General features: G+C 37.8%; 40 protein-coding genes, 14 tRNA genes, 1 rRNA gene and 2 pseudogenes (1 of these 57 running past the window's edge). 47 read left to right on the forward strand and 10 right to left on the reverse strand.

What is annotated here, in order from left to right; genetic code table 11:
• The 14 genes from J2S08_RS11455 to J2S08_RS11520 all read left to right on the forward strand — a co-directional run.
• A 23S ribosomal RNA gene (locus tag J2S08_RS11455) occupies window positions 1-138 on the forward strand; the annotation flags it as partial.
• 187 nt (window positions 139-325) lie between these two features.
• Window positions 326-400, forward strand: a tRNA-Asn gene (locus J2S08_RS11460).
• Between the two features lie 10 nt (window positions 401-410).
• Window positions 411-503: transfer RNA gene (locus J2S08_RS11465), tRNA-Ser, on the forward strand.
• Between the two features lie 17 nt (window positions 504-520).
• Window positions 521-595: transfer RNA gene (locus J2S08_RS11470), tRNA-Glu, on the forward strand.
• Between the two features lie 51 nt (window positions 596-646).
• Window positions 647-720, forward strand: a tRNA-Met gene (locus tag J2S08_RS11475).
• Window positions 721-729: 9 nt separating this feature from the next.
• A tRNA-Asp gene (locus J2S08_RS11480) sits at window positions 730-805 on the forward strand.
• Window positions 806-848: 43 nt separating this feature from the next.
• Window positions 849-924, forward strand: a tRNA-Phe gene (locus J2S08_RS11485).
• Window positions 925-953: 29 nt separating this feature from the next.
• A tRNA-Tyr gene (locus J2S08_RS11490) sits at window positions 954-1038 on the forward strand.
• A gap of 4 nt (window positions 1039-1042) precedes the next feature.
• Window positions 1043-1116 (forward strand) — tRNA-Trp (locus J2S08_RS11495).
• A 10-nt stretch (window positions 1117-1126) separates the two neighbouring features.
• A tRNA-His gene (locus J2S08_RS11500) sits at window positions 1127-1201 on the forward strand.
• An 18-nt stretch (window positions 1202-1219) separates the two neighbouring features.
• A tRNA-Gln gene (locus J2S08_RS11505) sits at window positions 1220-1291 on the forward strand.
• A 91-nt stretch (window positions 1292-1382) separates the two neighbouring features.
• Window positions 1383-1457: transfer RNA gene (locus tag J2S08_RS11510), tRNA-Gly, on the forward strand.
• A 4-nt stretch (window positions 1458-1461) separates the two neighbouring features.
• Window positions 1462-1535, forward strand: a tRNA-Cys gene (locus tag J2S08_RS11515).
• An 8-nt stretch (window positions 1536-1543) separates the two neighbouring features.
• Window positions 1544-1625 (forward strand) — tRNA-Leu (locus tag J2S08_RS11520).
• Between the two features lie 174 nt (window positions 1626-1799).
• On the opposite strand, the gene J2S08_RS11525 is transcribed toward J2S08_RS11520, so the two are convergent.
• On the reverse strand, window positions 1800-2060 hold the full coding sequence (locus tag J2S08_RS11525; RefSeq protein ID WP_307229618.1) for a helix-turn-helix domain-containing protein: 261 nt from the start codon (window positions 2058-2060) through the stop codon (window positions 1800-1802).
• 97 nt (window positions 2061-2157) lie between these two features.
• Between J2S08_RS11525 and J2S08_RS11530 the strand changes: the two genes are divergently transcribed.
• From J2S08_RS11530 to J2S08_RS11555, 6 genes are all read left to right on the forward strand, one after another.
• Window positions 2158-3750: a type I restriction-modification system subunit M gene (locus tag J2S08_RS11530; protein WP_307229620.1), complete on the forward strand. Its 1593-nt coding sequence runs from the start codon at window positions 2158-2160 to the stop codon at window positions 3748-3750.
• Window positions 3740-5011, forward strand: coding sequence for a restriction endonuclease subunit S (locus J2S08_RS11535; protein WP_307229622.1), 1272 nt, complete (start codon window positions 3740-3742; stop codon window positions 5009-5011). The genes J2S08_RS11530 and J2S08_RS11535 overlap by 11 nt, the downstream gene beginning before the upstream one ends.
• A gap of 23 nt (window positions 5012-5034) precedes the next feature.
• On the forward strand, window positions 5035-8193 hold the full coding sequence (locus J2S08_RS11540) for a type I restriction endonuclease subunit R (RefSeq protein ID WP_307229624.1): 3159 nt from the start codon (window positions 5035-5037) through the stop codon (window positions 8191-8193).
• 777 nt (window positions 8194-8970) lie between these two features.
• Window positions 8971-10410, forward strand: a complete 1440-nt coding sequence (locus J2S08_RS11545; RefSeq protein ID WP_307229626.1) for a 6-phospho-beta-glucosidase — start codon at window positions 8971-8973, stop codon at window positions 10408-10410.
• Between the two features lie 349 nt (window positions 10411-10759).
• Entirely contained in the window at window positions 10760-11590 is an 831-nt protein-coding gene (licT, locus tag J2S08_RS11550; RefSeq protein WP_307229628.1) for a BglG family transcription antiterminator LicT, read from the forward strand.
• A 239-nt stretch (window positions 11591-11829) separates the two neighbouring features.
• A complete protein-coding gene (locus J2S08_RS11555) occupies window positions 11830-13686 on the forward strand; it encodes a beta-glucoside-specific PTS transporter subunit IIABC (protein WP_307229630.1) in 1857 nt (618 codons plus the stop codon).
• Window positions 13687-14323: 637 nt separating this feature from the next.
• Here the strand turns inward: J2S08_RS11555 and J2S08_RS11560 are convergent.
• The 4 genes from J2S08_RS11560 to J2S08_RS11575 form a co-directional block, all read right to left on the reverse strand.
• Entirely contained in the window at window positions 14324-14917 is a 594-nt protein-coding gene (locus J2S08_RS11560; RefSeq protein ID WP_307229632.1) for a copper amine oxidase N-terminal domain-containing protein, read from the reverse strand.
• Window positions 14918-15011: 94 nt separating this feature from the next.
• Window positions 15012-17414, reverse strand: coding sequence for a M56 family metallopeptidase (locus J2S08_RS11565; protein ID WP_307229634.1), 2403 nt, complete (start codon window positions 17412-17414; stop codon window positions 15012-15014).
• Window positions 17411-17791 (reverse strand): BlaI/MecI/CopY family transcriptional regulator, encoded by a 381-nt coding sequence (locus tag J2S08_RS11570; protein WP_307229636.1) that lies wholly within the window; start codon window positions 17789-17791, stop codon window positions 17411-17413. The genes J2S08_RS11565 and J2S08_RS11570 overlap by 4 nt, the downstream gene beginning before the upstream one ends.
• 624 nt (window positions 17792-18415) lie before the next feature.
• Entirely contained in the window at window positions 18416-19189 is a 774-nt protein-coding gene (locus J2S08_RS11575; RefSeq protein WP_307229637.1) for a 3-hydroxybutyrate dehydrogenase, read from the reverse strand.
• 372 nt (window positions 19190-19561) lie between these two features.
• On the opposite strand from J2S08_RS11575, the gene J2S08_RS11580 reads away from it, so the two are divergent.
• From J2S08_RS11580 to J2S08_RS11650, 15 genes are all read left to right on the forward strand, one after another.
• Complete coding sequence (locus J2S08_RS11580) at window positions 19562-20503, forward strand: 3-hydroxyacyl-CoA dehydrogenase family protein (protein WP_307229640.1); 942 nt, start codon at window positions 19562-19564, stop codon at window positions 20501-20503.
• The gene (locus J2S08_RS11585) at window positions 20504-21679 is read left to right on the forward strand and encodes an acetyl-CoA C-acetyltransferase (RefSeq protein ID WP_307229642.1); all 1176 of its coding nucleotides are present in this window, start codon (window positions 20504-20506) and stop codon (window positions 21677-21679) included. It begins immediately after the preceding gene.
• 79 nt (window positions 21680-21758) lie between these two features.
• Entirely contained in the window at window positions 21759-23438 is a 1680-nt protein-coding gene (locus J2S08_RS11590) for a sigma-54 interaction domain-containing protein (protein WP_307229643.1), read from the forward strand.
• 1003 nt (window positions 23439-24441) lie between these two features.
• Complete coding sequence (locus tag J2S08_RS11595) at window positions 24442-25827, forward strand: GntP family permease (RefSeq protein WP_307229645.1); 1386 nt, start codon at window positions 24442-24444, stop codon at window positions 25825-25827.
• Between the two features lie 17 nt (window positions 25828-25844).
• Window positions 25845-26540, forward strand: coding sequence for a CoA transferase subunit A (locus J2S08_RS11600; RefSeq protein ID WP_307229647.1), 696 nt, complete (start codon window positions 25845-25847; stop codon window positions 26538-26540).
• A gap of 17 nt (window positions 26541-26557) precedes the next feature.
• A complete protein-coding gene (locus J2S08_RS11605; protein WP_307229648.1) occupies window positions 26558-27205 on the forward strand; it encodes a 3-oxoacid CoA-transferase subunit B in 648 nt (215 codons plus the stop codon).
• Window positions 27206-27361: 156 nt separating this feature from the next.
• Complete coding sequence (locus tag J2S08_RS11610) at window positions 27362-27796, forward strand: nucleotidyltransferase domain-containing protein (protein ID WP_307229651.1); 435 nt, start codon at window positions 27362-27364, stop codon at window positions 27794-27796.
• Between the two features lie 141 nt (window positions 27797-27937).
• Window positions 27938-28081 carry a hypothetical protein gene (locus J2S08_RS11615; RefSeq protein WP_307229654.1) on the forward strand — a complete coding sequence of 48 codons (144 nt, stop codon included), beginning with the start codon at window positions 27938-27940 and terminating at the stop codon, window positions 28079-28081.
• Window positions 28082-28239: 158 nt separating this feature from the next.
• Window positions 28240-28313 (forward strand) — tRNA-Gly (locus tag J2S08_RS11620).
• 216 nt (window positions 28314-28529) lie between these two features.
• Entirely contained in the window at window positions 28530-29108 is a 579-nt protein-coding gene (locus tag J2S08_RS11625; RefSeq protein ID WP_307229656.1) for a TetR/AcrR family transcriptional regulator, read from the forward strand.
• A gap of 57 nt (window positions 29109-29165) precedes the next feature.
• Window positions 29166-30095, forward strand: a complete 930-nt coding sequence (locus J2S08_RS11630) for an NAD-dependent epimerase/dehydratase family protein (RefSeq protein WP_307229658.1) — start codon at window positions 29166-29168, stop codon at window positions 30093-30095.
• Window positions 30096-30209: 114 nt separating this feature from the next.
• Window positions 30210-30902, forward strand: coding sequence for a response regulator transcription factor (locus J2S08_RS11635; protein ID WP_307229660.1), 693 nt, complete (start codon window positions 30210-30212; stop codon window positions 30900-30902).
• Entirely contained in the window at window positions 30887-32161 is a 1275-nt protein-coding gene (locus J2S08_RS11640) for a HAMP domain-containing sensor histidine kinase (protein ID WP_307229662.1), read from the forward strand. Before J2S08_RS11635 ends, J2S08_RS11640 begins: the two co-directional genes overlap by 16 nt.
• Window positions 32162-32723: 562 nt before the next feature.
• Window positions 32724-33410, forward strand: a complete 687-nt coding sequence (locus J2S08_RS11645; protein WP_307229664.1) for an ABC transporter ATP-binding protein — start codon at window positions 32724-32726, stop codon at window positions 33408-33410.
• Entirely contained in the window at window positions 33407-35962 is a 2556-nt protein-coding gene (locus J2S08_RS11650) for an ABC transporter permease (RefSeq protein ID WP_307229666.1), read from the forward strand. The genes J2S08_RS11645 and J2S08_RS11650 overlap by 4 nt, the downstream gene beginning before the upstream one ends.
• Before the next feature lie 275 nt (window positions 35963-36237).
• On the opposite strand, the gene J2S08_RS11655 is transcribed toward J2S08_RS11650, so the two are convergent.
• Window positions 36238-36912 (reverse strand): B3/B4 domain-containing protein, encoded by a 675-nt coding sequence (locus tag J2S08_RS11655; protein ID WP_307229668.1) that lies wholly within the window; start codon window positions 36910-36912, stop codon window positions 36238-36240.
• Between the two features lie 263 nt (window positions 36913-37175).
• On the opposite strand from J2S08_RS11655, the gene queG reads away from it, so the two are divergent.
• The 12 genes and pseudogenes from queG to yhbH form a co-directional block, all read left to right on the forward strand.
• Window positions 37176-38327, forward strand: a complete 1152-nt coding sequence (gene queG / locus J2S08_RS11660; RefSeq protein WP_307229670.1) for a tRNA epoxyqueuosine(34) reductase QueG — start codon at window positions 37176-37178, stop codon at window positions 38325-38327.
• A gap of 57 nt (window positions 38328-38384) precedes the next feature.
• Entirely contained in the window at window positions 38385-39251 is an 867-nt protein-coding gene (locus tag J2S08_RS11665; protein WP_307229671.1) for an amidase domain-containing protein, read from the forward strand.
• A gap of 94 nt (window positions 39252-39345) precedes the next feature.
• Entirely contained in the window at window positions 39346-39819 is a 474-nt protein-coding gene (gene trmL / locus J2S08_RS11670) for a tRNA (uridine(34)/cytosine(34)/5-carboxymethylaminomethyluridine(34)-2'-O)-methyltransferase TrmL (RefSeq protein WP_307229673.1), read from the forward strand.
• Between the two features lie 453 nt (window positions 39820-40272).
• Window positions 40273-42168, forward strand: coding sequence for a PrkA family serine protein kinase (locus J2S08_RS11675; RefSeq protein ID WP_307229675.1), 1896 nt, complete (start codon window positions 40273-40275; stop codon window positions 42166-42168).
• A gap of 257 nt (window positions 42169-42425) precedes the next feature.
• Window positions 42426-44126, forward strand: coding sequence for a sigma-54-dependent Fis family transcriptional regulator (locus J2S08_RS11680; protein ID WP_307229677.1), 1701 nt, complete (start codon window positions 42426-42428; stop codon window positions 44124-44126).
• 287 nt (window positions 44127-44413) lie between these two features.
• Complete coding sequence (locus tag J2S08_RS11685) at window positions 44414-45406, forward strand: 2-keto-3-deoxygluconate permease (protein WP_307229678.1); 993 nt, start codon at window positions 44414-44416, stop codon at window positions 45404-45406.
• Between the two features lie 4 nt (window positions 45407-45410).
• Entirely contained in the window at window positions 45411-46727 is a 1317-nt protein-coding gene (locus J2S08_RS11690; RefSeq protein ID WP_307229820.1) for a four-carbon acid sugar kinase family protein, read from the forward strand.
• Window positions 46714-47718 (forward strand): 4-hydroxythreonine-4-phosphate dehydrogenase PdxA, encoded by a 1005-nt coding sequence (gene pdxA, locus J2S08_RS11695; protein WP_307229680.1) that lies wholly within the window; start codon window positions 46714-46716, stop codon window positions 47716-47718. Before J2S08_RS11690 ends, pdxA begins: the two co-directional genes overlap by 14 nt.
• Window positions 47719-48082: 364 nt before the next feature.
• Window positions 48083-48982: pseudogene (locus tag J2S08_RS22520) on the forward strand (HAMP domain-containing protein); the annotation flags it as partial.
• Window positions 48977-49924, forward strand: a complete 948-nt coding sequence (locus tag J2S08_RS22525) for a methyl-accepting chemotaxis protein (protein ID WP_370875676.1) — start codon at window positions 48977-48979, stop codon at window positions 49922-49924. The pseudogene J2S08_RS22520 and the gene J2S08_RS22525, both read left to right, overlap by 6 nt.
• A gap of 320 nt (window positions 49925-50244) precedes the next feature.
• Window positions 50245-51753, forward strand: coding sequence for an esterase/lipase family protein (locus J2S08_RS11705; RefSeq protein WP_307229684.1), 1509 nt, complete (start codon window positions 50245-50247; stop codon window positions 51751-51753).
• A 515-nt stretch (window positions 51754-52268) separates the two neighbouring features.
• Window positions 52269-53357 (forward strand): annotated as a pseudogene (yhbH, locus tag J2S08_RS11710) (sporulation protein YhbH); the annotation flags it as partial.
• On the opposite strand, the gene J2S08_RS11715 reads toward yhbH, so the two are convergent.
• From J2S08_RS11715 to J2S08_RS11730, 4 genes are all read right to left on the reverse strand, one after another.
• Complete coding sequence (locus tag J2S08_RS11715; RefSeq protein WP_307229688.1) at window positions 53334-54875, reverse strand: recombinase family protein; 1542 nt, start codon at window positions 54873-54875, stop codon at window positions 53334-53336. The pseudogene yhbH and the gene J2S08_RS11715 sit on opposite strands and share 24 nt — an antisense overlap.
• Before the next feature lie 129 nt (window positions 54876-55004).
• Complete coding sequence (locus J2S08_RS11720; RefSeq protein ID WP_307229690.1) at window positions 55005-55277, reverse strand: hypothetical protein; 273 nt, start codon at window positions 55275-55277, stop codon at window positions 55005-55007.
• Window positions 55278-57272, reverse strand: coding sequence for a DEAD/DEAH box helicase (locus J2S08_RS11725; protein WP_307229692.1), 1995 nt, complete (start codon window positions 57270-57272; stop codon window positions 55278-55280).
• 165 nt (window positions 57273-57437) lie between these two features.
• A protein-coding gene (locus tag J2S08_RS11730; RefSeq protein ID WP_307229822.1) for an ImmA/IrrE family metallo-endopeptidase crosses the window boundary here: on the reverse strand, window positions 57438-57671 show its 3' portion. The gene runs 153 nt beyond the window's last position; the window shows 234 of its 387 coding nt (coding positions 154-387); its start codon lies beyond the right edge, outside the window; it ends in the stop codon at window positions 57438-57440.

Genomic DNA, 57671 nt, shown 5'->3' on the forward strand with positions numbered 1-57671 from the left:
TGAAGCCCCCCTCAAGATGAGATTTCCCATAGCGCAAGCTAGTAAGATCCCTGAAAGATGATCAGGTTGATAGGTCTGAGGTGGAAGTGTGGCGATACATGGAGCTGACAGATACTAATCGATCGAGGACTTAACCTATATAGTAATATTTTTCGGTTTTGACCATTTCTCCACTATCTAGTTTTGAAAGAATGAAAAAATACTTGAAAAATAAATAAAATCATATATAATAGAATATGTCAGTTTAAATAGTTTTGCTAACAATCCTGACATATAGAATGGAACATGGAAGCCTTTCCGATAGGAAAGAAATACTTATTATTGATCCGCAGTAGCTCAGTGGTAGAGCTATCGGCTGTTAACCGATCGGTCGTAGGTTCGAATCCTACCTGCGGAGCCATTTATAATAAGGAGAGCTGTCCGAGCTGGCCGAAGGAGCACGATTGGAAATCGTGTAGACGGTTAACGCTGTCTCAAGGGTTCAAATCCCTTGCTCTCCGCCATATTCTATTAAAATAAAGGCCCCTTGGTCAAGCGGTTAAGACACCGCCCTTTCACGGCGGTAACACGGGTTCGAATCCCGTAGGGGTCACCATCGTTTCTAGTTTAGGCTAGAGGACAGTACAAGTAAAATAAATTTTATCGTCGCGGGGTGGAGCAGTCTGGTAGCTCGTCGGGCTCATAACCCGAAGGTCGTAGGTTCAAATCCTATCCCCGCAATCAAATAAAGGTCCCGTGGTGTAGCGGTTAACATGCCTGCCTGTCACGCAGGAGATCGCGGGTTCGATTCCCGTCGGGACCGCCATTTTAAAAAAGATACATAATTGTTGAAAGAGTCATTAAGATTTGGCTCGGTAGCTCAGTCGGTAGAGCAATGGACTGAAAATCCATGTGTCGGCGGTTCGATTCCGTCCCGAGCCACCACTCTTTTTACGTTTATGTTCTTAATATTTGGAGGGGTAGCGAAGTGGCTAAACGCGGCGGACTGTAAATCCGCTCCCTCAGGGTTCGGCGGTTCGAATCCGTCCCCCTCCACCATTTTAGGGGTATAGTTTAACGGTAGAACAGAGGTCTCCAAAACCTCCAGTGTGGGTTCGATTCCTACTACCCCTGCCAAAAAATTATGGCGGCTATGGCGAAGTGGTTAACGCATCGGATTGTGGCTCCGACATCATGGGTTCGATTCCCATTAGTCGCCCCATTTATATTATATCATCGTTGGGCCATAGCCAAGCGGTAAGGCAACGGACTTTGACTCCGTTATGCGTTGGTTCGAATCCAGCTGGCCCAGTGAATGCTTGTGTTGGGCAGTTGAGGTCATGTATAATATAAAAGTGAATGTGAAATTCAACATAAAATAATTAAAAGTCTGCTTCACAATTGCGGAAGTAGTTCAGTGGTAGAACACCACCTTGCCAAGGTGGGGGTCGCGGGTTCGAATCCCGTCTTCCGCTCCATAATGGCGGCATAGCCAAGTGGTAAGGCAGAGGTCTGCAAAACCTTTACCACCGGTTCAAATCCGGTTGCCGCCTCCAATCTGCTTGCCGGTGTGGCGGAATTGGCAGACGCGCACGACTCAAAATCGTGTTCCTCACGGAGTGCCGGTTCGATCCCGGCCACCGGTATCGAGAAAAGTGGAAAAAGACTATAGGAAATAAGGGATCTCACTGTGTGTGAGGTTCTTTTTTTGTTGTACCCCGAAATTGGAAACAGGAGTAAGAGCAAATGAATTGAGTCGTGATAATCGTAACCATATTGTTGTGTGTGTGAGATAATTTTAACAAGCTCTCTCCCATTCATTATCCTTTGAAGAAACTTTGTATTAGCGAATTTTTGTTTGCTCTCAGCTTTAAGAACATCTTCATTATCAGACATATTTTCAAGTTCTGTAGGTTAGTGTCTAAGGCGTTTAAAATAGAAAGTAAAGTTGCACTTTCAGCTTTTCCAGTAGCCTCTAATCTACGTACAGTTCTTTCACTTACTTTTGTAATTACAGCTAATTTAGCTTGAGTCCATAGCTTTAAATTTCTTAGTTCCTTAATTTTATTTCCTATGTGCATTAGATAACATCTCCTTGTCTCTTTATTTGCCTTTATTATATATCTTTAGAAATATTGAATAAGTTAGACCAATAATAGAAAAAGTGAGGAACGCAACATGGCTGAATTAAATTCAAAATTATTTAGTGCCGCAGACAACTTGCGAAGCAAAATGGATGCATCAGAATACAAAAACTACTTATTAGGATTAATCTTTTACAAGTACTTATCTGATAAGTTATTAGAAAAAGTAGTTGAAATAGCAGATGAATCGCTAGAAGAATACGACACACAAGAAAAAAAAACTCAATTGTATAGGGATTTATTAGCAGATGAAGAGATAAAAAATGACTTGATTGAAACGTTAGTGGATACATTGGGCTATGATATTGAACCAGAGTATTTATTCAATGTACTAACCAATCAAGCTAAACAAAACACGTTTCAGTTGAATGATTTGAATAAAGCCTTTATCGATTTGTCTACGAAATATGATCAATTTAATGGATTGTTTGATGATGTGGATTTGAAATCAAAAAAACTGGGATCAGATGATCAACAACGAAACATTACCATTACAGAAGTACTGAAGAAACTAAATGATATCGATGTGATAGGACATAATGGCGATGTCATTGGGGATGCTTATGAGTTCTTGATAGGTCAATTTGCCTCAGAAGCTGGTAAGAAAGCAGGAGAATTCTACACACCTCATGAAGTATCTGACATGATGGCTCGTATTGCTACAATTGGTCAAGAAGATAAAAAACTGTTTAGTGTATATGACCCAACCATGGGATCAGGTTCCTTGATGTTGAATATTCGAAACTATATTAACCATCCAGATAGTGCAAAGTTTCATGGGCAAGAACTAAATACAACGACCTATAATCTAGCAAAGATGAACTTGATCTTGCATGGTGTTGATAAAGATGATATGCGTTTACGGAATGGGGATACATTGAACAAAGATTGGCCGACAGATGAGCCTTATACCTTTGATGCTGTCCTTATGAATCCACCCTACTCTGCAAAATGGTCCGCAGATGATACATTCTTAAATGATTCTCGTTTCAATCGTTACGGGAAGTTAGCGCCAAAATCAAAAGCAGACTTTGCTTTTCTTTTACACGGGTTCTATCATTTGAAAGATTCAGGAACAATGGCAATCGTTTTACCACATGGGGTACTGTTCCGTGGAGCTGCAGAAGGTATGATTCGTAAGAAATTATTAGAAGATGGCAGTATTTATGCCGTAATTGGCTTGCCGGCGAACTTATTCTTTGGGACATCAATTCCAACAACAGTCATCATTTTGAAGAAAAATCGTACCATTCGGGATGTTTTATTTATTGATGCAAGCAAAGAGTTTACGAAAGAAAAGAACCAAAATAAACTTTCCAAAGAAAATATTAATAAGATTGTCGAAACGTATAAGAAGCGAGAATATGTTGAGAAATATGCCCACCTCGCTACCTTTAATGAAATCAAAGAGAATGATTTCAATTTGAACATCCCTCGCTACGTCGATACCTTTGAAGAAGAGGAGCCTGTTGATATGGCTACAATTGGTTCAACCATTCAAGAGATTCGAAAAGAAAAAGCAGAACTAGAATCTAGTCTATATGACATAATTTCTTCGCTACAATTTGATGAAGAAAACGCAGAATGGATCAAGGGTGCATTAGAGGTGTTTAATCGTGGGAAATAAACGTACACCAGAAATTCGCTTCCCAGGATTTACTGAAGGTTGGAAACAGCGTAAACTGGATTCAATAGTAGATAGAATTAAATCATATTCTTTATCTCGTGATGTGGAGACGAGTGAATATACAGGGTACAAGTATATTCATTACGGTGACATCCATACGAAAGTTGCAGATGTAATAGATGAGTCTAGCAATTTGCCGAATATAAAAGCTGGAAATTATGAACTACTGGAAAAGGGAGATTTAGTATTAGCTGATGCTTCGGAAGATTATCAAGGAATAGCCACACCTGCTGTAATTACCATAGATACGCCATACAAGCTAGTTTCTGGACTCCATACAATAGCTTTGAGACCAAAACAAGTAGATTCTTTGTTTCTTTACTATTTGATTCATTCACCAATTTTTAGAAAGTATGGTTACAAGACAGGTACAGGAATGAAGGTATTTGGAATTAGCGTTACGAACCTTCTAAAATTTGAAAGTATGTTCCCGTTGTTGGAAGAACAAATCAAAATAGGTAACTTTCTCAAACAATTAGATGACACGATCGCTCTTCATCAGCAAGAACTAACCACCCTCAAACTAACAAAACAGGGATTCTTGCAAAAAATGTTTCTAAAAGAAGGAGAGTCCGTGCCGGAAGTTCGTTTCCCAGGATTTACTAGAGATTGGGAACAGCGTAAGTTTTTTGATAACATAAAAAGTATTATAGATTTTAGAGGTAGAACTCCAAAAAAACTCGGACTTGAATGGAGTGAAAGAGGTTATCTAGCTCTATCTGCCTTAAATGTAAAAAATGGATATATAGATCCTTCTGCTGATGCCCATTACGGTGATGAAGAATTGTATCAAAAATGGATGGGGGGGCGGGAATTAAAACAAGGACAGGTACTATTTACGACAGAAGCACCTATGGGAAATGTAGCTCAAGTACCTGATAATAAGGGGTATATTCTTAGCCAAAGGACCATAGCCTTTGATGTCCATGAGAACAAAATAACTAATGAATTTCTTAGCGTATTGCTTTGTTCCCCTAAAGTGTTTAATGAATTATCTTCACTATCAAGTGGAGGAACTGCTAAAGGCGTTAGTCAAAAATCGCTATCGCAGTTAAAAGTGGAAGTCCCTAAATCATTAGATGAACAAATCAAAATCGGTGACTTTTTCAAAAAACTCGACAACACGATCGCTCTTCATCAACGTGAGTTAGAAGCCTTAAAAGAAACGAAAAAAGCATTTCTACAAAAGATGTTTGTCTAAGCGAATAGAAGAGAGGGAGAAACATGACAAAGATACCACATCACAATGAAGCTGAAGTGGAACGTCGCCTGATTGAAGTGCTAGGGGAAGGGCATAATCAGTGGAACTATCGCCCAGATTTAAAATCGGAAGAAGATCTATGGAAGAACTTGCGTCAAAAAATTACGCAAAATAACTTATCAGAAATTGGGGAACATCCAATTTCTGATAAAGAATTTGACACTATTAAAACAGAATTACTATCGAAAACAAAGACACCCTTTGATGCTGCTAGATGGCTTAAAGGGGAGAACGGGATCTCTCGCATAACGATTGAACGTGAAGATGTATCCCTGGGTTCAATGTCGTTGGTGTTGTACTCCAACCAAGACATTGGTGGCGGAATCTCTACATACGAAGTTGTTCATCAGATTGCGAAACAAAAGGCAAACGTTGATTATCGTGATCGCCGATTTGACGTGACACTCTTAATCAATGGGTTGCCCATTGTTCAAATTGAATTGAAGCAAGTCAGTGCCAAAGACGGCGTATTCCAAGCCTATAATCAAATCAAGAAATACGCCGAAGAAGGGCTGTTTAGAAATAATATCTTTTCTACTCTTCAGTTATTTGTTATTTCCAATGAACAAACGACTCGCTATTTTGCTAATGCGATGCCAAAAGACATGTATAAGAAATTTGTCTTTAGCTGGCGGACCACAGATAATCGAAAAGTAGAAAATCTCTATGAATTTGTGAAACAAGTTTTAAATATTCCAGATGCACATCGCTTGATTGCAAATTATACGATTGTAAGTGAGGACCAAGACAACAAAACCTTAATGGTGTTAAAACCGTATCAAATTCATGCTATTGAAGCCTTGTTTACATCTGCCATGAAGCATGTATCCGGATTTGTTTGGCATACGACTGGTTCAGGAAAAACGTTGACAAGTTTTGTTTCTACGAAGTTATTAGCTCGCAAATCAGGTGTAGATCGTACAATTATGCTCATTGACCGAAAAGACTTGGACAATCAAACTACCACTGAATTCACCAAATTTGCTTCCGAGTTTAATACCGGTATTTCTTCTGGTAATGCCAAGTCTAATAGCTTGATTGTCGGGACCGGAAGTGCGAAAGAGCTAAGTAATACTCTACTATCTGATGCCAATTCCAATACAGTGATTATTACCACTCGTCAAAAATTAGAAGCTGCCTTGCGCTATGCCCAAAGGCAAGAGGAACAAAAAGGCACCCAACGTTTTAAGAAACTACTGGGGCAACATATTGTCTTTGTCGTAGATGAATGCCATCGAGCGTTAAGTGCTGAAGGGATGGAAGTGATTAAGGGGTTCTTTCCAAATTCTACATGGTTTGGTTTTACAGGTACGCCAATATTTAATGAAAATAAAAAACAAGCTAAAGGCCAATTAGCTCGCATCACTCGTGATCAATATGGAGAAGTTTTGCACACTTATACCATTAAGAATGCATTAGATGATGGGGCTGTTTTAGGATTCCAAGTAGAGCATGAAGATACGATTGAACCAACATCATTAAATAATTACATTTTTGATCAATTGCGGAAAAATGAAAAATACGCCCATTTTAGTGATGATGAAATTAACGATATTATCGATCAAATGGATGGAATGGAAAAGGAAGCATATCTTGAACCATTGACTTTCGAAAGCGATGAACATATTCAAAAAGTCATTTATAAGATTTTTCGACCTGATAATGCCTATACCAAATTTGATTTCCAAAATGGTCGACCACAAAAGTCTGCCATTTTAACAACAAGTTCGATTGATATGGCAAAACGCTACTATCGGGCAATCAAGGAAATGACCAAAGATCCAGAATGGTTGACGAAAGAATTTGCTGGACATCCGATTCGAACGGGGCGTACGATTGAAGATCCGGACTTCCCTCGGATTGCCATCACCTATTCGATACAAGAAAACGAAGATAATTCCAAACAAAATCAAAATGAAATGAAAGAAATTATCAAGGAGTATAACGATTATTATCACACAGCTTGGTCGATAGAAGATATTGAACGATATAATGGCGATATCAACAATCGTTTAGCTCGTAAGAAAGCAGAGTTCAAAGAATTTGGGAAACAAATTGACCTTGTCATTGTCGTAGATCGCTTATTGACTGGATTTGATGCACCAACGATTCAAACGTTATTTGTAGATCGAAATTTAAGTTATGCCAATTTGATCCAAGCCTTTTCTCGAACCAATCGTACTTATCCAGGAAAGACAAAGGGATTGATTGTGACATTCCGAAAACCTTCGACAATGGAACAAAATGTAAAGAATGCGACAAAGTTATATTCTCAAGAACAAGAGGAATCCAAGCTTGTTTATCCAACTTATGATGAATCGAAGAAACACTTCAAAAAAGCTCACAAAGTGCTATCAACGTTAGTTCCAAATCCAACCTATATTAACGAGCACTCACCGCTTGAAACCCGGGTTGAATTTGTGAAAGCTTTCCAAGAGTTGAATAATGCCTACGAAGCTTTAGTTACGTATGATGATTACAACGATGATATGGAGAAGTCAAAAGTACTTCAAGAACAGGTGAAGACCTTAGAAGAATATATTGGCGTATACAACACGGTCAAGGGTTCGCTAGTCGATGAAGGGAGCCAAAATGGACCGAGACCAGATTTCTCAGACATTGAATTTTATGGAGAAAATGCGATTAAAATTTATGATATTGACTCAACCTATATTGACCAGTTATTAGAAACGTACTCAGCCAATAATCAGAATATCCGTAACGAGATCGAAAAAGCACTTCAAAAACTGAAAAAATCAGAAATTGTTAAAGAAGTATACCGTTCGATTTTAAACGCTATTGATACCAAAGAAATAGATTCAGAGGAAGATATTTTTGTAGTGAAACGACGCTTTTTCACTAAAGCAAGTAACAAGACGATTAAAAAATTTGCGAAAACTTGGTTTGTGGAAGAAAATGAACTGCATTTATCTGCGATACAATATGTGATAGGAACAGAACCTATTCCGAATATTGGGAGAATTATTAACAGCAAGCAATTTGATAAGTATAAAGCCATACATCCAGATGCAAAACCATTGAAATATGGACCAGAAATGAAGCGTCAGTGGAGAAAGACATTAGATGAAGTCATTGTACCTTTGAATGACGAGTTAAGATAAAATCGTTTAAAATTAATGTTTTTCTTTAAAAGGGTTAGAGAATTTTGTTTAACAAGTCTTTATAACTTAGAGAATTATATATTGGTGATGATAAAAGAAAATAAATGAGAAAAAGATGGACAAACTTATATTTTTCAATTTAGTTGTTTTACAAAAATTTTACATATTGCTAATAAAAAACCTTGTAGTATCAATAATTTAACCATTATTTTGATCCCGGCCACCGGTATTAATAAACGTTATTTGAAGCGGTTTTCCCGAAATGGGAAGCCGTTTTTTGTGTTTTTATGGCCTTTTTGGTCGTGGAAACTAGAAAAACGAAGCGAAAGGCTTCCATTTAGTCAGAATTTAAATAAGTATAGAACACTTGTGGATGTTTATAGGTATTTATTCTTTTACGTAATCAAGATTAATAAGTGTTTGATAAATTCTATCATTCATCTCTACATCACTAGCAATTTAACTGCCTATTCTTATGATATTAAGATGTGCAAAAATATTAGCAATAAACGGGAATGACAGATTGCATTACGATATTAAATGACTATTACTCGTCTTTACAATAAGTTGTAGTTGCCAACTTTCAACATTGACATTACTAGAAAGAACTGTTAGGTTTATTAGTAAGTTCATATTGATTATTTCTAAGGAATGTTACCGATAGGGCATAACCTGAACTGATTTGTTTACACTACACGTGTGTTCAAATCGGCTCAGGTTTTTTTATTTTAAAATGATTGCCCTTCTACCTTCATCATCTAAAAAAGGAGTTTTATTATGGCAAACTACACATTTCCAAATCACTTTTTATGGGGCGGTGCAATTGCTGCCAATCAAGCTGAGGGAGCTTATTTAGAAGATGGCAAGGGGTTGACGACTGTTGATCTACTGCCAACAGGTGAAAAACGAAGAGATATTATGAAAGGGAATGTTCCATCCTTAATTCCCCTTGAAGGTGAATTTTATCCATCTCATGAAGCAATAGATTTTTATCACCGTTATATAGAGGATATTGCATTATTTGCTGAGATGGGCTTTAAAGCGCTTCGTGTTTCAATTGCCTGGGCACGTATTTTTCCAACAGGCGAAGATAAAGTGCCTAATGAGGCTGGCTTAAAATTTTATGATGATCTATTTGATGAACTAATCAAAAATGATATTCAGCCTGTCGTCACTCTTGCACATTTTGATGTACCGGTAAATTTAATTGAAAAATACGGCAGCTGGAGAAATCGCAAGCTTGTCTATTTATTTGAAACATACGCAAAAACTGTCTTTACCCGCTATAAAGAAAAAGTGAAATACTGGATGACCTTTAACGAAATTAATATGCTGCTTCATTTACCATTTTTAGGTGCGGGCCTTGTTTTTGAAGAAGGGGCGAACAAAAAACAAATTCAATATCAAGCAGCACATCATCAGCTTGTTGCTAGTGCACTGGCTGTAAAAGCTTGTCATGAGATTATTCCGGATGCAAAAATAGGTTGTATGCTGGCTGCTGGCACTTTCTATCCTTATACATGTAATCCAGAGGATGTTTACCAAGCGATGGAAAGAGACCGTGAGTCTTACTTCTTTATTGACGTACAGTCACGTGGAGCATATCCTGCGTATGCGAAGCGCTTCTTTAAAGATCATCATTTAACGATTGAGATGGAACCTGAAGATGAAGAAATATTGAAAAATCATACGGTAGATTATATCGGCTTCAGTTATTATTCAAGTCGTACAACAAGTACGGATTCGGAAGTAATTAAAAATATGACAAGCGGCAACGTGTTTGGCTCTGTTTCAAATCCTTATTTGAAAAAATCAGAGTGGGGATGGACGATTGATCCGAAAGGGTTCCGCATTACTGCGAATCAACTGTATGACCGATATCAAAAACCGTTGTTTGTTGTAGAAAATGGACTTGGTGCGGTAGATGAAGTAACACCTGAAGGAGAAGTTAACGACGATGATAGAATTGACTACTTAAAACGACACATCGTTGAAATGGGGGAAGCGATTCAAGACGGTGTTGAGATCATTGGCTATACAAGCTGGGGTCCGATTGACATTGTTAGTGCCTCGTCAGGGGAAATGAAAAAACGCTATGGTTACATTTACGTTGATAGAGATAACGAAGGAAAAGGATCATTGAAAAGAATGAAAAAGAAAAGTTTTAATTGGTACAAAAATGTTATTAAGTCAAATGGAGAAAATTTAGGCGAATAGAGGAACTTCTATAGCGGAGATTTTAAAAAATTTCCGCTATTTGTAGGTTTCATACATTCGATGAAAGCGTTGACAGGTTGCCAAAGCAAATATATACTAATATTATAATAATCGATTTTCACTAGGATTGTTACTGCTCATGCAGGCAAAACCTAAGTCACTAAATGTTTAAGATCATAAATGGTCTTATTTATTTGTTGTGGCTTAGGTTATTTTTTATTTAGAAACTTTATTTTTTATAAATCGACAATTTCCCCTCTTAACCAAATTTCGATTAAAAGAATATACACCCAAAATGAGAGAATGATACATCATTGTCTACAAGCATAAAGAAAGGAAGGCAAACACCGTGAAAATAGCTAAGGTTATTAATAATAATGTTATTAGTGTATTACAAGCAGATGGTTCGGAACTTGTTATTATGGGGAGAGGAATTGCTTTTCAGAAAAAAGTAGGTGAAGAAGTAGATCAAGAGAAGATTCAAAAGGTTTTTGCTTTGAAAAATAAACAAACATCCGATAATTTTAAGATGCTGCTTCGTGAAGTTCCTATTGAGCTTATGGTTGTTGTTGAAGAAATTATTCATGATGCTAAAAATAATTTAGGGAAAAAGTTAAGCGAGAACATTTATGTTTCTTTAACAGACCATATTAATTTTGCTATAGAACGGGTCCAAAAAGGAGCAGAAATAAAAAATGCTTTATTATGGGAAATTAAACAACTATATAAAGAAGAATTTTTAGTTGGTTTAAAAGCATTAGAGCAAATAAATGAAAAGTTTAATATTTCCTTGCCTGAAGATGAAGCTGGTTTTATCGCAATTCATATTATTAATGCAGAAATGAATGAAGATGTTATCAACACAATGAATATTACGAAGTTTATACAACAAATCATTAGTATTGTGAAATATCATTTCAATATAGAATTTGAAGAGGATTCATTAAACTATTTTCGCTTTATCACTCATTTAAAGTTTTTCGCGCAACGTATTTTTAAAGGAACGCATTATGAAAACGACGATGATTATTTATATATTATGATTAAACAGAAGCATAAAGAAGCAGCAGAGTGTACCGAAAAGATTAAGGATTATATTAAATATAAATATGAACACGATTTAACAAATGAAGAAATGCTCTACTTAACTATACATATTGAACGGGTTGTGAATAGATAAATGTTGATCTTTTTACAAAAAAGTAGTATGGATGTTTATAAATAGTGTTGACAAAATAAAATATCGATATATACTAACATTAAATCAGACAATAATAAAATAACTTGCAAGCTTGGATTGTTACTGGTTATGCAGGCAAAACCTAAGCCATGAAAAATTCTTTAGACGGTAGTGTCTATTATTTTTCAATGGCTTAGGTTTTTTGTTTGCAAAAAATAAAAAGCCTCGGAGGTGTCGTAATGAGCTACGAAAAATTAGCCAAGGAAATTATAGAGCTAGTAGGCGGAGAGAAAAACGTTACATCGCTTGTGCACTGTGCAACACGATTACGTTTTGTTTTAAAAGACGATACAAAAGCAAACAAAGGAAAATTAGAAAATACTGAAGGTGTTATTACAGTGAAAGAAAGTGGAGGACAGTTCCAAGTCGTTATTGGAAATACTGTTCCTGAAGTGTACAATGCAATTGGAAAAATCTCTAATATATTAAGTGATTCCAAAAAAACAAGTGCTTCAGATACAGCAAAAAAGGGCAATATATTTGGACAAGCTGTGGATATCATCTCTAGTATTTTTGCTCCATTGCTCGGTGTAATGGCAGGAGCCGGGATCTTAAAAGGCTTGTTATTAATTGCAAGCAATGCAGGATGGTTAGAAACAACTGAAACAACTTATATTATCTTAGCAGCTACTGCTGATAGTTTGTTTTATTTCTTACCATTATTGTTGGCGGCAACAACTGCAAGAAAATTCGAAGGAAATGTATTTACTGCATTAACAATTGCAGGTGCATTACTTTATCCTTCTATTATTGCGCTTAAGGATCAAGATGCAGCGATAACTTTTTTTGGAATTCCGGTAACAATGATGAGTTATTCATCAACTGTTATTCCGATTATTTTATCTGTTATTGTTATGAGTAAACTAGAAAAGGTCTGTAATCGCTTCATACACGAAAGTGTAAAAAATTTCATCACGCCTTTGATTTCTCTTGTTGTAATGGTTCCTCTCACTTTAATTGTATTTGGACCTATTGGAGTTAATGTTGGGAACGGCATCGCAGCGGTAATGGTCGCAGCATTTGCTTTTAATCCGATGTTAGCTGGTGCTATTTTAGGTGCTAGTTGGCAATTGCTTGTTATTTTTGGTGTTCACTGGGGATTGGTTCCTGTATTTATCAATAACATTGCGGTAAACGGAAGTGACGGTGTAAAGCCAGCAGCAGCAGCATCGGTATTTGCACAAACAGGTGCAGCGTTAGGGGTTTTTCTTAAAACGAAAAACAAAAAGTTAAAAGCATTAGCAGGATCCGCCACTATTACTGCTCTATTTGGTATTACAGAACCAGCTGTGTATGGTGTAACATTAAGATTAAAACGGCCATTTATTGCAGGTATTATCGGTGGTGCAGTTGGTGGAGCGATTATTGGTCAAGCAGGTACTAAAGCATTTGCTTCTGGTGCGCCTGGACTTTTAACACTGCCAACATTCTATGGGCCTGGTGGTCAAGGATTTATGGGGCTAATCATTGGTATCATAGCGGCATTTATCGTTTCAGCTGTATTAACTTACATTTTGGGATTCGAAGATCCAGTTGAAGTAGATGAACCTACTATTGATTCCGAAGAAACAAAAGAAAAATCTGACGAAGAAGTGTTAAGTCCACTAGATGGAACGGTTATTCCATTATCTAAAGTTCCAGATCCAGTATTTTCATCAGAAGCAATGGGGAAAGGTATTGCCATTAAACCAACTTCTGGAAAAGTTGTATCACCTGTCAATGGAACAGTAACAGTTGCTTTCAAAACAAAGCATGCGATTGGTCTTGTTTCAGAAAGTGGAGCAGAAATTTTAATCCATGTCGGAATCGATACGGTTCAGTTAGATGGGAAGTATTACACATCTAACGTGAAACATGGTGATCAAGTAAAAGTTGGCGACATACTTATTGAATTTGATATTGACAAAATCAAAGAAGCAGGATATCAAGTTATTACACCAATCATTGTGACGAATTCATCTCATTATACTGAGATAACAGCAATTCAAAAAGAATCTGTAAGGGAACAAGATAAATTGTTAAGTCTTCATATTTAGTACTAGCTCTGTGCAAAACATTAAATCAATAGGGAAAAACGCTTATTCTTGTTACCCATCATCCACAAGTGGCTTCTATTTGTCATAAAATGTATACGATCCGAGATGGAAAATACTTTCTTTCTCAGCATATAGCGAGCAAATATAAAATTCAGTTGCTAACAGTAGTTTAAATCTTTACAATTGAGAATGGATAAAGCCAACATTTACTTAGAAACAATGAGAGAAATGTTGGCTTTTATTGTTTCAGTGTAAAAACGTTTACATAAAAGCAAAATATCCTACTGAGAAATACGTGGCTCAAAGTTAACACGAATGAATAGTTAAAGAGTTGAAACTTGAGGGCATTTTTTCGGTACAAGATCAGTCTCACGTCAACCCGACTGAACTTTCAGCAACAAGAACAAACATGATTTCAAAAAAAATTGCCTTAGTTCAGGTCCAGCGAACCAAACTAAGGCTGAAAGACAGTTCGTAAATAATTTATCCCACATCTAACTGGCAGTAACCCCCACCTCAAGAGTAGAGGGATCGAAGAAGTCTAGGTGCTGGGGGATAACTGCCAGTAAATGTCCGATTGGTTCAACTAACCATGATTGGGGGATAAGAGAAAACCCCCAATCATGGAAGTTTCACTTTATTCTTTATCCGTAAACGTCGCTAACCGTTTATCTCCATCCCAATTAACTTTAATCTCAAGTATTTCGGCAAGCTGTCGGACGGGTAAAAATGTATAGCCGTTTTTCACCATCGGTACTGCCCCTTCAAAAGATACTGTTTTGCCGTCAACGAGTATCTCCGGTTTACCGATATGTAAAATGATGATCTTGCCGTCTTTTGTAAGCGTAATTTTTCCTTCCTTTTCATCCCATTTCACGTCAAATCCGAATACGTCTGCAATTGCCCGAAGCGGAATCATTGTTCGACCATTTTCAATAAATGGATCGGCTCCGTGGGTATCGACATAAGTATGGAGATATTTCCCATTCACAAAGACTAAGACACGGTTTTTTATCGCCTCCTCACAAGGGAGAGCATCGATTATTATTTTCTTGCCATCTTTTATAACACCCATTTCTTTCGGAGAACCATCGGGGCTGTTGTAACATGATGGTACAGGCACTACATCCGACCAAAAGAAGAAATCCTCGGCGGCATTCGCAGTTTTTCCACTAATCACTAAAGCGAAAAGGAAGCTAAGTGCAATATACTTTAATTTTCTTTGTAACAATTCAATCAACTCCACTTCTTCATTTGCCAGCAAAAGGTTTTATTCCATAAAACTCATTTCGATTTGATTTGGATACGGAAGAAATCAGTGAAATCTATCGTTTACGCTCGGCAATAGTATAATCTTCAATTCCATAAGTCTCAATAATATAATCTTCCATTTTATTAATCTCAATACTATATTCTTCTGGAACTGGAAGGCCATTGTTGAGATACGGGCTAACCTTCTTACTTAACTCATTGATCTTTTTTAATATTTCCTCCTTATTAGATGATCCTTCCTTAGAGGATACGTAAGCATAGTGATTATTAATAGTCCGAAGGAGATGAAGCGGATGATACTCATTTGCAAATTCTTCCGGAACTGGAAGGCCATTGTTGAGATACGGGCTAATCTTCTCACTTAATTCATTGATCTTTTTTAACGTCTCCTCTTTATTAGATAACCATTCCTTAGAGGATACGTAAGCATAATGATCATTAAAAGCCTTAAGGTAATCAAGCGCTTGAATAGCATCTCGATATTTTTGTGGAACTGGAAGGCCATTGTTGAGATACGGGCTAACCTTCTCACTTAACTCATTGATCTTTTTTAGCGTTTCCTCTTTATTAGATAATCCTTCCTTAGAGGATATATAAGCATAATGATCATTAATAGTATGAAAGAGATGAAGCGCATTAATCGCATTTATATAGTCCTCTGGTGCTGGAATCCCTAGGTTGATATACGCGTTCATCTTCTTATTCAACTCATCGTATTTTTTTTGCGTTTCCTCGTCAAACTTTGGGTCAAAATGATTTTTCATAGGAGGAAGCGGGGTCCGATTCCCCTCCTTATCAACGTGTTCGACGGTTCCATCTGAATGTTGGATGTAACCATCGCCCCTAGCACCCTTGGATTGTTGTACTAATGAATGAATAGCATCCCGATATTCTCGTGGTACAGGAAGGCCTTTGTTGAGATAAGGGTTAACCTTCTCTTTTAACTCATTAATCTTTTTTAGCGTCTCCTCTTTATTAGCTAACTCTTCCTTAGAGGATACGTTTGTATAAAGATCATTAAGACTAGTAAGGAGAGCATAATTTGTAATAGTATCATCAAGCTCTTCAAAAGCATCCCGATATTCTTGTGGAACTGAAAGGCCATTGTTGAGATACGGACTAACCTTCTCTCTTAACTCATTGATCTTTTTTAGCGTTTCCTCTTTATTAGATAACCCTTCCTTAGAGGATACGTATCCATAAAGATCATTAAGACTATTAAGGAGGGGAAGCGTATTAATAGCATTCAGATATTCTTGTGGAACCGGAAGATCCTTGTCGAGATATGGTCTAACCTTCTCAGTCAACTCATAGGCAGTCAACTCATAGGATTTTCTTAGCTTTTCTGCTTGATTAGATAGTGATTCTGCTTGATTAGATAGTGATTCTGCTTGATTAGATAGCGCTTTCTCAGAGGGGACGATCGATGTAGCAGCATACGTAGCGGCCCCGCCACTTCCAATTAGGGAAATTGCAGCAACAGCTGAGAGCACAATCATCGATTTTTTTGGTTTTTTCGCAATCATAAGATTATTCAATCTCCTTTTTATATATTTTTTAGAATTGTTAAAACTACTCGTACAAACAACATTTCTCTGCTTGACACCATACTCCAGCATTGATAAAATCGTTTCTCCGTAAAGCCTGCGACTTTCCGTATCCATATTCTGAACGACTTTTTCATCACAGGAGAGTTCGCAAAGCATATCTAACTGTTTGTTGAGCGAATAAGCCGCAGGATTAAACCAGTGAACTGCATTTGCAACGAGTACGATCAGTTTCACCAGTAGGTCGCCGCGCTTTAAATGAACGAGCTCGTGGGATAAAATCATAGCCAGCTCTTTGTCGCCCAATTGGATATCTGGCATAATAACAATAGGTTTCCACAATCCCATAAGCATCGGAGTTGTTGCACGTGCGCTGATGATTACCTTGACAGGGCATTTCACCGTCTCACATACGCGGCTGTTTTGTAAAATCGAACGCTTAAAGGCCAGATACCGCTTTATCTGTACAGCAAGAAAAAGAATTGTGCCCACTGCCCAAACCAGAATGGCGAAGAAAATCATCTCTTTTATATTTTCATGCCACAACGGACCTGACATCATTCGATCGAGAAACGAGAAATGACTTGCCGTTTGTTCGATAGGCATGACGCGTTCTAATGGTTCAGTCATTGTTTCAGTTATTGATTCAGTCATCGTTTCAGTCATTGTTTCAGCTGTTAGATTGGTGTCGGTATCCGGTACCGGTATAATCGAACGGATAAACGGAACCAGTCCGTTGATGATTGCAGCAGAACCGCCAAGCAGAAAAAATACAGGGATTAAGCCCGAATAGTAATGCCATGTCGGAGAAAATACCTTTTGCGTGACAGGCTTAATACAGTTTTGCAAAACCCATATGATCGTACCAACGAATGACGTAATAAGGAGGGAAAGGAAAAAACTCATCATTTCTTACCACCCTTGCGGACAAACCACTCTTTTAACTCCGCTATGTCATCCTGACTGAGTTCATTATCATCAACCAGAGCGGCTATAAAATTTTTTACTTTCCCATTGTATAAGCGATGAAGAAAAGTTTGGGTTTCGTACTTCTTGTACTCGCTCCATGTCAAAGCAGGTTCGTAAAAATTTACCTTCCCGTTCATTGATTTTGTCAGAAACCCTTTATCGATCAGCCGTTTCAGTATGGTGGATACGGTTGAAGTTTTCCAGTCTTTGCTGTCGAAAATATCCAAAAGCTGTTTAACTGTTACGGGGGTAGCTAAATCCCAGATCACCTCCATCACTTCCATTTCTGTTTCAGACAGTTTTCCTAAATTTTTCATCGGGTGTGCACCTCCGATTATTACTGCGACAACTTGTCGTAAGATGAATATACGACAAGTTGTCGTAGGTGTCAATAAGTGATTCATTATTTTTTTCTTAAAAAAAAGTATTCTTTTTCTTTGGTTCTGATCCTACCCTTTCAGTTTCTGCTTTTGCACAGCTAAGTGGTCAAGTAAAATGATACGGTAGATTATATCGGCTTTAGCTATTATTTTAATCGTACAACAATTACGGATATAACTATGATCATAGATTAACAGCTTTACTATAAAACTGTTTCTTTCAATTTAAGCTATCATTTGTCGCAATTATATGAAAATGCAGCTGTTTTGATAGATTCATATCTAGCAACGTTCAGCCGCAGGAAAGCAAAACGGCATCTTTCCTGCGGCTGAATCGTTTTATTCCATATCTAACTGGCAGTAAGACCCCCACCTCGAGAGTAAGAGGAACGAAGAAGTCTAGGTGGGGGATAACTGAAAGTCAAATGTCCGATTGGTTCGGGCCGACAGGATGTCGGTCATAAAGGCGTTGCAACAGGACGTTGCGATCTTAGCCTTTGTTCTACTGCTTATCAGTGGGGGATGGGAAAAACCCCCACTGATGGAAGTTTAAACTTTATTTCACTGTGCAGTATATCCTCCATCAAGTACCACTGCTTGGCCTGTTATGCCGCGGGCTTTATCGCTCGCTAGGAAGATTGCATAATCAGCAATTTCGCTGACATCAAGCAGGCGTTTTTGTGGAATGAGCGGGTAGATGACTTCTTCGATCACTCTGGCAAGCGGTACTTTTCTTGCTTTGGCGAGATCTTCTAATTGACCACGTACTAATGGCGTATCTACATACCCAGGACAGAGCGCATTGACGGTAACGCCTGAGGAAGCACTTTCTAAAGCCGCTACTTTCGTGAGTCCAATGACACCATGTTTTGCACTGTTATATGCCGCCTTGTTCGCAAAGCCTATTAAGCCATTAATCGATGAAATGTTAATGATCCTGCCAAATTTTTGTTCTTTCATCATCGGCAATACATGCTTGATTGCAATAAAGGGAGCAGTCAGCATAATCTTGATCATGAGCTCGAATTTTTCAGTTGGGAATTCTTCAATTGGCGAAACATGCTGAAGGCCAGCATTGTTAATAAGTATATCCACACGCCCAAATTTTTTCTTAGTTTGTTCAATGAGGAGAACAATATCTTTTTCTACAGTGACATCTGCTTGAAGACCAATCACATCAAGTCCTCTATTTTTAAGTTCTTGCGCTGCATCTTCCACTTGCTCATTTAAGTCTGATAAAACAACTTTCGCACCTTCTTCGGCAAATATTTTACCAATTTCAAAGCCAATTCCTCTTGCAGAACCCGTAATAATTGCCACTTTATTTTGTACCATGATACATTCCTCCAAAAAAAATGTAATGGTCTAAGCTGCAACTGTTCTATTAGAAATCTGAAAATAGCGATAAATGTAAGCAGGGAAAACAATATGAAGTCGTGGGGAAGGTTTGATAGAAAAATGAGGTTGGTTTTCTCTAAAAGTGTAACATATTTCATTTGGAAAAAAAATATGTTTGTCAACAAAGCTTAGTTGTTATTTCTATCTATCTCTCATGGTAAGGGATTTTTTAAAAGATATTTTCCACTATCGTCTTTAAACGAGCTGCAACCCTTTCTTTCTAAAGTTGAGGTTGCTTTTTTCATTTTGGCGCGGTTTTTGCATGTATATAGAGGTGATCGCTTTTACTGAAATAAGGAGGCCATGAAAATGGTAAAAAATATTACCGTTATCGGTTCGGGAGTAATGGGAAGCGGAATTGCCCAGTCCTTTGCGATGGGAGGATATGCTGTCGTAGTGAATGATATTGCTGAAAAGAATCTTGTAAAGGCAAAGCAGCTTATTCTAGACAATTTGTCACTGCTTGCAGCAGAAGGAGTATTGTCAGAAAAAAAGAAACAGGATGCAGCTGAGAATCTTATCTATAAGCGAGAATTGGCTGAAGCGGTTCGAGATGCAGATGTGATCATTGAAGTGATACCTGAAGTCATTGAGTTGAAATGGGATTTGTATCAAAAATTAAATGCACTGATTGGCCCTGAGACGATTATTGCTTCTAATACGTCTACTTTTCCAATCTCTACTCTTGCTGAGAAGGCGAAATTCCCTGAAAGAATGATCATTACTCATTTCTTTAATCCAGGTCATTTAGTGCCTTTAGTTGAAATTGTAAAGCATCAGAGAACAAGAAAGGATGTTGTTGATACAACGATGAACTTGATTCGCAGCATTGGGAAGACGCCAGTGCTGCTTAAAAAGGAGATATCTGGGTTTATTGCCAATCGGTTGCAGACTGCATTAATGCGTGAAGCTTTCTATCTATTAGAAGAAGGAGTTGCCAGTGCTGAAGATATCGATGCTGCTGTCACTGCAGGGCCAGGTTTTCGTTGGGCATTCACAGGACCAATTGAAATAGCCGATTTTGGCGGATTGGATACGTGGCAAAGGGTATTCGAAAATGTCGCTCCTGCGTTGGATCAAAGTGTCGAGGCTCCCAAGATGATTCGTCAGCTAGTAGAAGAGAACAAACTCGGAACGAAAACAGGAGAGGGCATATTCAGCTATGACGCGGCTCTCGTTCCCAACAAAATTAGGAAAAGAGATCGCCAGCTCATTCAATTGGAGAGACTTAAAAATAAGGAGGATCATTAAATGAGAGAAGTTGTGATTGTAGGAGCTGCAAGAACACCTGTAGGTTCGTTTGGAGGCAGTCTGGCAAGCGTTTCAGCAGTAGAATTAGGAAGGGTGGCTGCTAAAGAAGCAATCAAACGTGCAGGAATTGTACCTGAATTAATTGATGAAGTGATCGTCGGCAATATCCTTTCAGCAGGATTAGGTCAAAACGTTGCACGTCAAGTAGCTATTCATGCAGGACTCCCTGAGAGTACTCCCGCGTTCACGATTAATAAGCTATGCGGATCAGGGCTGCGGACAGTGATAATGGGAGCGCAGTTTATTTCACTTGGAGATGCGGATGTGATTCTAGCTGGTGGTGTTGAAAGCATGAGCAATGCTCCATACATATTGCCGCAATTTCGGTGGGGGAAAAAAATGGGCAATGCCGAAGCGGTTGATTCGATGCTATACGATGCATTAACAGATGCATTTCATCAATATCATATGGGAATAACTGCTGAGAATATCGCCGAAGAATGGAAAATTAGTAGACAACAGCAAGATGAGTTTGCCCTAGAAAGTCAATTAAAGGCAGAGAAGGCTCAGCTTTCAGGAATTTTTGCTGAGGAAATTGCGCCTGTTGAAATGAAAAAAAGAGGCAAGGCAATTGTTGCTGATCAAGATGAACATCCACGCCACGGTTTAACGATTGAACAGCTTGCAAAACTTCGTCCAGCATTTAAAGAAAACGGCACAGTCACAGCAGGCAATGCCTCTGGGATTAATGATGGGGGGGCAATGCTCGTATTAATGGCGAAGGAAAAAGCGGATGAACTAGGCTTAGACATTCTGGCAACGATGAGATCTTATGGCAATGCGGCGCTAGATGCGACCATTATGGGATACGGGCCAGTGCCTGCATCAAGAAAAGCGTTGGATAAAGCGAAGCTGACAGTAAAAGATATCGATTTATTTGAAGTGAATGAAGCTTTTGCAGCACAATCTCTTGCTGTGTTGAGAGACCTTAAACTAGATAAAGACAAAGTGAATGTGAACGGCGGCGGTATTGCATTAGGACATCCTGTTGGCGCTTCGGGAGCACGCATCCTTGTTACATTGCTATATGAAATGAAACGGAGGCAGGCCAAGCGTGGACTTGCTACTTTATGTATTGGTGGAGGACAAGGAACGGCATTAATAATAGAAAGATAATCAATTGCGAGTAAGATGGAAACAGATTTCCTCGTTTTCACTATGCTATAATGATATAGAAATGATGGGAGTAAGGAGAATGGGAATGATCAAGGACGATTCTAATCTGTTGTTCATCATGAAAGCGTTCTTAGAACGATTGCCATTTGGGGTATTAATGATTAAGAATGAAAAAGAGGTCTTCTTTTGTAACCAATTATTATCCAAACATTTTGAAGAGAATGCAATGGAGTTTAATCTATCTATCATTCTTGAAAGAAATATGCTTCTAGAGACAACCACACATATTCATTTGCCAAATAAGGACGTTGTCATAAGGAAAATGCAGCTCGAGGAATTGGAAGATGTTTATCATCTCTACCTATTTTCATTTACAAATGCATCTAATCGATTGTTGAATATAGAAGAAAATCAAGAGATTTTGCTAAAGGATATGATGGAGTCTGCCTATGATGGCCTAGTGATGGTTGATACAGATGGGTATATCCAACTGTTAACGCAGGCATATGCAGATTTCTTAGGTGTTGATCAAAAAAGCGCCATTGGGAAACATGTAACCGAAGTAATTGAAAATACACGTATGCATGTAGTTGTAAAAACAGGGAAACAAGAGACAGCTGAACTTCAAAAAATCAATAAAAATTATATTATTGCAACAAGGTCGCCAATGTTTAAACAAGGCAAGGTAGTGGGGGCAGTAGGGAAGATTTTGTTTAAAAATGTTGGGCAATTTACCGCACTATTCAAGCGTCTCCGTTCCCTAGAAATAGAATTGAAGAAATACAAAGGAGACTTTCGCGAAAGCAACAAGGCTTCTTATACATTCGATGATTTAATTGGAAGCAGTCCTTCATTTATAGATGCCAAAAATCAGGCGAAAAAGGCATCTAGGGGTGATTCCAATGTGCTGCTCTTGGGAGAAACAGGAACTGGAAAAGAATTATTTGCTCATTCAATTCATAATGAAAGCAGACGCGCAATGGGGGTTTTTGTGAAAGTAAACTGTGCGGCGATCCCTGCTGAGCTGCTGGAATCTGAGCTATTTGGCTATGAAGAAGGCTCGTTTACCGGCGCAAAAAAGGGTGGAAAAGCTGGGAAATTTGAGGCAGCAGATGGCGGGACGATTTTTCTTGATGAAATTGGCGAGCTTCCTATACATATGCAAGTGAAGCTTTTGCGTGTCTTGCAAGAAAAAGAAATTGAACGGGTTGGTTCCACTGTCAGTACGCCCATTGATGTGAGAGTGATTGCGGCAACGAATCGAAATTTAGAAGAGATGGTGGAAAAGGGTGAATTTCGCCTTGATTTATTTTATCGGTTAAAGGTAATGGAAATCAACATTCCATCATTAAAAGAACGAAAGCAGGATATTGAGACCCTTGTTAGCTACTTTCTGAACAAATATGAACAGATAATGAAAAAACATGTACAGAGAATCAATGATCATGCACAACGTTTATTGACTGTGTACTCGTGGCCTGGAAATATAAGAGAGCTTGAAAATATCATCGAGCGGGCTTTGAACATAGTAGATGAAGGGGATGTCATTACACCTCACCATTTGCCTGAGGAGATTACGGGGCAAAAAGAAGAAATAATCGCTCGTCCTTTAGCCGATCTTTTAGAAGAAACGGAACGAAATGCGATTGTTGCTTGTTTGAAGTTAACCAATGGCAATAAGTCAGAGACGGCAAAGCAGCTAAAGGTTAGTAGGACTACTCTTTATGAAAAAATGAATAAGCATGGATTGCTATTATAAGTAACTATCCTTTGCCCCTGGCAGAGGATAGTTTTTTAATATTATATACCTGAAAATGGTATTTGTAAGGCAATCCAAACAATGAAGATAGCCTGAAATGAGTATTGTAATGAAAGCCGGACACTTTATAAAGGCTAAGGAAGATACTGTTCAGTTATCCGAACAGTTTTTCAGGAAAGCTGGGTTTTTATACTTATTAAGACATCATTTATCCCACATCTAACTGGCAGAAAGACCTCTACCTCAAAAGTAAGAAGAATCGAAGAAGTCTAGGTAGGGGATAACTGAAAGTCAAATGTCCGATTGGTTCGGGTCTACAAGGATAAAGGAAAGCTTCTTGAATCAATATCACACGAAGAAAAAGTGAACTTCTTTTTCGAGGACGTAGATCACTAAAAGCGTTGCGACAGGACAAGGAAGCTTCGGCAGGGATACATCGCACGAAGAATAAGCGGGTTTCCTTTTTCGAGGACGTCGTGCTTTTAGCTTGAGATCTTTTGTATGGGGGATGAGAGGAACCCCCCACTGATGAAAGTTTCACTTTAACATCGATTTTTAAAAATTGAGTCCCACTTTATATGTACATAAAAGAATGGAGCATGCGTCATAATAAAGAGCAATTTTATCGATTTTTAGATTGGCATGTAACTTGCAATGTATTAGGCGAGTGGTTTAGTAATAGTTTGCAAGGTTATTAGAAGTCATCATAATAGCGTTTTGTTTTTTTCTAATTTGAATAGGCTGACTTGGGGAAGGCAGCTTTATTTGGAATCATGAAGCTGTAAAAAGCGGGGAAAGAAGCCAGCCTATCGTAAGTAGGAGAGGAAAAGGTTTAAAAAGAGGGCTTTTTAAGTTTTCGAGACTTTGGAAGGAGTTTCATATTGAAGTGTTTGAAGAACAAAGGGTGAAGCCGATTCATGACTATTGAATTGCTTTGGGAGAAGTGCATTGATTGTATAGCTGATCGGCCTTAAAGGAGTGTTTTTACAAAGGGGGATTTATATTGTTCTTTCAAATTTTAGCTATTGTCTTAGCACTAGGGCTGCTCATATTTTTGGCTTATCGAGGATTTCCGGTCATTATTGTTGCACCGTTAGTCACGTTATTAGCTGTGTTTTTATCCGGCGGCCATTTGTTGCCCAGCTATACGGAGGTCTACATGTCTCATGCAGCAAGCTATATAAAATCATTTTTCCCTATTTTTCTCCTAGGAGCTATATTTGGGAAAGTAATGGAGATAAGCGGAGCAGCAGCTTCGATTGCTCAAACAATTGTTAGATCTTTAGGTTCGAAACGAGCAATATTGGCTGTTGTTCTTGCTTGTTCAGCATTGACATATGGCGGCGTTTCTTTGTTCGTCGTTGCATTTGCGGTATATCCATTTGCAGCAGCTATTTTCAAGGAGGCAAATATACCTAAGCGACTTATACCAGGTACGATTGCATTAGGAGCCTTTACGTATACAATGGATGCCTTGCCTGGTACACCGCAAATTCAAAATATTATTCCGACAAATTATTTTGGGACAGATACATATGCGGCTCCAGCAGTAGGAATTATAGGCGCTATTATGATCTTTATTGGAGGAATACTTTGGCTTGAGCATAGACGCAAGCAAGCGCTCGCCAAAGGAGAAGGTTATGGCACTGGACACACGAATGAGCCAGAAAGCGCAGGGGAAACAAAGCTCCCAAACTTTTGGCTGTCAATTTTTCCACTTATTTTAGTAGTAGGGTTTAATTTCATATTTAGCCGCAGTGCAATATCTGTTAAAAATTGGTATGATGAAACCGTTTTAGCAGATGCATTTAATATTACGAATGTAAATACGATCACATCTTCCTGGTCATTGATTGTCGCACTGATGATTGGCATTTTGGCGGCTATGCTGCTCAATATTAGACGTATTAAATTGAAGTTGACAACTGGATTAACTGCTGCAGCTATGGGTTCTCTGCTTGCAATTTTCAATACAGCTTCAGAGGTCGGGTTTGGCAATGTAGTAAAAACCTTACCTGGATTTACAATCATTCAAAACGGGGTATTCAATGCGAGCAGTAATCCGCTTGTTTCGGAGGCCGTTGCTGTTAACGTACTTGCTGGAATTACAGGTTCTGCTTCTGGAGGATTATCGATCGCTTTGGAAGTAATGGGCAGCCATTATTTGAATTTAGCTCAGCAAGTGGGCATTAGTCCAGAAATGCTGCATCGGATTGCGTCGATGGCTTCTGGAGGTATGGATACATTGCCTCATAATGGAGCAGTCATTACCTTGCTTGCGATAACTGGGCTTACACATCGCCAATCCTATCAGGATATTTTCATCGTCACAATTTTAAAAACAGTGACAGTGTTTATCATTGCTTTTGCAGCGACATTATTTATGTAAAAAATGGAGATGAGAAGATGGAAAAAGTGATATCCACTATAGATGATGTCATTAGACAAATAAAAAACGGTTCAACAATCATTGTAGGCGGCTTTGGATTATGTGGAATACCAGAGAAGCTCATACTTAGTTTACGTGAGCATGGTGCGAAGGATTTAACAATTGTAAGCAATAACTGTGGAGTGGATGACTGGGGACTCGGTCTTCTCCTTGAAAATAGGCAAATAAAGAAGATGATGGCCTCTTATGTTGGAGAAAACAAACTGTTTGAACAGCAATTCTTAAGTGGAGAACTAGAAGTAGAACTCATTCCTCAGGGAACGCTTGCAGAACGCTTGCGTGCAGGGGGAGCAGGAATTCCAGCTTTCTATACCGCAACTGGGATTGGTACTGAGGTAGCGAAAGGAAAAGAGCATAAAGAATTTAACGGAAAGACATATGTAATGGAAGAAGGTATTGTTGGCGACTATGCGTTTATTAAAGCATGGAAAGCTGATCCTTTCGGCAATCTAGTCTTTCGCAAAACAGCACGAAATTTTAATCCAGTAGCAGCAACAGCAGGAAAAGTGACAATTGCGGAAGTAGAAGAACTTGTGGGACTAGGTGAGTTGGATCCTGATGATATTCATACACCTGGTGTATATGTCCAGAAGGTGTTTGTTGGTAAACAATATGAAAAGAGAATTGAAAAAATAACAACTGCTAGTAAATAGAGAAGGAGGATGTTTTGATGACTAATGGTAGACAAAAAATTTTGAAACGGGCGGTTAAAGAAATTCAAGATGGCATGTGTGTCAATTTAGGGATCGGAATGCCAACATTCATTGCTGACATGATCCCAAGTGAATATAATGTCATGTTGCAATCAGAAAACGGCTTGTTAGGTATTGGTGCTTATCCACAGGAAACAGAGATCGATCCGGATCTCATTAATGCTGGTAAAGAAACGGTAACAGCTAAAATGGGCGCTTCGTACTTTGATAGTGCAGAGTCGTTTGCAATGATTCGAGGCGGTCATATTCAATTGGCAATTCTCGGCGGTATGGAAGTCTCAGAACAAGGTGATTTAGCGAACTGGATGATCCCAGGAAAAATGGTAAAAGGCATGGGTGGAGCGATGGATCTTGTTCACGGGGCAAAGCGAATTGTTGTGATCATGGATCATGTAAATAAATATGGTGAAACAAAAGTGAAAAAGGAATGTACGTTGCCTTTAACAGGTCAAGCAGTTGTACATTGCTTGATTACCGATCTTGCTGTTTTTCATTTTGATAAAGCTGGCATGAAATTAGTTGAGCTGCAAGAAGGTGTTACGCTTGAAGAAGTGCGTGAAAAAACGGAGGCTGCATTTTTAGTGAGCGAGTCGCTGAAAGTTTAATAGATGAAAGTGAAAAAAAGCCGTTGCTAGGTTGACTAGATAACGGTTTTTTTTGATCTTTAAGCAGAAAATAGGAAACCTTTCATAAGAGAGGAGAAAAAATAGACTTATTGAATGTATATAGAGAGAATAATGATGTAGAAGGGGATTGAATAAATGTTATTCAAAGAATGTCATCGCATCGCTGAACTAATGTCTGCATTTACGAAACCATGGTTTTTTGCAGGTGGTTGGGCAATTGACCTTTTTGTTGGACAGGAAACAAGAAAACATCAAGACATCGAAATCTCTTTGTTTAGAAAAGATCAACGTCACATAAGAAACTATCTTCCAGATTGGGAATTTAAAAAAGTGATAAAAGGTGAATTTTACGAATGGGAAGACGAATTTTTAGCGTTGCCAATTCATGAAATACACGCAGAAAATAAAAAGAGTGGTCAAAAAATCGAAATGCTTTTAAATGAGTGTCAAAATAGCAAATGGATATTTAGAAGGAACAAGTCCATTACTTACCCATGCAACTCGATCTGGAGTTATACTGATTCGGGTATGCCTTATCTTCAACCAGAAATCGCTTTGTCCCACATCTAACTGGCAGTAAGACCCCCACCTCAAGAGTATGAGAAATCAAAGAAGTCTAGGTGGGGGAAACTGCCAGTAAATGTCCGATTGGTTCAACTAACCATCAGTGGGGGATGAGAGAAAACCCCCACTGATGGAAGTTTCACTTTATTGTATAAAGTAAAAAATACGAAGGAAAAAGATCATCGCGATTTTCTAACCGTAAAGGATAATCTTTCAAAAGACCAAAAGCAATGGCTACAAGAAGCAATCCAAATACATGAACCAGAACACCAATGGCTTGCTTTATTATAATGACAATCGTTCACATCGATGTGAACGATTGTCATCTTTGATTTAAATATGTATGTGATATCAAACAAAGCTCGACACATTTTGACAAATTTTTTTAAAAAATGCTTGATAATTTCTTACTAAATGGATATAATAAAGAGGTCGTTTAAAAAGAATATGCGGGTGTAGTTTAGTGGTAAAACTACAGCCTTCCAAGCTGTTGTCGTGGGTTCGATTCCCATCACCCGCTCCATACATAGTGCATAACGCAGTGTTTCGACTCTTAGATAGCGAAGCATTGCGTTTTTTTTGTGATACTAATTAAATTGTCTATAAAAAAACTATTTACTTTTTATGAGAATAATGATTTAATTGAACAGTGGTTAATTAATTTGGCCGGGCTTAAAATTCTCTTTATAGGGGAGAAATATCCAAATTGATGGAAGCAATATCAACAAAGGAGGTTGCCATGTCAGCTCGTAAAGTGGTTGCAAAAGAATTGACGCGTTCAGTGATTATGGAAGCTGCTCATGATCTTTTTATTCGCGAAGGTTATCAGCATGTGTCGATGCGGCAAATTGCCAAACAGTTAGGTTACTCTCATGGTGCTCTTTATTATCACTTTGATAATAAGGCAGAATTGTTTTATGCCATGGTTGAGCAAGATTTTCAGTTGCTAAATGAGAAATTACATGATGTATTGCAGCAAGATTTATCACCAAAAGCGAAGTTAAAAGCGATTTTGTTAGGCTTTATTGAATTTGGCTTAAATAATCAAAGCCAATATGAAGTGATGTTTATGGTGAAAGATGCTGAAGTGAAAAGTTATTTGCAGGAAGGGCCTAATAAAAGTTATGAATTGTTTGTTCAAGCGCTGCAGCTATGTACGGATAAATTGGATGTGAGGCAGGCGTATTCTATTTTTTTGTCGCTGCATGGTTTTGTTTCACATTTTTGCCGGGAAGTTGCATCATTTGATGAAGTTCATTCGTTAGCAGAAACGCATGTTACATTTATTATTACATCCATTTTTTCCCCCATGAAGTAAATGGGGTTTTTTCACAATATCAATTGACCAGTGGTTAATTAAAAGGAGACAAAGACGATGAAAAAAGTAATGGTAGTTGGAGCAACAGGTGGAATGGGATATGCAGTTGTAAAAGAGTTAGCAGGTAGAGGAATCAAAACAATTGCGATTGCAAGGAACGAGCAAACATTACAAACGTTATTTAGAGATGAACCTCTTGTTCAAATTCAGACGGGAGATGCACTACAAAAAGCAACAATAGACGCTGCTGCAGCGGATGTGGATCTTATTGTTCATGCGATCAATGTGCCATATCGGGAATGGGCAGAGAAGCAGCTTCCGATGTTAGAAAATTTACTAGCAGTTGCTGAAAAGGTTGGTGCTAAATTTATACTCGTTGATAATATTTATGCTGTTGGCGAACAGTCTGGTGGATGGATTGATGAAAACAGGAAAAAGCAGCCGACGACAAAAAAAGGAGCAATTCGCTTACAAATGGCGGAGAAAACACTTCAAGCAAAGATACCAACTAGCGTCGTTCATTTTCCAGATTTCTATGGCCCAAATGCACAAAACACGGCAATTCATATCATGTTAGCAGCCGTTCTCAAAAATAAAAGAATGCCTTACATCGGAGATCCGAAAGTAAAGAGGGAATATATATATACGTTTGACGGTGCACGTGCATTAGTAGAAATAGCACTAAAAGATAGAGGTGTGAACGAAGAATGGTATATCCCAGGCATTTCTCCTATATCTGGAGAAGATTTATTTGCACTCATTCATTCACTCACAGGCCTTCAAAAAAAGCCAATGATTGCTAATAAAATGATGCTCCAGCTAATTGGGCTGTTTCAGATGCAAATGAGAGAAATGGTCGAGCTATTATATTTATTTAATGCTCCTGTTTATATAAAGGGCGACAAATATGAGCGAGAAATTGGCCCGCTTCCTCTTACGTCCTATAAGGAAGGATTAAAAGCAACAATAGCGTCGCTGCAGCAATGATCATTCGCTCGGTTATGATTGGAAAGATGAAATCCTTGCTGCGTATAGCCATCCTCCACTAAATTATATAGAATAAGTCTATAGAAGCGGATGTTCCAAAAGGGGGACTCACTAATGAATAATCAAATTTTAATCGTGGAGGATGATCCATCTTTACAGCATGGCATCCAATTTGCCTTAAAAAAAGAAGGATATGAAGTAACGGTTGCTTCTACCATCGCAGAAGGAGAAGAGCAACTTCAGATAAAACAGCATCATTTAATACTGCTGGATGTGAACTTGCCAGATGGGAGCGGTTTTGATTTTTGTCAAAAACTGCGTAAGACAAGCGATATCCCAATCATTTTTTTAACTGCTCGCAATACGGAAATTGATGTTGTCGTCGGACTAGATCTTGGAGGCGATGATTATATTACGAAGCCTTTTCGCTTACGGGAATTAATTTCTCGCGTTGGTGCAGCATTGCGTCGAAGCCAACATCAGGAACAGAAAAAGAAACCGAAGGTGTTGCGAACTGGAGATCTTTCTTTATTTGTGGATGATATGAAGTTCTTTCTACAAGAGGAGGAAATTCCTTTATCGAAAACAGAGTGGCGCTTGTTAAAATTATTGATGGAGCATCCACAGCAGGTGCTGACAAAAGAACAAATACTTGAGCAGCTTTGGGGAATCGATTCCTCTTTTATTGATGAAAATACGATAGCAGTTAATATAAGCAGAATCCGAGAAAAAATTGAGCAAGACCCGAGAAATCCAAAGTATATTACAACGGTTAGAGGGGCTGGCTATCGATGGAACGATTTTTAGATCAAATATTATCATTATTTTCTAATCGTGGCTTGAAGCGGCTGCTTGGTTTCTTTTTTCTTTATTTATTTCTTATGCTCGCTTTTTTCTTTTGTTTGAACATAGTTGAAACGAACAAACTAAAAACAGAACGAATGACTGTTTACTTTGGTATGCTAGGTGTCGCTGCAAAAAATGATCCTTCTCTAGCAGCAGAACTTGGAGTGAAATTAGGGCAATCATTTTCTGAAGAAGATGTCAGGAGGGGACAGGGGTTAGCAAAGGCCTATGGATTAACAGAAAAAATCCCAAGTGAATTCGTCCCTTATCTTGAACGGAAGAACAGCCCTTTTTTCTGGGGAAAAGTAAGCTTTTTTTTGCTGTTGACTCTGTTGCTTTTGATGATGCTTTTGAGAGAATATGTCCATTCCAATAAGAAGGTAAAATCGATGGCGAATCGCGCAGAAGCAGCAGCGACAGGTGAACTATTTGAACGTGTAGAAGTAATTGATGATGGAGAATGGGGAAGGCTTGAGTTTCAGATGAATGAAATGGGTACAAGGCTGCAGGAGTTAGTCGAATTGCTCAAACAAGAGAAAGTCCAATTAAAGGACACGATTGCAGATATTTCCCATCAATTAAAGACGCCTTTAGCCTCGCTCTCTATTTTTCAAGAATGTTTGGAACAAGAGTTAACAGCTGAGGAGCGATCTGACTTTTTAAAACGTTCGCGAATGGAGTTGGATCGAATGGATTGGTTTATTCAACACCTCCTCATGCTCGCTAGATTAGAAGCAGATGCGGTAGGGTTTCAGTATCAATCTTTCTCTGTACATAAAACGGTTGAACAAGCTTGTGAGCAAGTAACAGCGTTGTTTCAAGCTAAAGATGTTGGTCTTCAAATAAAGACGGATGAACAACCTGATGCATTATTGCAAGATAAAACTTGGCTTACAGAAGCATTTAGCAATATATTGAAAAATGCGCTTGAACATACTGACAGCGGCAAAAACGTATTCGTGTCTATCGAGTCGACACTTGTTACAGTTAATGTCAGGATACAGGATCAAGGTGCTGGGATTCCTGCCAAACACATTCCTCATATTTTTAAAAAATTTCATACAGCTCATACGACTTCAAAAACGAGTGCAGGCTTGGGGCTCGCCTTGGCAAAATCAATTATTGAAAAGCACTTTGGTGTGATTAAGGTGGATAGCGAAGAAAACGTAGGAACAACTTTTGAGATTACTTTTTTAAAAAATGCTGGACAATGGCTATAGGTATTTATCCCACATTTAACTGGTAGTAAGAGCCCATCTCGGGGAGTGAGAGGACTCAGAAGCGCTAGGTGGGGGGTAACTGAAAGTCAAATGTCCGATTGGTTCAGGTCAACAGGATAAGGAAAGCTTCTTGAATCAACATCGCACGAAGAAAAAATGCTCTTCTTTTTCGAGGATGTTGGTCACTCAAGTGTTGCGACAGGACAAGGAAAGCTTCGGCAGTGATACATCGCACGAAGAAAAAGCGGTTTTCTTTTTCGAGGACGTCGCGCTTTTAGCTTGAAATCCTTTGTATAGGGGATAAGAGAAAGCCCCCACTGATGGAAATTTCACTTTATTTAGCTACACCTAACTGTGGTGTGCGCTTTTTTCTGTATATTTGTTCAGAAAATGAATGAACTCAGCATTTACGAAGAAAATTATATGTCTGTCATACATTCAGTATGAGACAATTCCTGAAAATTCCTTAAATCTTTCTTACAGTATTGTAAGAAAGATTGTAAGTGTCATGTAAGCTTCCTTCTTTATAGTATTAATCAACGTTAAGAAAAGAGGGAGAACCATGAAACCGATTATCGAAACAGAAGCATTATCGAAAATTTATGGTACAGGGAATGTGGCTGTTAAAGCTGTTCAAGAAATTAATCTACAAATTTATCAAGGTGAATTTGTAGCGATTGTAGGAGCGAGCGGCTCTGGGAAAAGTACGCTGCTTCATTTACTAGGAGGTCTTGACGAGCCGACATCAGGTGTCGTTAAAATAGATGGACAGTCACTTTTTGCGTTCAATGAAAAAGAGCGTGCGATTTTTCGCAGACGGAAATTTGGTTTTATTTTTCAATCGTATTATTTAATACCAGTGTTGAATGTAGAAGAAAATATGATGATGCCCATCTTATTAGATAGAGGAAAGCCTGATATACGGTATTTAGACGAATTGATTGCTGTTTTAGGGTTGGATGAGAGGAGAAACCATCTGCCATCTGAGCTTTCTGGGGGACAGCAGCAGCGTGCAGCGATCGGGCGTGCACTTGCTTATAAGCCTTCTGTTATTTTAGCAGATGAACCGACAGGAAACTTAGATTCAAAAAATTCACGAGAAGTCGTTGATTTGCTAAAACTCTCTGTAAAATCATTTAATCAAACACTCGTCATGATTACACATGATATGACGATTGCTGGGGAAGCAGATCGAGTGATTGTCATGAAGGACGGAGAGATTACAAATGTTGAGGTGAATAGGCGATGACATCCTATTTGAGCCTCGCATTTAAGCAAATAAGAATGAACAAAAAGCGAACCGTTCTTTTTTTATTAGGGATTATCATTTCTGTCGCCATGCTCGTGACGACAATGACAATGGCAAAGAGCATCAAGGATAGCTATATTAAGGAAGCCCGCAACTATCCAGGAAATTACCATTATGCTTATTACGATGGAGACATGGCGCTTTTAAAACAGTTGTCTGATCATATTCTTATTGAAGATAAGCAAGCTATTACTAATTTTGAATCCGTTCCAATTGAAGGGGATGAGGATGGGCATAGTATGCGGCTTATTAGAATTACTCCTGGCTATGAAAAGATGCTTCCTTTTGAAATAAAAGAAGGACGTGCTCCTCAAAATGGGAAAGAGGCTGTGCTTGAAGAGTGGCTGTACAATAAATATTATCGTGATGCTCACATTGGCGATCATATCAAGGTAGCTACTGAACAAAGGGAGGAAGTATTCACGCTCACGGGGATTTCTAGCAGCAGGATCGCCAGTCAATATGAGCGAGTTGGTGAAGTATACGCAGGATGGAATGAAGAACAAGGAGGACATGTAAGTATTTTCTTTCGCTTAAAAGATGAAAAGCATGTAGGTGATTATGGTGAAGAATTTTCTAAACTTCCAGGCAGAGACGTAGGATTTACGGAAAACTATCGTCTGCTTTCGCTATTAGGTGAAAGTGGGATTGATGGAAGGAACCAGGCTTTAACAATGATTTCTGTGATTTTGGTTGTCCTAATTGTCGTTGCAACGGTTGCCGTTATTTATAATGCTTTTCACATTTCTGTTATGGAACGGATAAAGCACTTTGGAATGCTGCGCGCTATTGGCGCCGAGCCTAAACAAATAAGGCAGTTGATTATGGTAGAAGGGATTATCCTTAGCTTTATTGCAATACCAATTGGTGTTTTAGCGGGTTTAGGCGGCATTAGTATTGTATTGAAAATGATGGGATCTAATGTCCTTGGTATCGAATCATTTGCACTTTCTATTGATCCGCTCGTTATTAGCGCAAGCTGTGTCGTTGCTGTTATCAGTGTGATGATCTCTGTATTGCTGCCAGCACATACCGCAAGCAGCATTTCTCCTATTGAAGTCATTAGATCAGGAGGAAAAGAGCAGAAGAAACTTCGCAAACGAAAAAAGAAAACAAAAATTCCGTTTTACTCTTATGCCATCGAACTAGCGAAAAGAAATATCGGCCGCAATAAAAAACGCTTTTTCTTAACAGCTTTTTCGATTGCAATTAGTGTTGTTCTCTTTATTGTTTTTCACCATTTTATCCAATCAGCACTTGAAGTTGTCCCAACTGACAATGAGTCAACCGATGTCACATATATAGCGTACGGATCGTACAGTGATGAACCGGAAGATGCTATCCTAATGAGGGAGCAATTTGAGGAGCTAAAGCGTATGCCTGAAGTAGAACGGATTTATCCGAAGTATCAAAGGCTATTTGGGAATATTTTCCCTGAAGAGAAAAAACTAAATCAGGACTTGCTTTGGGCATCTAAACAATCCTTAGATGGAAAAACATATATCGGTGCAACGATTCTAGTTTATGATCAATCGCGTATAGAAGCCTTAAAGCCATATATAAAATCAGGAAAAGTGGATTTTGAGAAAATGGAGAAGGAAAATAGCGCAATTATATTACAAAGAAGTGAAGTATACGATCCTGTTAAAGAACAGGTAGTGATAGATCAATGGACATATTATGAGCCTAGCGACAAGGTTAATGTGAATATGGATCAAGCTTATGTAAATAATGATGATGGAGATGAGCAAACAAATATAGACCGGAAAAAAGATGTTGAGCTTAACGTTTCAGCTGTGTTAAAAAAAGGAGCTTTTAGCGAAGAAATAGATAGTAACAATACAGTTGTTGTTATCATTACGCCGCAAACGGCAGCGAAGCTAACATCATTTTTCTCATCTGAAGAGAAGCAAGCCTTCCGTATTCCTTCTAAACTAGATGATATTCTTGGTATGGATATTTATCTGACAGAAGAGGCTGATCGAGAAAAAATGAATAAATATATGGAAATGCTTGAGGTAGGAAAACCGGGAATGCACGTCATCTATGCTGAAGACGATTTAAAACAGCGAAAAAACTTTCAAACTCAATTGCAAGTCTTTGTGTATGGATTTATTAGCCTGATTGCGCTTGTAAGCAGTTTGAATATTTTAAACACAGTAAGTACGAACATTATTTTAAGAAGTAAAGAATTTGCCATGCTTCGTGCGGTAGGGATGACAATGGCACAAATCAAGGCAATGGTTTTGCTGGAAGGTGTGCTTTATAGCATCATTGGCTGTATTGTGGGTATTATTGGTGCAATTGGCATTACACTCCTTCTCCATCTCCAATTAAATGGGATAAAAATCATGTCATATACATGGCCGATTCAAGAAATCATTTTTGCTGTCATCGGTGCAATTATCATTGGAATTGGCTCCGTGGTATTCCCGCTTCGAAAGATGAAAAAAATGAACATGGTAGAAGGACTGCGTGAAGAAAATGAATAATGAGCTTGTAATTAGTCCATAAATGAAAACAGGTGGAGAAAAATGGGATTATTTTTTCTCCACCTGTATTTGGTTCTGTAATTGATCTCGGACGATAAGCAACTTCATTTGGCTGACAAATCGGAGAAATTGGTTTATAACTCGATTGTTTCGGCTGATAATAATTAAATGAAGGTAACAAAATGCTTGTTCACTTTCAATCGTTCAAATAATCTAATGAAACTGACAGCCCTTCTCTCATCTCGATAACATTCCATCTATAGTAGACCCTTCATTTATGGACAAGTTTTAATACTTATCGTCCCTTCACCGCCATTCATTTGGATAAACATCGTCTTCAATGAATGAAGCAACGCGTCAATTTCATCGTTAGGAAAAGAAGAGGTTAAATAAACAATTTGCACTGCTTCTGTTGTTTCCGTGCCAACTGCTGTTCTAACGGAGTCAACAAACGGGCTTCCGAATCCGCCTCGTTCATCACAGGCAATGATCAAGTGCTGCAGTGAAATTGAACGGCCGTTTATTCCTTCGTATTCTTCATTTTCTTCACCAATTCGCAATTGAATCGTATTGCCGTTTATTTTGTCACAATCATAAATCCCGAGCGGCATTTGCCATTTTAATGAAAAGAAATTATTGACGTCAATAGCAGAATTAACACTAGAAAGAAAAGACTGTTTCTTCATTCTTCTTAATAATGCTTCTGCGGAGTGGCGATAGCGGTTCGGGTCTTTTCCAGTCTTTTTGAATATGTCTCGCCATTCTTTTACATTTGGAAGATCAGCAATATGTTTATCTTCTAATTCTAGAAATAAAGATTCTTGAAAAAGGCGGAACCTGCCCCTTAACATTTGTGGTGATTGCGCTACTTGAATATTGGTATAATGGATGAGGCCTACTTTAAATTGCGGGATTGTTCTGCATATGGAAGAATCGATCATGACATCCATATATTTTCACCTCCAAATTCTTGCTGCTAGTTTATCATAAGAATAAGGACTTATTCAAAACGATCTTTCGCTAAAAGTGTTGAATGAAATATAGCTATTTTAAATGAGACGATGAATTGCATTTCAAAAGTAAGCAGAATCAAAAAAAGTTAAGTTTAGGCTATTCGTTGAAAATTTAGGGATAGAAGGAAAAACATACTGATTCCTTCTTAATAGAATGGATATACAAAGCAACAAAACAAATGCTTAGAGGAGGGGACAGCATGAATTATCAACAATTAAAAGAAGAAATCATTGCACATTGCAAAGAAATTGGAATTGATAAAGTAGGATTTGCAAGTTCTGATCCCTTTCTGGAAATGAAAAGCAGACTCATTCGTCAAGAGGAGCTTGGGTATCAATCAGGGTTTGAAGAGAAGGATATTCATAAGCGGGTTACACCATCGGCAATTTTTGATGAACCATATTCGATTATTGCGATTGCCTTAGCTTATCCTTCCAAAATGAAACAAACACCAATTGGCAAAAAAGGCGCACGCCGCGGTATTTTTTGCCGCGCTTCATGGGGGAGAGATTATCATGCTGTTCTTCGGGATAGATTAGAAAAATTAGAAGCTTTTATCGTTTCAAAGGCTCCTCATGCTCGCTGTAAATCAATGGTCGATACAGGAGAACTAGTCGATCGAGCTGTCGCAGAGAGAGCAGGAATTGGCTGGAGTGCTAAAAACTGTGCCATTATCACGCCAGAATTCGGTTCTTATGTATATTTAGGAGAAATGATCACTAATTTACCATTTGAGCCTGATGAACCGCTTGAGGATCAATGTGGAACATGTACAAAATGCTTGGATATTTGTCCAACAGGAGCATTGGTGCAAGCAGGGCAATTAAACGCCAAGCGCTGCATTTCTTTTTTAACCCAGACAAAAGACTTTTTGCCAGATGAGTTCCGTACAAAGATTGGCAATCGCCTTTATGGATGTGATACGTGCCAAACAATATGCCCGAAGAATAAAGGAAAAGACTTTCATTTTCATGAGGAGATGGAACCGGAACCAGAAATTGTGAAACCGCTATTAACCCCATTGCTGCAAATAAGCAATCGTGAATTTAAAGAAAAGTATGGAGAGCTGTCTGGCTCCTGGCGGGGAAAAAAACCAATCCAAAGAAATGCAATCATCGCACTTGCTCACTATAAAGAAGCGTCTGCAGTTCCAGAACTGATTACAGTTTTAGAAAAAGATGTTAGACCTGTTATAAGGGGAACAGCAGCGTGGGCGTTAGGGAAGATTGGCGGCGAGGAAGCAAAGGCTGCTTTGCTTGCTGCTCAAGAAACAGAACAAGAAAAAACGGTGTTAGATGAAATTAACAAAGGACTTGCTTTTTTTCTAACGGAGAATGAAGTAAATAGTTAGCATTATTGTTTTATGTTCTTTCTCTTTCTCATACTCATAAGAAGAGGAGGAGAAAAAATGAAAGAACAACTCATGAAGAATGTGCAGGCTCGAATAAGCCAGTATCTTCATACTCCCGGCGATGATCGAGCATTGAAAAGAAAGCTGGATTGTTATTCGAAACGAAAAGCAGATATTATCAAGGTTGAAGCGAAAGCAAATGTCAGAAATAAGTACGAAGAGCAAGCGTGTATATGCTTAGACTATGACATTCATCTACGCTTTTTAGTTAGACAGTATGAGCTTATGTATGTCGAAGAAAAAATCGAGCATTGGAAAGCAGCATTTTTACAAGGAAAGCTTGTTGCTGACGAAGAGCAGAGAATAGATCGTTCATCCATATTGCCAGATTCACATTTTGAGAATGAACCGCTGGAAGAAGAAGAAAGACAATATTATACTTATGATCGATTGAAAGCAGTTCAGTATGCCGAAAGATGGTGGAATGATTATAATCCAGCATATAAATCATTTCATGTTGATTGCACGAATTATATTTCCCAGTGTCTGCATGCTGGCGGGGCCCCGATGCGAGGCTATACTAACCGCAGCAAAGGTTGGTGGATGCAGCATAATAATTGGAGCTATAGTTGGTCTGTCGCTCATGCATTACGTTCCTACTTGGCTTCTTCCAAATCAGGTCTCCGTGCTGATGAAGTAAGTTCTGCTAAGCAATTACAATTAGGTGATGTTATTTGTTATGATTTTGAAGGGGATGGCCGCTATGATCATAATACAATTGTTACCGGCAAGGATGCAGACGGCCAGCCGTTAGTAAATGCTCATACGGATAATAGCAGATTGAGGTTTTGGACGTATGAAGATTCTGCAGCTTATACAGACAATATTCAATATAAGTTTTTTACGATTAAAGATGATTCCTAATCACAAAATGAGTGTTATAATATGTATGTGTTTATTGAAGAGAGGCAGCAAGACAGCTGTCCTTTCGTTTTATTATGTTTGAGGTGAAACCATTGTGACGATTAACATTGTTTTATTTCAGCCAGAAATCCCAGCAAACACTGGCAACATTGCACGGACATGTGCTGCAACTGATACGCCACTTCATCTGATTCGCCCACTTGGTTTTTCGACAGATGATAAAATGCTGCGTCGTGCAGGCTTGGATTATTGGCAGCATGTAACCGTTCATTATTATGATTCTTTAGAGGATTTCTTTGCGAGAAATCCGAATGGGGATTATTTTTTACTCAGCAAGTTCGGGGAAAAAAATTATGTAGACTTTGATTATAGTCAAGTGGAGAAGGATTATTATTTTATTTTTGGGAAAGAAACGTCTGGCTTGCCGAAGGATTTTATTGAGAAACATAAAGAACGGGCATTACGAATCCCAATGAATGATAAAGTGCGATCATTGAATCTTTCTAATACAGCTGCGATCTTAGTTTACGAAGCATTGCGACAGCAGCATTTTCAAGATTTAAAGTAAATGTATACAGGAAAAGAGGCTGATTCAACAGATGGCAAACAACCTATTGAATCAGCCTCTTTCTATTAGGAAGTGAGCGCTTTCTCACTTCTAATTGATCAAAAAAATGATCAGTGATCCACTGATGGCAGTTTCATTTTTAACGATAGTCTCCTGGTTTATCCTCATGTCCAGCTGTGAAGATGCATGCTAGAAAAGCGATAGATACCCCTAAAATAAGAAGAGTTTTCATGCTTATGTAGGCCTCCTTTTTAGTCATCACTTGTCCAATAATTAAAACGGGACGTTTTTCATTATTATAACGTATTTTAACGTATAAAGAAACATTCAAAATAGTTTACGAGTTTTTAATTGTCATCAATAAAGCGCAGGAAGATTCATTTTATTCATCTTCAATTCGCTTTGAGCATAAAGTATAAAAATACTTCAACGACTGCTTAGAGGGAGGACATGATGGATATTCTAAAAAAAATTGAACAGTATCGAGATGAAGAAGAAAAATTGAAATGGGAAGGCACTTTTGCTGATTATTTAAAATTGATAAAAGAGCGCCCGATCATTGCACAATCTGCACATTCACGAATTTATCATATGATACATGATGCAGGGGTTGAGGAGATAAATGACAAGAAAAGCTATACATTCTTTCATGATCATTTATTTGGCTTAGAGGAAGCGTTGGAAAGGCTTGTAGAGGAATACTTTCATCCTGCCGCAAAACGGTTGGATGTGAGAAAAAGAATATTGTTGTTAATGGGGCCAGTAAGCGGAGGAAAATCAACTTTGGTGGCATTGTTGAAACGAGGCTTAGAAGCTTATACACGAACTGAACGTGGAGCCGTTTACGCGATTAAAGGCTGCCCTATGCATGAAAATCCCCTTCACCTAGTACCGCCTCATCTAAGGGATGATTTTTATCAAGAGTTTGGCATTCGAATCGAAGGTCATTTGTCACCGCTGAATATGATGAGATTAGAAGAAGAATATGGTGGACGTATTGAAGATGTCATGGTGGAAAGGATCTTTTTTTCCGAGGATAAGCGTGTCGGAATCGGCACTTTTAGTCCGTCAGACCCGAAATCGCAGGATATTGCTGATTTAACTGGAAGTATTGACTTCTCAACGATTGCAGAATACGGGTCTGAATCAGATCCAAGAGCGTATCGTTTTGATGGTGAATTGAATAAAGCGAATCGCGGATTAATGGAATTTCAAGAAATGTTGAAATGTGATGAGAAATTTCTTTGGCATTTGTTGTCATTAACGCAGGAAGGTAACTTTAAGGCAGGAAGATTTGCGCTCATTTCCGCAGATGAAATGATCGTGGCGCATACAAACGAAACAGAGTACCGCGCGTTTATTTCGAATAAAAAGAACGAGGCGCTGCATTCAAGAATTATCGTTATGCCTGTACCATATAATTTGAGTGTATCTGATGAAGAAAAAATTTATCAAAAAATGATTCATGATAGTGATGTTGCTCATGTTCATATCGCTCCTCATACTCTTCACGTTGCAGCTATGTTTACAGTACTGACCCGTTTGAAGGAACCAAAAAGAGGCGATATTGATTTGGTTAAAAAGATGAGACTATATGACGGGGAAAATGTTGAAGGTTTTAATGAAGCCGATATTGCAGAATTAAGAAAGGAATACCAGGATGAAGGAATGAGCGGGATTGATCCACGTTATGTCATCAACCGCATTTCTTCAACAATTATTAGAAAAGAAATATCTTCAATTAACGCTTTAGATGTGCTTCGTTCACTGAAGGAAGGACTAGACCAGCATCCATCTATTACAAACGAACTAAAAGAAAAGTACTTAAAATATATTTCTTTAGCACGAAAACAATATGATGATATTGCTAAAAAAGAGGTTCAAAAAGCGTTTGTGTATTCCTATGAAGAATCGGCGAAGACATTATTGGATAACTATCTTGATAATGTGGAAGCATACTGTAATCGTTCCAAGCTTCATGATCCGCTGACAGATGAAGAAATCAATCCTGATGAAAAGCTTATGCGATCGATTGAAGAACAAATCGGCATTTCAGAAAATGCTAAAAAAGCGTTTCGCGAAGAAATTTTGATCCGAATTTCCGCCTATGCCCGTAAAGGGAAGCGTTTCGATTATTACTCACATGATCGATTACGTGAGGCTATTCAAAAGAAACTGTTTGCGGACTTGAAAGACATTGTGAAAATCACAACTTCTTCCAAAACACCTGATGAACAACAGCTAAAGAAAATAAACGAGGTTGTGGCCAGATTGATTGACGATTATGGGTATAACTCTACTTCCGCGAATGACTTGCTTAAATATGTCGGCAGCTTATTGAATCGATAAAGTGAAACATCCATTAAGGGTATTTTTGCCATCCTCTTACAAAGAAGACGCCTTTAATGTGATTTCTGTTTAAAGATGTAAAATATACTGTTAAAAAGCCGTCTTGCTACGGCTTTTTTAGTTCGCTTTTCATGTAAAACTTAATTTCTCTTCCATGTAAATAGCAGGTTAGGGATTAAAAAAAATAACAGCTTAGTTGCGATTTATGTTCCAGTATGTTATTAATGTAGCAAATATAGGTTTAGGTGTGATCGATCATGGCTATTAAAACGTTGTTTATTGCTCCTTATCCAGCTATGACTTCATTGATAGAAGAATGCGGACGGGAGGAGCAAGAATTAAATATCCAAATAGAAGTAGGGGATCTTCAGGAAGCGATTCCATTAGCAAAGCAGGGGGAAGTACAAGGAGTGGATGTGATTATTAGCCGCGGAGGGACTGCAAAACTAATAGAGCAGGTAGTTGATGTTCCAGTTATTGATGTCCATGTGTCTGGGTATGATATGCTTCGAGTGTTGACTTTAGCAAATGATTTTCCTGGTAAAAAAGCGATTGTCGGTTTTTCAAATATTACTCTAGGAGCGAAGGCTATCACTGATTTATTGGATATTTCTATTGAAGTGTTTACTGTTGAGGAAGCGGCAGAAGTAGAGCCGCTTATCAAACAGCTAAAGTCGAATGGCTTCAAAGTAATTATCGGGGATGTTGTTACTGTCAATACTGCATCAAGGTTTTGTCTTGAAAGCATCCTTATTCAATCAGGGCGGGAAGCAATTTTTGAGGCATTCCATAAAGTGAAATCAGTGTATCGTCTCCATCGAAGAAAAACATGGGAAATAAAACTTCTCCATTCTCTATTGCAAGAAAGTATGAGTATGTCAGATATCATCGTACTTAATGACAAGGGCCAAATCGTGTATCAACAATGGGAGCATTTTGATTCATGTCCAATACCGCTTGCTGATCTTATCTCCTCTATTGGTCAAGAGCAGTTGGATGAGACAGTGGCAATGGTCTTGAATAAAAAACAAAGGCATGTAAAACAAAAATTATTGAAAAAAATAGTGGATGGCAGACTATGCTTTTTATTTTCATTTTCTGAATTTAAACATCCGACTCAACAGATAGAGCTGCAAGCTAAAACAATTGCCCATCTGCCGATGCTTATTCATCAAAGTAAGAAGATGAACAACTGCTTGTCACATATTGAAAAGAATAAGGCTACTAGCCAGTGGGTGCTGCTAGGAGAAGAAGGAACTGGAAAAGGGCTTATTTCTCGTTATATTCATCATAAAAAGCATGATGGAAAGGGATTATATACAAACATAACGGCAATGAAAGCCTTAAAATTAAAAGAAATCAACGATCATGATATTTGTACTATTTGTATTAATAAAATTGATTTATTGCCGCCATCTGAAATGAATAAGTTTGTTTCATTGTTGGATGCATGGAGAGAAAAAGGTTTCACGATTATCCTATCTTTAAGGGAAGAAATCGTTTCTTTACATTCTTTTATTTTCGATGATGAAACGATTCGTGCAGCAATTCCTCCATTGCGAGATCGCAAAGAGGATATAAGGCCTTTAATCACCTATTTTGTCGCCTCCTTCCATGGGCAGCTAGGAACATCGGCAATTAAGATAAAAGAGGAAGCGGTGGTGTTGTTGGAGCAATATTCATGGCCAGGAAACGTAGCTGAATTGAAAACGCTTCTAAAGGATGCAGTTGTGGAAGAAAAAGGGTACGTGATCGAAAAAGACATGATTGAACAGTTATTGGAAAGGAAGAAAAAGAACAAAGCTGTAAAGGATAACGACTTTCTTACAGGGACATTGGAAGAGATTGAAAAGCGAATTATCAAGCAAGTAATGGAAGAAGAGAATCATCATCAGACAAAGGTAGCAGAGCGATTAGGAATAAACCGGTCAACATTATGGCGCAAGCTGAAACAATAAGTTCAGCTTGCTTTTTTTGTGTCTATGTTTAGGAAATGAGTATTTTTACTCATCACTAGCAGATATAAAAAATAATTTCGTCCAGTTCCAAGCAAGCGATCACATTTAAAGATCATAAAATGCATTATTTTGTTTAATATTGCAACAATTAATGCGGAATAGTACTTATTAATCATTTATTTTAAGGAAAAGTGTTGCGTTTTTCAATATAAGTATTACAATGAAGCTGTAAACAATTACAAATTAAATGGAATTGTTTTATTTTCATACATAAAGGGGATGTTAAAATGAAGATTAAAGCAACGCTTGAGAAAATTCCCGGAGGAATGATGGTTGTACCGTTGCTTATTGCAGCTATTTTAAATACGTTTGCTCCAAATCTGCTTAGAATAGGCAACTTTACAGAAGCACTCTTTGTCAATGGAGCTAGTACATTGATTGCGTTATTTCTCTTGTGTACTGGTGCACAAATTAACGTAAAATCTTTCGGTGTCTCTGTAGGAAAAGGAGCCACGCTTTTAGTAACCAAATGGGTTGTAGGCGCAGCCTTTGGTTTAATAGCATACTTATTTGCTGGAGATAATGGATTATGGTTAGGATTAGCGCCAATTGCTGTAATTGCGGCAATGACAAACAGCAACGGCGGTCTGTTTGTAGCACTTGTTGGCCAATACGGCAGTAAAGAAGATCGTGCTGCATATTCGTTATTAGCATTAAATGACGGTCCATTTTTAACAATGGTTGCTTTATCAATCTTTGGTGCAATGGGTTTCGTTGATGGCATGTTTTCATTACAATCATTTATTGCTGTTTTACTTCCAATCCTCGTTGGTATGGTACTAGGAAACTTAGATGAAGAGATGCGTGTATTTTTAGATAAAGGCAGCTCGATGTTAATTCCGTTCTTCGCATTTGCCCTAGGAATGGGAATTGATTTTGCTGCAATTATTGAAGGTGGATTAGCAGGGATTGCACTCGGATTATTAACGGTTTTCTTTACAGGTACAGCTGGTTATTTTGTCTTTAAAGCCTTTAAGTGGAATCCAATTGTTGGGGCAGCAGAAGGTTCAACTGCTGGAAATGCAGTTGCTACTCCTGCAGCTATTGCCGCTGCGAATGCAAGCTTCGCTTCATTTGTAGATATTGCCACCGTTCAAGTAGCTGCATCTGTTGTGACAACTGCTATACTATTACCATTGTATGTTGCGTTTTTAGTGAAGCGTCTAGAAAAGAAAGGATTCACTTTTGAGCAGGGAAACATGATGAAAGTTGACAGCTAAGGGTGTGATTGGTTTGACAGAGAAAATTGGAATGATAGCAGATGATTTAACAGGTGCTAACGATGCAGGTGTGCAGTTAGCAAAAAAAGGATTGTCTTCTACAGTATTATTTGATTATCGGAGCAATCATGTACAAACAAATTCAGATGTATTAATTGTTGATACAGATAGCCGAGCCAAGTCAGAGGCAGAAGCATATGAAGCAGTATCTAAAGCAGCTGCTCTCCTTATACAGGGAGGGTACGGTCACATATATAAAAAAGTAGATTCAACATTGAGGGGCAACATTGCAGTTGAATTGGCTGCACTCGAACAAGCGTATCAGCCAGATTTAGTTGTTTTTGCACCTGCTTTTCCTAAAATGAATCGTCAGACTATTCAAGGACATCATTTCGTAAATGGAACATTAATTACCGAAACAGAGTTTGGAAAAGATCCAAAAACACCAGTTACAGAAAGCTATATTCCAGCTTTGCTGCAAGAGCATATACAAAGTGATATCACATTGATTGATTTTACTTTATTACAGAGCTCTTGTGATCGCATGATGGAAGTCATTATAGAGGCTCTCGAAAGTGGCAAGAAATGGTTTGTGTGCGACAGTAAAACAGAAGCAGATTTAGAGAAAATTGCAAAAGTATTTGTACAGCTTCGTAAACGGATTGTTTGGGCTGGCTCTGCAGGATTAAGTGAATATTTAACACAGGTCTTAAAGATAAATCCTGTTCAAGCTCGCGAGGAAGAACACCGTCAAATTAATAAAACGCTGCTTGTTTCAGGCAGCTTATCAGAGGTAACAAAAAATCAGCTTGCTATGGTTGAAAAGATGACTAAAGCTCATTTTATCGAGATAGATCCAATTGAGTTAATAAAAGACTCGATTCAAATAGACCATTTGATCAAGGATTTAAAAGCACATGAACATAACGAGCACTTTGTCCTTTATGTCGCTTCATCTGACCATAATCGTGCAGCTGCCAAGGCTGTTGGACAATCACTTGGCCTTACAGAGACGGAAGTAAGTGAAGCAATTTCAAGAGGACTAGGAGTTATTGCAAAAAGCCTACTCTACAAGTTTACAAGATTAAATGGTCTCGTGTTAACTGGCGGAGATACAGCAAAAGCTGTCTGTTCACAGCTTGAAATAACGGAAATGCAACTCTATTCCGAAGTAGAACCAGGACTTCCGTTTGGAAAGCTCCAAGGAGAAAAAGCGCAATACTGGGCGATAACAAAAGCTGGAGGATTTGGAAATGAGCAATCTTTAGTTAACGCCCTAAAATACATGACAAGAAAGGTGAAGACAAATGATGCAGAATAAGCCAGTAGTCGGTATTACAATGGGAGACGCGGCCGGGGTTGGACCAGAAATTATTTTAAAAAGTCTTGCACATAAGGAACTCTATGAGATAAGCAAACCGATTGTCATTGGCGATAGTAAAATGCTTGAACGTGCAAAAAGTTTTGTGAACAGTCATTTAGCAATACAAGTGATAGCTGTTGATGATTTGGAACATTTATCTTTTCAATTTGGAACCGTATATTGTTTAGATTTAGATTTGTTGCCGGCAGATTTGACAATTGGAGAAGTTTCTGCAGAAGCTGGGCATGCTGCTTATGAATATTTAGCAACAGCGATTGAATTAGCAAAGGATCATAAGATAGATGCAATTTGTACAGCACCATTAAATAAAGAAGCACTGCAAAAAGGTGGACATCCATATCCAGGCCATACCGAAATTTTAGCAGACTTAACGAATACTGCCGATTTTTCCATGATGCTTTCTGCTCCAAATTTAAAGGTCATTCATGTGACAACGCATGTAGGTATAATTGATGCAGTCAATATGATTCATCCTGAGCGAGTATATCATGTGATCAAGCTTGCTCATGATACATTACAAAAAGCAGGCAATCATTCTCCAAAAATTGCTGTTTGTGGAATTAATCCTCATGCCGGTGAAAATGGATTATTTGGCTATGGAGAGGAAGAAGAGAAAGTTATTCCTGGAGTACTGAAAGCACAAAGTGAAGGTATGAATGTTGTCGGTCCGCTTCCAGCAGATACATTATTCTTCCGCGCTGTTCGCGGTGACTTTGATATTGTAGTGGCGATGTATCATGACCAAGGACACAGCCCAGTAAAAGTATTAGGGTTAGATACAGGTGTAAATATTACCGTTGGTCTGCCAATTATTCGTACAAGTGTTGACCATGGCACAGCTTTTGATATTGCAGGAAAAGGAATTGCTGATGAAAAAAGCCTTATAGAAGCAATGCGTCAAGCAGTTGAATTGGCTCCAAAAAAGTAGATTAGTATTACATTTTTAGATGAAGAACGGCCTTCTTATCGACTAACGTCATCGAACTTATTATGACACTTAATTAGAAATGGAGTGGCTGGCACATACGGTGTATTCATTATTAATAAGCCAGCTCTTTCTTAAAATAAAGGAATTTCATCGTCTTTACATCAGTGGAATCATCTTCAATTCAATTTACTTTATATAATGAATAACATCCATCTGGGGGACAAAAATGAAAACTTCTAAAAAAATAAATTTTACACTAAAAAATAAATTACTCATTTCTTTTCTAGCTGTCTTATTAATACCAAGCATCATCATAGGTTATAATTCTTATCAAAGCGCCGAAAATACAATTAATCATTTAGTAATGGATAGTGCTGAAGAGAGCACTCAATTGATTAATCAAGCGATATCTCAATTCGTTGACTCACAAATCCAAAATATTGATTATTTATCAGATACCTTGCAGCCAGATCATATAAAAGATAATCAAGATGAACATACTCGTGTAATCCTTGATAAAATTCAAGCTTCAAAACCTGATGTGGAGCAAACATATATTGGTACTGAAACCGGTGAATTTATGAATTCACCAACATCTTTTCAAAATCCACCAGGCTATGATCCTCGTGAAAGACCTTGGTATCAAGAGGCCATGAAACAAAAAGGAAAAGCTATCATCACAGATCCTTACATATCAAAATCTTCAAAACAAGTTGTTGTCACGATTGCAAAAGCTACTGCAGATGGAAAAGGTGTAGTAGCGGTCAATTTGAAACTGGATAGTTTAACAGAAACAATTAACGAGATGAAAATCGGAAAAAAAGGCTATGTATTTTTAGTCGATTCTAATAATCATTTTATTTCTCATCCAACTGAAGAACCTGGAGCTGAAGCAGAGGATGCTTATTTTACAAAAATTCAAGCTTCAGAGACTGGAAAATTTGACTATACAATCAAAGGAAATCAGAGTAAATTAGCATTTTTAACGAATGAATTAACTGGATGGAAAATAGTGGGGACCTTTTCTCAAGAGGAAGTCGATCAATCTGTTCAACCAATTTTAAATAAGATGTTAATCGTTATCGGTATTTCTTTAGCATTAGGACTACTTTTAATCCTTTTCATGATACGTTCGATCATTAAGCCAATTTCTTCATTAATAGGTAGTGCTAAAAAAATTAGCAATGGAGACTTAAGTGAAACAGCAACTTTAACAAGCAATGATGAGATTGGTACGTTGGCAGCATCGTTTGATCATATGAGAGACTCATTAAGGAAGGTTCTTTTGAGTGTGAACGACAAAGCAACATCACTCGCTGCTTCTTCGGAGCAGTTAACAGCAAGTACGGAACAAAATAGCAATGCTGCAAAACAAATTTCTGATTCAATACAAGAAGTTGCATTTGGTTCAGAGCGCCAGTCGCAAAGTCTTGAAGAAAGTACCCAAATGGTAGGAGAAATATCAACAGCAATGAAGCATATTTCCGACAGTTCCAACGAAGCCTCCTTAACAGCGGCAAATGCTTCCGATGTTGTTCAAGAAGGAAATAAAGCAATTGAAACATCAGTAAATCAAATGAATTATATAAAAACAACGGTTAGTGAACTATCCAATTCGATATCTGACTTAGGCGATCATTCTATGCAAATTGGACAAATCATTGATGTCATCTCTGGAATTGCTGAACAAACGAATCTGCTTGCGCTTAACGCTGCGATTGAAGCTGCACGAGCAGGGGAAAACGGTAAAGGCTTTGCAGTAGTGGCCGATGAAGTTCGGAAACTTGCAGAACAATCTTCGCAAGCAACAGAACAAATTAGACAGGTTATCTTAACCATTCAAAACGAAACAAATAAAGCAGTTCAGTCGATGCAATCAGGATCAATTGAAGTAGATAAAGGAATTGAAGTTGTAAATCATGCCGGTAATTCCTTTGCAAGAATGAAACAATTCGTAGAAAATGTATCTACGCAATTCCAAGAAGTATCTGCTTCTGTGCAAAAGATTTCAGTCGGAACTGAACAAATGGTTGGCCATTTCAACGAGATTATGCAAGTGTCTGAAGAAACAGCAGCAGGAGTACAGAATGTTTCTGCTTCTACACAGGAACAATTAGCATCAATGGAGGATATTTCAAGTTCAGCAGCTTCTTTAACGAAAATGGCAGATGAATTACAAGAAATGGTTCGTACATTTAAGATGTAATAAGGTAGAAGAACTCGTTTAAGCGATGCTTATACGAGTTTTTTCTATTTTTGCTTGAAATTGATAGAATATTATGGCAATCTAATAACAAACAACAATCCCCTATTCAATCAATTCCAACTTGTAGGCGATCAAAGGAACAATAAAGAAAGTTAGTTTTTCGGACCTTAGGAAGTCAATTACTCCATTCGTTAATTCAGTCAACCTCCTAAATAATGAATATTCTAAACATTAAATTTTTAATTAAGCATATATTCATAGTGTTAAAGCCGGAAACTATCGGTTTCCGTTTTAAAAAACTTTAATAAAAGGAGAAGATGATGAAAAAAAATGTTCTGTTGTTAGTGCTTGCTTGTATTTTTATCTTGCCGTTAAACGCACTGGCTGGTTCTAAATGGGACCCGCCGGGAAATCCTGGAGAATGGTATGCTGGTGCGACCCCAGATGAGGTTGATCCAGCGAAGTCGCCAATTGTATTTGTTCACGGCTTTAATAGTTCCTCTTTTACTTGGACAGAAGGCAATGATATGGACAAAATCGCTTATGAAAATGGCTATGAAACTGCTTTTATTGATTTATATCCCGATAAAAATATGTGGGATAATGGTAAACTGCTTGCTGAGATGCTAGAGGATGTGTACCATCATTTTGGGAAAAAGCTTGTTGTTGTTGCACATAGTAAAGGCGGTGTTGATACTCAAACAGCTCTTGTCCATTACAATGCGCATCCATATGTCAACAGTGTGATTACCCTTGGCTCTCCCCATCATGGAACACAGCTGGCTGATCTGGCATATAGCAAATGGGCTGGTTGGTTAGCTGCTATCATTGGATTAAAAAATGATGCCACCTATTCTGTACAGACAAGCTACATGTCTTACTATCGGAGTGAGACAGATCGCCATAGCAATGTAAAACAGAATCCATTATACACTTTTTCAGGTACAAGTTGGGGATCGTTTGGCGGTGCGTTGTACTGGGGTGGATTGTATTTAAAACAATTTGGACAAAATGATGGGGTGATCACAGTTGACAGCACCCGTCTTCCGTATGCAAAAGAGGTAAAAAAGGACAACTGGGATCATCAATCTATTAAAAACGGCAGCTCAACATTTTCTTTATTCCGGCCTTATTTAAAAACTAGCACTTTTGATTTTCATACAGCAGAATCATATACGTATGAAGATGATACAAACATGAGTGAGCCTGCATTCTCTTATTTACATGGGGGAGCATATCGCGACATGACAACAGAAACAATTATTGTCGAAGATAGTGTTAAAAAAATGACAGTTAGTTGGATTAGTGATAAAGAATCGACGAATCTTACTTTAAATAGTCCATCTCAGAAAGAATACACAGATTTTATCGTTAATGAAATATCAGAAGGCATTTTTAAAGGGGCGTATGAATACACAATCGAAATAGACCAGCCTGATGCAGGGAATTGGGAGATAACAGCAGTTCAAACAATGGAGAGCTATTTATTAAATACAGTTTATGAAAGCGACATAAATAAAGAGCTTTCTGTACAGTTAAACAAAGGAAATGATCTAAGCTTATCCATACAAAGTGGTGATCATAAAATAGATGACAATCAGCTTGAAGCAAAAGTTCATGTTGAATATATTAATAACAATGTTAAAGAAGATGGTATCATTTTATCAAAGCAAGACAACGAGCAATCAGTAACGTTTCCTAATCATGGTGAAGGGGTATATAATTTTACAATTGATTTAAATGGTCTTACGAAAAATGGGCATCCTTTTCAACGATCTATTATTAAATCAGTCTATATGGATTCAAAGGGAAACATTTACAATAATTAAATAGCGTTTTTCGTTCAAATTTAATACAGAGTCAAAGTGTCTGGGTGTCCAGTACTCTTTCGATAACTCCCAGACACCATTATTCAGTAGAAGACGACTGTCCTTCAGCAGTCAGTTGTTTCCCTCTCTTCCTGTCCCCAAATCGGTACGCTACATCATCATTCTGCTTGAGAATATATTTAATAAATCGTTTTTTAAAAAACTTCTAAACTGATGATCGTATCCTTTCCTTTTTTGAGCACCTGTACGTAACCATACAGAGGCACCTAAGCATAAATTAATAGGAGTGCTGAATTGAAAAACAAACTGATTCTCTTGTTGTTGAAATGATTTACCATTTTTTAAAAATAGTGAGGGCAAGTCGCCAATTTAATCAGACTGGCACTTTTTATTGTCAATAATACAACTTGTTTGCATAAGATAAAGTATGAAATGTAGCAGTGTCGCGTCATCTTTCCAAAGTGGTTGATAATGGATATTCATGGTATTTGATCATGTAAAGGAGGGAATACAGAGTGTCTCATACAACGCAAAAACAGTTTGTGATTTCAAATGAAGATTGGTCCCTCCATCGTAAGGGATATGATGATCAAGAGCGTCATCAGGAAAAAGTACAAGAAGCGATTAAAGAGAATTTGCCTGATTTGATTACAGAAGAAAGTGTTATTTTGTCTAATGGCACAGATGTTGTAAAGATTCCTATCCGTTCATTGGATGAATATAAAATTCGTTATCACTATGACAAAAACAAACATGTTGGCCAGGGGAATGGTGATAGTCAAGTCGGAGATATTGTCGCTCGTGATCCTGCATCCCAGCAGGGAACAGGAAAAGGCCAGGGGGCTGGAAATCAGCCAGGAGCAGATTATTTTGAAGCAGAGGTTTCTTTAATGGAGTTGGAAGAAGCACTTTTTAATCAATTAGAGCTTCCCAATTTAGAGAAAAAAGAACATGACACTCATATGTTAGAACATATTGAGTATAATGATATTCGAAAAACAGGCATTACAGGAAATATTGATAAAAAAAGAACGATGATGTCCGCATTTAAGCGCAATGCAATGGGTGGAAAACCAAGTTTTTATCCAATTCTCCCTGAAGATTTAAGGTTTAAAACATGGAACGAAGTTTATAAGCCAGAGTCAAAAGCAGTCGTACTTGCATTAATGGATACAAGTGGTTCGATGGGTATTTGGGAAAAATATATGGCACGCAGCTTCTTCTTCTGGATGACAAGGTTTTTGCGAACGAAATATGAAACGGTCGAGATTGTTTTTATCGCCCATCATACGGAAGCAAAAATCGTGACAGAAGAAGATTTTTTTTCCAAAGGCGAAAGTGGCGGAACCATATGTTCATCTGCTTATCGCAAAGCATTAGAAATCATAGAAGAAAAATATCATCCTTCTGAATATAACATCTATCCTTTTCATTTCTCAGATGGAGATAACCTAACATCGGATAATCACCGATGTGTCCAACTTGTTTCCGAACTAATGCAAGTATCGAATCTCTTTGGATATGGGGAGGTCAATCAATATGAGCCCCCAACATATACCCAAAAGGCAGCGAAGGCTGCCTCAAAATCTCGGAAACAATTGTATAACAAATTCATCTTTTTTAATCCATTCTTTTTTTCTTCTGTATGTTGCCTTTATTAACACTGATTTAAGCAGCTTATTTTTCTCCTCTACATTGTCAATATTCTGATAAGCGTTTACAACAGACAGAATCTTTGGGATAACTTTTCCACCATGCTTTTCCTTCATTTTTTCTTTTTTGATTTCAACTTCAAGTGTATGAATCATCTGTAGTTGTTCTTGTATTCGTTCAACAACAATATGTTGTCTTTCTAAAAAAGTGTTCATATCGTAAACTCCTCGTTCCAGAAGATCGTGCAAATTGTCTTTTTGTGTTTCTAACTTAACTAGCTCTCTTTTTTGCTTATCTAATGATTTCTGTTTAATAGAAATTTGATTCGGGGTTTCTATTCGCTCTTCTTCAAAATCAAACTGTCCTAAGATCTTCTCCAATCCTTGTAAAACTCTTTCTTCTACTAGTTCGAGAGCTGCACCTTTTTGTTCCCCGCGGCATGCGGTATTCGAACATCTAATGCGGTTTGTCGGCCGGTCTTTTCTTGGCTGATATATCATAGATTTATTGCATAGCTCACAACGTAAAATACCAGCTAATGGATTCGCAAGTGATCTGGAGGGGTTTAACGGGGGTCTCCAACGCCCGCTATGACTTTCGTTCGCTCTATTATAAAGTTCTTTGCTAATAATAGGTTCATGAGCGTTATCGTGCCGCTGCCACCGATCAGGAGGAACTTTTCTTTTCATGTATTTCCCGTTTCTCTTCACACTTTTAGTCTTCCCCCAAACGATATGCCCAATATAGGACTCATTTTTTAAAAAGCTTGATATAGTTGAACTCTCCCAATACTTGCCGCCCCCCGGATTCGGTACTCCTAGTTTTTCTAATTCACTGCAAACTTGCTTTCGACCGCAGCCATCAGCAATCATCTGAAAAATTTTCTGTACGACCCAGCTTGTTTCTGGATCTGGATATAACTTTAAGTTTTCATCTCTTAAATAACCGTAGGGCGGCTTCTTCGAAATCGATTTTCCTTCTTTTGCTGAAGCGGCACGTCCTCGCTGCATACGTTTTGTAATCGTTTTTAACTCTTCACGTGAGATAATGGACTTGACTCCAAACAGCAGCTCCGCACCTTCCGATAGCGGATTAATCACCTCTGTTGGCGTAACGATAAGCGTTTCTGAGTATTGAAGAGTACGGAAGATTAAACCCATATCGAACATATCACCACGACCAAGACGATCTAAATCCATTGCCAGTATTGCATCAACAGCGCCATTTTCTACATTTCGCAGCAAACGTTGTATTTCTGGTCGTTCAATAATGTATTCGCCAGAAACGACTTCCTCAAAAATCTCAACAATATGATGCCCTTCTATTCTTACTAATTCCAACAGCTGCCTTCGATGTCGATCTAATGTGTCGTACGAAGTACCAGAAGCATTTGCCTTCTTTTCTTCTTCCATGTCTTTTCGGCTTTTTCTCAAATAAATGTAAACGTCAAGGTTTTTCGGTCTGTACATGATGATCACCTTTAAAGTGTATATGATGATTTGCTGACATTATGACAGATATTTGCCGGAAAAATGGGAATGTATGTATTGTTTTGTTGTATAAGAAAGCCCCGCCTATTAAGGAGGGGCTCAATTCATCTATGAAATTTCGTCATATAAGGTAATTGTTCTATTATTTGTTTGAACAATCCAATTCGTAATATGAAGTTCAGTATTATAAGTGATTTGTTCTTTAAAGATAACTTTACTATGAGGATAGGTATGTTGAAAAGAAATTTTCATATAACCATCTGTGGTTTCCTTGTAATAAAAGTCACTTATTTTTCCTCCATTACATCTGATTTTTGCTATTATATCTAGGTAATGGTTAGTTGGTCTTAACTTTGTTGGAGTCAATAGTGTAGTTTTCACTTATAATTCCTCCTTTTTACCGTAACGTTTAAGCCAAAACTCAAATTTTTTAAGTGATCTTTCTTTTGCTTTCGCAAAATCTATAGCGTTATAAGTAGAGATATGCTTTCTTGTTTCACGAAATAGTGTTTGATTGATATTCTTTATAATATATCCTATGTTATTAATCTTGTCTACTCCTAGATTTTCCTCATTTTTATTTAAATCATAACCTTTTTTTGTAAGATTAGAAGTTTTGAAAAAGTCTTCTACTTTTAAATTCAACCAATTGATGTAGTCTTGACGAAGAGTTTCAGCCATCACTATGTCATGGAATTCTTCATAATTTTTGTTAACTTTATTTTGGGCCTCGAGTTCACGAGATTTTATTAGAATTTGGGCATCCTCCTCAGATAATGCTCCAGTCGTAACTAAGTCATCCATCTTTTCTTTGAACTGCTTTAGCTCTTGTTGCTTCATCTCAATAATTTGTTGTTGAGCTTTTTTATATTCTTCGATACCGTTGGCAGTAAATGAATCTTCTTTTCCTACTCCTTTTGATGAATAAGTTGAAACATTAAGTTTTTGAACTGCTGAGATCGGAGTACGATCTTCATCTACCTCTGTTTTTTCACCAGTACTTTTCTTTTCAACGTAGCCAAGTTCATCGAAATCGAATGATAATTGTTCGGAAATCTCTCTGTGTTGCTGTCTTATGATATCCCCAAAGGTTTCTTGTTCTTTATAGTATTTCCATAATTCTTCTAAATTTAATTCTTGATGATAAATTACGTTACAGAAATTATCGATGGGATTTAATTTATTTTCACTATAAATTTTTCTTAATCCACGTCCAATAGCTTGAGCGTATGGTCCAAGTGTTTTAAAAGGCCGGAAGAGTGACACGATTGAAATATTAGGGTTATCATATCCTTCACCTAATAATTGTATGCTGACCATTACATCATATATACCGTTAGCGAAGTCATTCAGTCTTTGTTCTATATCCTTTTTCGAAACACTAGCCGTACTTACATAGCTGGCCTTGAAACCTAACTCATTGAACCATCTACAGACATCTTGAGCATGTTCGTCATTGCATGTAACAGCTAAAATTTGGTGGTGTGGGTAGCTTGTACGTTTTGTATCAAAAGCTTCTTTAGTTCGTTTAATAACTTCCTTTGAACATGATTCAGACATTGCGATAGACCGACTAACAAAGTCATTTCCTAGCTGAGCTTTGGCTTTTTCAAGAGAATACTTCTTGTTAGTATTTCTGTCAAAAAATGTGACCTCACCTGGAATGTCTTCATATTTAACAATGTTTTTGAGTAATCCATCCTTTATAGCTTCTCCCAACGTATATTCATATATGGGATCATAAGAATGAGTAGTGATTGTTTGTTTGTCTCCTCTGAATGGAGTGGCAGTTAATTTAATTACTTTGGTAGCTTTAAAATGTTCTAGTGCTTCTTGCCACATTGTAGCGGCTACATGATGAGCTTCGTCAATTATAATCATATCGAAAAAGTCAGGTTCTAATAAATTCATTAAATTTACTTCATCCTTACTACTTCCTATCTTATGTACATTAGTGATAATAATTTCCGCACCATTAAGTTTAGATAAGGTAAGTGATTTTTCTCCTTTATTCTCAGAGTTAAATCCAATATATAAATAGCTGTTTGGAAGGCGTTGCTGTTCTATAAGTATATTTCTTTTTATCCAAAAAGTTTGTTCGGGATTTTGAGTGGAATTAAAATGTTGAAATATGGTTTCTCTAATAATTGTTCCAGGAGTAATGATTAAGACTTTTCCTTTCGATAATCCAAAAGGCAGGATGGACATGACACCAGTTTTACCAGAGCCTGTGGGCATGACAATAAGTGATTCTCTATGCTCATAGTCTGGAAATTCTTCATAGTGTGCTAAGGCAGCTTCATAAGCTTTTATTTGAGCTGGGTATAAAGAAGGATTTCCTATTATATTAGCTTTCATTGTTTGGAATATTGACATGAGTAAACCTCCTATTAAATTTATTTGTTCTTATTAAGAAACTATTCCATACAATTAACTCTTCCTAACTGCCCCTTCAAGTAATTTTTTTACATTTAAATGGAACGATTAACTTTCTTTTTTCACATGTCTATAGAACTACAAAAAGGGCAAAAAAATATATATTCAATATTGAAGATTTTTTAAATGTGTAACTTCCCTAGAAACGCCATAGATTTCAGCCATCTCATTTATTGTCAGGCTAGTGTCCTTGAACTCATAAATGGCGTTATCTGTCATTAGCAGTTCAACTGCAAATGTATTTGCTTCTACTTCTATTTTTTCTTGTGAAAAAAATGTATGCGCCTTCAAGAATGAAGTGTTGACATCTTGGTGTAAGATGGCATGTCCCAATTCGTG

It is taken from the genome of Bacillus chungangensis (genome assembly GCF_030812995.1).
Lineage (GTDB): Bacteria > Bacillota > Bacilli > Bacillales > Bacillaceae_C > Bacillus_CF > Bacillus_CF chungangensis.

What these genes read in the sequence shown, in the direction of transcription:
- J2S08_RS11525 (WP_307229618.1), bottom strand. Translation starts at nt 2,060, where the DNA reads ATGCACATAGGAAATAAAATTAAGGAACTAAGAAATTTAAAGCTATGG.
- J2S08_RS11530 (WP_307229620.1), top strand. Translation starts at nt 2,158, where the DNA reads ATGGCTGAATTAAATTCAAAATTATTTAGTGCCGCAGACAACTTGCGA.
- J2S08_RS11540 (WP_307229624.1), top strand. Translation starts at nt 5,035, where the DNA reads ATGACAAAGATACCACATCACAATGAAGCTGAAGTGGAACGTCGCCTG.
- J2S08_RS11545 (WP_307229626.1), top strand. Translation starts at nt 8,971, where the DNA reads ATGGCAAACTACACATTTCCAAATCACTTTTTATGGGGCGGTGCAATT.
- J2S08_RS11555 (WP_307229630.1), top strand. Translation starts at nt 11,830, where the DNA reads ATGAGCTACGAAAAATTAGCCAAGGAAATTATAGAGCTAGTAGGCGGA.
- J2S08_RS11565 (WP_307229634.1), bottom strand. Translation starts at nt 17,414, where the DNA reads ATGATGAGTTTTTTCCTTTCCCTCCTTATTACGTCATTCGTTGGTACG.
- J2S08_RS11570 (WP_307229636.1), bottom strand. Translation starts at nt 17,791, where the DNA reads ATGAAAAATTTAGGAAAACTGTCTGAAACAGAAATGGAAGTGATGGAG.
- J2S08_RS11575 (WP_307229637.1), bottom strand. Translation starts at nt 19,189, where the DNA reads ATGGTACAAAATAAAGTGGCAATTATTACGGGTTCTGCAAGAGGAATT.
- J2S08_RS11580 (WP_307229640.1), top strand. Translation starts at nt 19,562, where the DNA reads ATGGTAAAAAATATTACCGTTATCGGTTCGGGAGTAATGGGAAGCGGA.
- J2S08_RS11585 (WP_307229642.1), top strand. Translation starts at nt 20,504, where the DNA reads ATGAGAGAAGTTGTGATTGTAGGAGCTGCAAGAACACCTGTAGGTTCG.
- J2S08_RS11590 (WP_307229643.1), top strand. Translation starts at nt 21,759, where the DNA reads ATGGGAATGATCAAGGACGATTCTAATCTGTTGTTCATCATGAAAGCG.
- J2S08_RS11600 (WP_307229647.1), top strand. Translation starts at nt 25,845, where the DNA reads ATGGAAAAAGTGATATCCACTATAGATGATGTCATTAGACAAATAAAA.
- J2S08_RS11605 (WP_307229648.1), top strand. Translation starts at nt 26,558, where the DNA reads ATGACTAATGGTAGACAAAAAATTTTGAAACGGGCGGTTAAAGAAATT.
- J2S08_RS11610 (WP_307229651.1), top strand. Translation starts at nt 27,362, where the DNA reads ATGTTATTCAAAGAATGTCATCGCATCGCTGAACTAATGTCTGCATTT.
- J2S08_RS11625 (WP_307229656.1), top strand. Translation starts at nt 28,530, where the DNA reads ATGTCAGCTCGTAAAGTGGTTGCAAAAGAATTGACGCGTTCAGTGATT.
- J2S08_RS11630 (WP_307229658.1), top strand. Translation starts at nt 29,166, where the DNA reads ATGAAAAAAGTAATGGTAGTTGGAGCAACAGGTGGAATGGGATATGCA.
- J2S08_RS11635 (WP_307229660.1), top strand. Translation starts at nt 30,210, where the DNA reads ATGAATAATCAAATTTTAATCGTGGAGGATGATCCATCTTTACAGCAT.
- J2S08_RS11640 (WP_307229662.1), top strand. Translation starts at nt 30,887, where the DNA reads ATGGAACGATTTTTAGATCAAATATTATCATTATTTTCTAATCGTGGC.
- J2S08_RS11645 (WP_307229664.1), top strand. Translation starts at nt 32,724, where the DNA reads ATGAAACCGATTATCGAAACAGAAGCATTATCGAAAATTTATGGTACA.
- J2S08_RS11650 (WP_307229666.1), top strand. Translation starts at nt 33,407, where the DNA reads ATGACATCCTATTTGAGCCTCGCATTTAAGCAAATAAGAATGAACAAA.
- J2S08_RS11655 (WP_307229668.1), bottom strand. Translation starts at nt 36,912, where the DNA reads ATGGATGTCATGATCGATTCTTCCATATGCAGAACAATCCCGCAATTT.
- queG (WP_307229670.1), top strand. Translation starts at nt 37,176, where the DNA reads ATGAATTATCAACAATTAAAAGAAGAAATCATTGCACATTGCAAAGAA.
- J2S08_RS11665 (WP_307229671.1), top strand. Translation starts at nt 38,385, where the DNA reads ATGAAAGAACAACTCATGAAGAATGTGCAGGCTCGAATAAGCCAGTAT.
- J2S08_RS11675 (WP_307229675.1), top strand. Translation starts at nt 40,273, where the DNA reads ATGGATATTCTAAAAAAAATTGAACAGTATCGAGATGAAGAAGAAAAA.
- J2S08_RS11680 (WP_307229677.1), top strand. Translation starts at nt 42,426, where the DNA reads ATGGCTATTAAAACGTTGTTTATTGCTCCTTATCCAGCTATGACTTCA.
- J2S08_RS11685 (WP_307229678.1), top strand. Translation starts at nt 44,414, where the DNA reads ATGAAGATTAAAGCAACGCTTGAGAAAATTCCCGGAGGAATGATGGTT.
- pdxA (WP_307229680.1), top strand. Translation starts at nt 46,714, where the DNA reads ATGATGCAGAATAAGCCAGTAGTCGGTATTACAATGGGAGACGCGGCC.
- J2S08_RS22525 (WP_370875676.1), top strand. Translation starts at nt 48,977, where the DNA reads ATGAGAGACTCATTAAGGAAGGTTCTTTTGAGTGTGAACGACAAAGCA.
- J2S08_RS11705 (WP_307229684.1), top strand. Translation starts at nt 50,245, where the DNA reads ATGAAAAAAAATGTTCTGTTGTTAGTGCTTGCTTGTATTTTTATCTTG.
- J2S08_RS11715 (WP_307229688.1), bottom strand. Translation starts at nt 54,875, where the DNA reads ATGTACAGACCGAAAAACCTTGACGTTTACATTTATTTGAGAAAAAGC.
- J2S08_RS11725 (WP_307229692.1), bottom strand. Translation starts at nt 57,272, where the DNA reads ATGTCAATATTCCAAACAATGAAAGCTAATATAATAGGAAATCCTTCT.